Annotated in this window: 51 protein-coding genes and 5 pseudogenes (1 of these 56 only partly in view); 37 read left to right on the top strand and 19 right to left on the bottom strand. The window is 67.9% G+C overall.

What is annotated here, in order from left to right:
* The 6 genes from ACYVO6_RS40495 to ACYVO6_RS40470 all read left to right on the top strand — a co-directional run.
* Positions 1-38: the 3' portion of a hypothetical protein gene (locus ACYVO6_RS40495; protein WP_461070395.1), read on the top strand. The gene continues 184 nt to the left of window position 1, outside the view; 38 of the gene's 222 nt are visible here — the last part of the coding sequence; its start codon lies beyond the left edge, outside the window; the stop codon is at positions 36-38.
* A 196-nt stretch (positions 39-234) separates the two neighbouring features.
* Entirely contained in the window at positions 235-1,089 is an 855-nt protein-coding gene (locus tag ACYVO6_RS40490) for an SCO2400 family protein (protein ID WP_461070393.1), read from the top strand.
* 290 nt (positions 1,090-1,379) lie between these two features.
* Positions 1,380-1,949, top strand: a complete 570-nt coding sequence (locus tag ACYVO6_RS40485) for a hypothetical protein (protein ID WP_461070391.1) — start codon at positions 1,380-1,382, stop codon at positions 1,947-1,949.
* 251 nt (positions 1,950-2,200) lie between these two features.
* Entirely contained in the window at positions 2,201-2,785 is a 585-nt protein-coding gene (locus tag ACYVO6_RS40480) for an RNA polymerase sigma factor (protein WP_461070389.1), read from the top strand.
* Positions 2,782-3,555: a hypothetical protein gene (locus tag ACYVO6_RS40475; RefSeq protein WP_461070387.1), complete on the top strand. Its 774-nt coding sequence runs from the start codon at positions 2,782-2,784 to the stop codon at positions 3,553-3,555. The genes ACYVO6_RS40480 and ACYVO6_RS40475 overlap by 4 nt, the downstream gene beginning before the upstream one ends.
* Positions 3,556-3,754: 199 nt before the next feature.
* Complete coding sequence (locus tag ACYVO6_RS40470; protein WP_461070496.1) at positions 3,755-4,462, top strand: transposase; 708 nt, start codon at positions 3,755-3,757, stop codon at positions 4,460-4,462.
* Here the strand turns inward: ACYVO6_RS40470 and ACYVO6_RS40465 are convergent.
* A pseudogene (locus ACYVO6_RS40465) lies at positions 4,369-5,376 on the bottom strand (IS30 family transposase); the annotation flags it as partial. The gene ACYVO6_RS40470 and the pseudogene ACYVO6_RS40465 sit on opposite strands and share 94 nt — an antisense overlap.
* Positions 5,377-5,435: 59 nt before the next feature.
* On the opposite strand from ACYVO6_RS40465, the pseudogene ACYVO6_RS40460 reads away from it, so the two are divergent.
* The 6 genes and pseudogenes from ACYVO6_RS40460 to ACYVO6_RS40435 form a co-directional block, all read left to right on the top strand.
* Positions 5,436-5,942: pseudogene (locus ACYVO6_RS40460) on the top strand (transposase); the annotation flags it as partial.
* Positions 5,943-5,982: 40 nt separating this feature from the next.
* Positions 5,983-6,202: pseudogene (locus ACYVO6_RS40455) on the top strand (RHS repeat-associated core domain-containing protein); the annotation flags it as partial.
* A 538-nt stretch (positions 6,203-6,740) separates the two neighbouring features.
* Entirely contained in the window at positions 6,741-7,610 is an 870-nt protein-coding gene (locus tag ACYVO6_RS40450; RefSeq protein WP_461070385.1) for a YwqG family protein, read from the top strand.
* 59 nt (positions 7,611-7,669) lie between these two features.
* Positions 7,670-8,284, top strand: a complete 615-nt coding sequence (locus ACYVO6_RS40445) for an SMI1/KNR4 family protein (RefSeq protein WP_461070383.1) — start codon at positions 7,670-7,672, stop codon at positions 8,282-8,284.
* A gap of 293 nt (positions 8,285-8,577) precedes the next feature.
* The gene (locus tag ACYVO6_RS40440) at positions 8,578-8,796 is read left to right on the top strand and encodes a hypothetical protein (protein ID WP_461070381.1); all 219 of its coding nucleotides are present in this window, start codon (positions 8,578-8,580) and stop codon (positions 8,794-8,796) included.
* A 162-nt stretch (positions 8,797-8,958) separates the two neighbouring features.
* Complete coding sequence (locus ACYVO6_RS40435; RefSeq protein WP_461070379.1) at positions 8,959-9,342, top strand: hypothetical protein; 384 nt, start codon at positions 8,959-8,961, stop codon at positions 9,340-9,342.
* Here the strand turns inward: ACYVO6_RS40435 and ACYVO6_RS40430 are convergent.
* The 3 genes and pseudogenes from ACYVO6_RS40430 to ACYVO6_RS40420 form a co-directional block, all read right to left on the bottom strand.
* Positions 9,323-9,535: an ATP-binding protein gene (locus tag ACYVO6_RS40430; protein WP_461070377.1), complete on the bottom strand. Its 213-nt coding sequence runs from the start codon at positions 9,533-9,535 to the stop codon at positions 9,323-9,325. The two genes, ACYVO6_RS40435 and ACYVO6_RS40430, sit on opposite strands and share 20 nt — an antisense overlap.
* Before the next feature lie 271 nt (positions 9,536-9,806).
* Positions 9,807-10,610: a hypothetical protein gene (locus ACYVO6_RS40425; RefSeq protein WP_461070375.1), complete on the bottom strand. Its 804-nt coding sequence runs from the start codon at positions 10,608-10,610 to the stop codon at positions 9,807-9,809.
* A gap of 84 nt (positions 10,611-10,694) precedes the next feature.
* Positions 10,695-10,802 (bottom strand): annotated as a pseudogene (locus ACYVO6_RS40420) (IS5/IS1182 family transposase); the annotation flags it as partial.
* Positions 10,803-10,862: 60 nt separating this feature from the next.
* On the opposite strand from ACYVO6_RS40420, the gene ACYVO6_RS40415 reads away from it, so the two are divergent.
* The 3 genes from ACYVO6_RS40415 to ACYVO6_RS40405 all read left to right on the top strand — a co-directional run bounded on the left by ACYVO6_RS40415 (position 10,863) and on the right by ACYVO6_RS40405 (position 12,524).
* Complete coding sequence (locus ACYVO6_RS40415; protein ID WP_461070373.1) at positions 10,863-11,051, top strand: hypothetical protein; 189 nt, start codon at positions 10,863-10,865, stop codon at positions 11,049-11,051.
* Positions 11,052-11,238: 187 nt separating this feature from the next.
* The gene (locus ACYVO6_RS40410; protein WP_461070371.1) at positions 11,239-11,670 is read left to right on the top strand and encodes a hypothetical protein; all 432 of its coding nucleotides are present in this window, start codon (positions 11,239-11,241) and stop codon (positions 11,668-11,670) included.
* Positions 11,667-12,524: a hypothetical protein gene (locus tag ACYVO6_RS40405; RefSeq protein WP_461070369.1), complete on the top strand. Its 858-nt coding sequence runs from the start codon at positions 11,667-11,669 to the stop codon at positions 12,522-12,524. Before ACYVO6_RS40410 ends, ACYVO6_RS40405 begins: the two co-directional genes overlap by 4 nt.
* 1,115 nt (positions 12,525-13,639) lie before the next feature.
* On the opposite strand, the gene ACYVO6_RS40400 is transcribed toward ACYVO6_RS40405, so the two are convergent.
* The 5 genes from ACYVO6_RS40400 to ACYVO6_RS40380 form a co-directional block, all read right to left on the bottom strand.
* Positions 13,640-14,182, bottom strand: a complete 543-nt coding sequence (locus ACYVO6_RS40400; RefSeq protein WP_461070367.1) for an SMI1/KNR4 family protein — start codon at positions 14,180-14,182, stop codon at positions 13,640-13,642.
* Positions 14,183-14,224: 42 nt separating this feature from the next.
* A complete protein-coding gene (locus tag ACYVO6_RS40395) occupies positions 14,225-17,020 on the bottom strand; it encodes a golvesin C-terminal-like domain-containing protein (RefSeq protein WP_461070365.1) in 2,796 nt (931 codons plus the stop codon).
* A gap of 72 nt (positions 17,021-17,092) precedes the next feature.
* On the bottom strand, positions 17,093-17,662 hold the full coding sequence (gene lepB / locus ACYVO6_RS40390; RefSeq protein WP_461070363.1) for a signal peptidase I: 570 nt from the start codon (positions 17,660-17,662) through the stop codon (positions 17,093-17,095).
* A 330-nt stretch (positions 17,663-17,992) separates the two neighbouring features.
* Complete coding sequence (locus ACYVO6_RS40385; protein WP_461070361.1) at positions 17,993-18,511, bottom strand: SMI1/KNR4 family protein; 519 nt, start codon at positions 18,509-18,511, stop codon at positions 17,993-17,995.
* A gap of 108 nt (positions 18,512-18,619) precedes the next feature.
* Positions 18,620-27,157, bottom strand: a complete 8,538-nt coding sequence (locus tag ACYVO6_RS40380) for a golvesin C-terminal-like domain-containing protein (RefSeq protein WP_461070359.1) — start codon at positions 27,155-27,157, stop codon at positions 18,620-18,622.
* Positions 27,158-27,575: 418 nt separating this feature from the next.
* On the opposite strand from ACYVO6_RS40380, the gene ACYVO6_RS40375 reads away from it, so the two are divergent.
* The 6 genes from ACYVO6_RS40375 to ACYVO6_RS40350 all read left to right on the top strand — a co-directional run bounded on the left by ACYVO6_RS40375 (position 27,576) and on the right by ACYVO6_RS40350 (position 33,273).
* The gene (locus ACYVO6_RS40375; RefSeq protein ID WP_461070357.1) at positions 27,576-28,091 is read left to right on the top strand and encodes an MmpS family transport accessory protein; all 516 of its coding nucleotides are present in this window, start codon (positions 27,576-27,578) and stop codon (positions 28,089-28,091) included.
* Positions 28,088-29,215: an N-acetylmuramoyl-L-alanine amidase gene (locus ACYVO6_RS40370; protein ID WP_461070355.1), complete on the top strand. Its 1,128-nt coding sequence runs from the start codon at positions 28,088-28,090 to the stop codon at positions 29,213-29,215. Before ACYVO6_RS40375 ends, ACYVO6_RS40370 begins: the two co-directional genes overlap by 4 nt.
* Positions 29,216-29,396: 181 nt before the next feature.
* A complete protein-coding gene (locus ACYVO6_RS40365; protein ID WP_461070353.1) occupies positions 29,397-29,843 on the top strand; it encodes a hypothetical protein in 447 nt (148 codons plus the stop codon).
* A gap of 139 nt (positions 29,844-29,982) precedes the next feature.
* Entirely contained in the window at positions 29,983-30,861 is an 879-nt protein-coding gene (locus tag ACYVO6_RS40360) for a hypothetical protein (RefSeq protein ID WP_461070351.1), read from the top strand.
* Positions 30,861-31,367 carry a hypothetical protein gene (locus ACYVO6_RS40355; RefSeq protein ID WP_461070349.1) on the top strand — a complete coding sequence of 169 codons (507 nt, stop codon included), beginning with the start codon at positions 30,861-30,863 and terminating at the stop codon, positions 31,365-31,367. Before ACYVO6_RS40360 ends, ACYVO6_RS40355 begins: the two co-directional genes overlap by 1 nt.
* 1,216 nt (positions 31,368-32,583) lie before the next feature.
* A complete protein-coding gene (locus ACYVO6_RS40350) occupies positions 32,584-33,273 on the top strand; it encodes a hypothetical protein (RefSeq protein ID WP_461070347.1) in 690 nt (229 codons plus the stop codon).
* Between the two features lie 75 nt (positions 33,274-33,348).
* Here the strand turns inward: ACYVO6_RS40350 and ACYVO6_RS40345 are convergent, their stop codons facing one another.
* Positions 33,349-34,629, bottom strand: coding sequence for a DUF4241 domain-containing protein (locus ACYVO6_RS40345; protein ID WP_461070345.1), 1,281 nt, complete (start codon positions 34,627-34,629; stop codon positions 33,349-33,351).
* Positions 34,630-34,805: 176 nt separating this feature from the next.
* Between ACYVO6_RS40345 and ACYVO6_RS40340 the strand changes: the two genes are divergently transcribed.
* Complete coding sequence (locus tag ACYVO6_RS40340; RefSeq protein WP_461070343.1) at positions 34,806-35,438, top strand: SMI1/KNR4 family protein; 633 nt, start codon at positions 34,806-34,808, stop codon at positions 35,436-35,438.
* A gap of 158 nt (positions 35,439-35,596) precedes the next feature.
* On the opposite strand, the gene ACYVO6_RS40335 is transcribed toward ACYVO6_RS40340, so the two are convergent.
* Both ACYVO6_RS40335 and ACYVO6_RS40330 read right to left on the bottom strand, forming a co-directional pair.
* Positions 35,597-36,538 carry an IS3 family transposase gene (locus ACYVO6_RS40335; protein ID WP_461070341.1) on the bottom strand — a complete coding sequence of 314 codons (942 nt, stop codon included), beginning with the start codon at positions 36,536-36,538 and terminating at the stop codon, positions 35,597-35,599.
* On the bottom strand, positions 36,526-36,816 hold the full coding sequence (locus ACYVO6_RS40330; RefSeq protein WP_461070339.1) for a transposase: 291 nt from the start codon (positions 36,814-36,816) through the stop codon (positions 36,526-36,528). Before ACYVO6_RS40330 ends, ACYVO6_RS40335 begins: the two co-directional genes overlap by 13 nt.
* Positions 36,817-36,866: 50 nt before the next feature.
* On the opposite strand from ACYVO6_RS40330, the pseudogene ACYVO6_RS40325 reads away from it, so the two are divergent.
* From ACYVO6_RS40325 to ung, 7 genes and pseudogenes are all read left to right on the top strand, one after another.
* Positions 36,867-37,085, top strand: a pseudogene (locus ACYVO6_RS40325) (site-specific integrase); the annotation flags it as partial.
* A gap of 76 nt (positions 37,086-37,161) precedes the next feature.
* The gene (locus ACYVO6_RS40320) at positions 37,162-37,929 is read left to right on the top strand and encodes a HipA family kinase (protein ID WP_461070337.1); all 768 of its coding nucleotides are present in this window, start codon (positions 37,162-37,164) and stop codon (positions 37,927-37,929) included.
* Entirely contained in the window at positions 37,926-38,318 is a 393-nt protein-coding gene (locus tag ACYVO6_RS40315; RefSeq protein ID WP_461070335.1) for a DUF3037 domain-containing protein, read from the top strand. The genes ACYVO6_RS40320 and ACYVO6_RS40315 overlap by 4 nt, the downstream gene beginning before the upstream one ends.
* Before the next feature lie 141 nt (positions 38,319-38,459).
* Positions 38,460-39,221, top strand: coding sequence for a 3-oxoacyl-ACP reductase FabG (gene fabG / locus ACYVO6_RS40310; RefSeq protein ID WP_461070333.1), 762 nt, complete (start codon positions 38,460-38,462; stop codon positions 39,219-39,221).
* 26 nt (positions 39,222-39,247) lie between these two features.
* Positions 39,248-40,006 carry an SDR family oxidoreductase gene (locus tag ACYVO6_RS40305; protein ID WP_461070331.1) on the top strand — a complete coding sequence of 253 codons (759 nt, stop codon included), beginning with the start codon at positions 39,248-39,250 and terminating at the stop codon, positions 40,004-40,006.
* Between the two features lie 203 nt (positions 40,007-40,209).
* Positions 40,210-41,790 carry an ABC transporter substrate-binding protein gene (locus tag ACYVO6_RS40300; protein WP_461070329.1) on the top strand — a complete coding sequence of 527 codons (1,581 nt, stop codon included), beginning with the start codon at positions 40,210-40,212 and terminating at the stop codon, positions 41,788-41,790.
* Between the two features lie 143 nt (positions 41,791-41,933).
* Positions 41,934-42,617: a uracil-DNA glycosylase gene (gene ung / locus ACYVO6_RS40295; protein WP_461070327.1), complete on the top strand. Its 684-nt coding sequence runs from the start codon at positions 41,934-41,936 to the stop codon at positions 42,615-42,617.
* A gap of 565 nt (positions 42,618-43,182) precedes the next feature.
* Here the strand turns inward: ung and ACYVO6_RS40290 are convergent.
* Entirely contained in the window at positions 43,183-43,695 is a 513-nt protein-coding gene (locus ACYVO6_RS40290; protein WP_461070325.1) for a DinB family protein, read from the bottom strand.
* A gap of 271 nt (positions 43,696-43,966) precedes the next feature.
* Between ACYVO6_RS40290 and ACYVO6_RS40285 the strand changes: the two genes are divergently transcribed.
* Positions 43,967-44,872, top strand: a complete 906-nt coding sequence (locus ACYVO6_RS40285; RefSeq protein WP_461070323.1) for a Gfo/Idh/MocA family protein — start codon at positions 43,967-43,969, stop codon at positions 44,870-44,872.
* Here the strand turns inward: ACYVO6_RS40285 and lnt are convergent.
* Together lnt and ACYVO6_RS40275 are read right to left on the bottom strand one after the other, a co-directional pair.
* Positions 44,796-46,382, bottom strand: coding sequence for an apolipoprotein N-acyltransferase (gene lnt / locus ACYVO6_RS40280; RefSeq protein WP_461070321.1), 1,587 nt, complete (start codon positions 46,380-46,382; stop codon positions 44,796-44,798). The genes ACYVO6_RS40285 and lnt overlap by 77 nt on opposite strands.
* A 97-nt stretch (positions 46,383-46,479) precedes the next feature.
* Positions 46,480-46,965: a nuclear transport factor 2 family protein gene (locus tag ACYVO6_RS40275; RefSeq protein WP_461070319.1), complete on the bottom strand. Its 486-nt coding sequence runs from the start codon at positions 46,963-46,965 to the stop codon at positions 46,480-46,482.
* 169 nt (positions 46,966-47,134) lie between these two features.
* Between ACYVO6_RS40275 and ACYVO6_RS40270 the strand changes: the two genes are divergently transcribed.
* On the top strand, positions 47,135-47,875 hold the full coding sequence (locus ACYVO6_RS40270; RefSeq protein WP_461070317.1) for an SDR family NAD(P)-dependent oxidoreductase: 741 nt from the start codon (positions 47,135-47,137) through the stop codon (positions 47,873-47,875).
* 106 nt (positions 47,876-47,981) lie between these two features.
* Here the strand turns inward: ACYVO6_RS40270 and ACYVO6_RS40265 are convergent, their stop codons facing one another.
* Positions 47,982-48,167, bottom strand: coding sequence for a hypothetical protein (locus tag ACYVO6_RS40265; protein ID WP_461070315.1), 186 nt, complete (start codon positions 48,165-48,167; stop codon positions 47,982-47,984).
* A 95-nt stretch (positions 48,168-48,262) separates the two neighbouring features.
* Positions 48,263-49,138 (bottom strand): undecaprenyl-diphosphate phosphatase, encoded by an 876-nt coding sequence (locus ACYVO6_RS40260; RefSeq protein WP_461070313.1) that lies wholly within the window; start codon positions 49,136-49,138, stop codon positions 48,263-48,265.
* Between the two features lie 339 nt (positions 49,139-49,477).
* Here ACYVO6_RS40260 and ACYVO6_RS40255 point away from each other — a divergent pair, with 339 nt between their 5' ends.
* Genes ACYVO6_RS40255 through ACYVO6_RS40245 form a run of 3 tightly spaced genes read left to right on the top strand, consistent with a single transcriptional unit; the run spans position 49,478 to position 52,343 of the window.
* Complete coding sequence (locus ACYVO6_RS40255) at positions 49,478-50,695, top strand: Gfo/Idh/MocA family protein (RefSeq protein ID WP_461070311.1); 1,218 nt, start codon at positions 49,478-49,480, stop codon at positions 50,693-50,695.
* Positions 50,692-51,627, top strand: coding sequence for a DUF6807 domain-containing protein (locus ACYVO6_RS40250; protein ID WP_461070309.1), 936 nt, complete (start codon positions 50,692-50,694; stop codon positions 51,625-51,627). The genes ACYVO6_RS40255 and ACYVO6_RS40250 overlap by 4 nt, the downstream gene beginning before the upstream one ends.
* Positions 51,624-52,343, top strand: coding sequence for a cupin domain-containing protein (locus tag ACYVO6_RS40245; RefSeq protein WP_461070307.1), 720 nt, complete (start codon positions 51,624-51,626; stop codon positions 52,341-52,343). Before ACYVO6_RS40250 ends, ACYVO6_RS40245 begins: the two co-directional genes overlap by 4 nt.
* Positions 52,344-52,361: 18 nt before the next feature.
* On the opposite strand, the gene ACYVO6_RS40240 is transcribed toward ACYVO6_RS40245, so the two are convergent.
* Positions 52,362-52,838, bottom strand: coding sequence for a winged helix-turn-helix transcriptional regulator (locus tag ACYVO6_RS40240; RefSeq protein WP_461070305.1), 477 nt, complete (start codon positions 52,836-52,838; stop codon positions 52,362-52,364).
* Between the two features lie 105 nt (positions 52,839-52,943).
* Here ACYVO6_RS40240 and ACYVO6_RS40235 point away from each other — a divergent pair, with 105 nt between their 5' ends.
* A complete protein-coding gene (locus tag ACYVO6_RS40235) occupies positions 52,944-54,113 on the top strand; it encodes a thiolase family protein (RefSeq protein ID WP_461070303.1) in 1,170 nt (389 codons plus the stop codon).
* Between the two features lie 23 nt (positions 54,114-54,136).
* Here ACYVO6_RS40235 and ACYVO6_RS40230 read toward each other — a convergent pair whose 3' ends face one another.
* The gene (locus tag ACYVO6_RS40230) at positions 54,137-54,925 is read right to left on the bottom strand and encodes a TVP38/TMEM64 family protein (protein ID WP_461070302.1); all 789 of its coding nucleotides are present in this window, start codon (positions 54,923-54,925) and stop codon (positions 54,137-54,139) included.
* A 49-nt stretch (positions 54,926-54,974) separates the two neighbouring features.
* On the opposite strand from ACYVO6_RS40230, the gene ACYVO6_RS40225 reads away from it, so the two are divergent.
* Positions 54,975-55,703 (top strand): DNA alkylation repair protein, encoded by a 729-nt coding sequence (locus ACYVO6_RS40225; RefSeq protein WP_461070300.1) that lies wholly within the window; start codon positions 54,975-54,977, stop codon positions 55,701-55,703.
* Between the two features lie 308 nt (positions 55,704-56,011).
* Positions 56,012-57,181, top strand: coding sequence for an elongation factor Tu (gene tuf, locus ACYVO6_RS40220; RefSeq protein ID WP_461070298.1), 1,170 nt, complete (start codon positions 56,012-56,014; stop codon positions 57,179-57,181).
* Positions 57,182-57,261: the final 80 nt, after the last annotated feature.

Genomic DNA, 57,261 nt, shown 5'->3' with positions numbered 1-57,261 from the left:
CAGGTGGTCAGCCGGAGTGGCGCGGATCGCTGCCGTAGGCGAACTCGGCGCAGATACGTCCGCCTGTCCCGTCCTCACCCAAAGAATCCCCGCAAGAGCATCACACAGGCCGCACACGGCCTTTCGAGCCTCGTTAGCGTGACTGGCTGCTCGATCCCCTGTGCGAATGTGACCAGGCTGTGGCCCAGGCGGGCCGACGGCGAAGTCGACCCAGGAAGACCGGAAGAACCGCAGATGGATTACTGCTCCTCGTGTCATCGGCATCTCAACGGCGCCCTGGTGTGTCCCGGGTGCGGTGCCTACGCCCCGGACATCGCCCCGCACGCCACTGATGGCCGCAGCGGTTCGGCCCTGGCAATGAGGGGCGCCCCACCGGCCACAACGGCCGACCGGGCAAACACCGCCTCCGGCACCTGGCACGACAGACCCCTCGGCAACGACGCAGAGTTCGACCCTGACATCGACGCGGCCTCGTACGCCCCCTCCGCCGAGGCAGAGGAACTGCCGCCTGCCCGGCAGGGGCGGGCGGCACGCCGTCGCCAGCTGGCCCGTTGGAAGAAGAACAAGCGCCGGGCCGTGGTCGCGAGCGCCGTCGCGCTCGTCGGAGGCGGCCTGACCATCGCCACGATGGACCGGCACTCCACCGACCGGGCACAGGCGGCCACAGCGCCGGACGACCGGAGCATGGGCGCCGTGGAAGAGCAGACGCCTGAGCAGAATCGTCCGGCGTCCACACCAGCCACCGCTGAGCGCACGCACAGGTCGCCACACACCCCTTCCCGGCCGCAGCCGCAGGCGACCAACTCCCCGCGGCAGCAGTCCCTCGCGGCCCCGCCCCGTGCGACGACGCCGATCGCCCGGCCGGACGCCGCCGCGCCTCCCCGTCCGGCTGCGACGTCGACCCCGCAGCCGCAGAGCACCGCCCCGTCCGCCGGCGACACGGCACCCGACCGCTCCGATACGACGACGAAGCAGCCGTCGGAGCCCGCGACCACCGACAGCACGGACTCGGGCACGTCCCAGACCGGCCCCGCACTGGTATCGACGTCGCCGACGGAGGTCTGCGTGCTCGTGGTGTGCCTCGGCTGACCGTGCCGGCACTCGGCCGTTCCCGGATCGACGAACAGGAGGCGTGGGGCACATGACGAATGGCCGCCGGGGGCGGATCGCGCCACTCGTCGAAATCGTTTGGCCAGGGCACGCAGGACTCGCGCCTACGGTCGTATGTCCTGGCTCTTCACCGATGGCAACCGACCCGACCGCGGGCTCGGCTCCCGCCGTCGTACGGCGTGTGTGGCCGAAGCGGAACGGAGTTCGCGAGCCGTGTGTCAGCCCGTGAGCGACGGCCCAGCCGAGGGAAGGGAGAGGAGGCAGAGCCCGTGAGTCCCCGCTACGAAGTCCAAGTCCTGCTGCGCCGCATCGGCCGATGGTGGGCCATCGACGTCCCCCGCCTCGACCTGCACACCCAGAGCCGCACCCTGGAGGGTGCGGAGGACCTGGCGCGCGGCCTCGTCGCCGAAGCCGTCGGTGCCCCTCCGGACGCGGTCGTCCTGGACATGGTGGTGCCCGAACTCGCGCCCGTGCTCGGCTCGGTGGCGGAAGCACGGCGCTGCCGGGCGGCCGCGGTCGCCGCCGAGGACCAGGCGATCAGCGCCGCCGTTCACGAGCTCGTGGACAAGCTGCGCGTGAGCCAGGGTGACGCCGGGCGTCTGCTCGGCATGTCCCCGAGCGAGGTGGCCCGCTTCACGCCACCACGCGGCTCGGGGACCGCCGGCGCAGGGCAGGGCCAAGGGCAGCTCGCCCCTGTGCCCGCGCTGAGTCCGCCGCGACCGGAGCCCGCTTCTGCTCCCCGCTCGCGCCACGGCCCCGCCGGGCTGCCGCGGCCGGCGATTTCCCCGGCCCGTCCTGCCTGGGCGATCCCGGACGACGACGCCGAAGGCCGGGGCTGACAGAGCTTCGTGTCCAAGTGACTCAGCGGACATGCCCAGTTGTTGCTTGGTCGCGCACTGGCGGAAGTGACCCGCAAGGGGGTCCCGGGGCCACCCTCTTGCGGGCACACGGACACGGGCGTGCTTGCGTGTGATGGTTGTGTGGAGTGGCCACCGATTATTGGGGGGTCCGTGTGACGTGCCGTACGCTCCGGGGCGTTGCTCGGCCAGTGGGGGGACGGATCGTGGGAAAGGGTGGGCACGCTCAGCGCGTGTCGGCCGACGATCTGGCGCTGGGCACGGCGGTTGCCCAGGCCCAGGACGGTGACGAGGCCGCGTTCGCGGTGCTGTACCGATTGGTCCAGCCGGGCCTGCTCGGCTACCTGCGCGGGACCGTGGATGAGGGCGCCGAGGACGTCGCCGCCGCTGCCTGGCGGGAGATCGCCCGCGAGTTGCCACGGTTTCGTGGCGACGGGCACGGATTCCGTGGCTGGACGGCGAGCATCGCCCGGCGCCACGCGCGCGGCCACCTCCGACGTCGCGGCGCGTCGCCCCGCGCGGCAGGAAGCCCCTGGACGCGGCAGACCGGGGACCACATCGCCCACACCCTGCCCGGAGCCACGCTGTCCGCTGAGACGGCCCAGGCCCTGGTCGCACGGCTACCCTGCGCCCAGGCCGAGGCGGTCCTCCTCCGCCTTGTCGTGCGCTTGGACGAGCGCGCGGCTGCCCGCGTGATGGGCAGGCCCAGCGCCGTCGTACGGGTCCTGGCCCGCCGTGGTGTGAAGAACCTGGCCCGTCTGCTCGGCCCCGACGAAGTGACACATGATGGCGCGCGGACGCTGGGGGAACCGAGATGAACGCCCCTCGAAACGGAGACGAACGGTTGAGCGGCGAGGCCCACAAGCCCGAGGCCGCCCCACGCCTCGGCCACACGACCAAACATGACGACGCGTCCGGCCTGGACAGCACGGCCCAGCGGATCGGTGAGGCACTGCGGCGGCGGCCCCTGGACGACAGTGCGGAGCAGACCGCCGTCGCCGCGTTCCGAAGCGCACGCACGGCGAGCGACGGGGCCCTACGCACCCGGCGCCGGGACGACTGGCGCCCGAAGACCCGGAAGCAACGCTGGGCGCGCGGCGGCGCACTCACCCTCGCGACGAGCACGCTGCTGGGCGGCATCGCCTTCGCCTCCATCGGCGTGATGGACAGCGGCCGGCACCACACTCCCCAGGCCGGCACCAGCCACGAAATGCGTCGGCCGCCCGCACCCACGCCCGGCGGACAAGACTCTCCCTCCACCGGGTCCGGCACGGCACCCACCGCCTCTTCCTCACGTCCCAGCACAGCGAAGGACGTCGAGGCACACTGTCGCGCCTACGGGAAGGTCAAGGACCGTGGCCACGCCCTGAACGCCACGGCATGGCAGCGTCTCGTCCGCGCCGCTGGCGGCGAACAACAGGTCGCGGCCTACTGCGCCCAGTTGATGGGACCGGCGGACGAGGCCACCCCAACGCCGACGAAGCCGAGCAAGACAGAGAAGCCCGAGAAGCCCGGCGAGACCGGGAAGGGCCAGGGCAAGCCGAGCACCGAGGCCAAGCCCTCGAAGGGGTCCTCCAACCGGCCCTAGGCAGCGCCCGATCCGAGGTCGACCTGCCACACTGCAAGGGGCCCTCTTCCTGCCTGGCTGACCTGGCGGGAGTGTCTAATCAACGGCGGATCTGATGATCAAGGAGATGCGTCTGATGACGGAGACCGCCGTGGAGAGCGAGCAGGCCGAGCAGGTTCAGGCACCGTCGAGTGCGGTGTCGGACGAGCAGCTCGTTGCGATGCTGGTTGACCGGGCCCGGAACGAGGGGCTGCAGCTGACCGGCGAGGGCGGGCTGTTGCAGCAGCTGACCAAGCGGGTGCTGGAGTCCGCCCTGGAGGGCGAGATCACCGACCACGTCGGCTATGAGAAGCACGATCCGGCCGGGAAGAACAACGGCAACAGCCGCAACGGCACCCGGGCGAAGACCGTGCTGACCGACGTGGGTCCGGTCGAGGTGAAGGTGCCCCGGGACACCGCCGGCACCTTCGAGCCGCAGATCGTCAAGAAGCGGCAGCGCCGCCTGACCGGCGTCGACGAGATGGTGCTGTCGCTCTCGGCGAAGGGCCTCACCCACGGGGAGATCTCCGCGCACCTGGCCGAGGTCTACGGGGCGGAGGTGTCCAAGCAGACCATCTCCACCATCACCGACAAGGTGATGGACGGTATGGCCGAATGGCAGAACCGCCCCCTCGATCGCGGGCGGTTTCTAGCAGTGGTTGCGAATCAGCTGGTCACTGGCTGTCTGAGCCATCCTTTCATGGCCTCGGCTGGTGTCTTGTCACCGAGGATGAGGCGGGGCCGCTGGTTCAGCTGCCGGGCGACTTCTCGAAGGTCGCGGGCGGTGTGGACCGACAGGTCGCTGCCCTTGGGGAAGTACTGCCGCAGCAGGCCGTTCATGTTCTCGTTCGTCCCGCGCTGCCAGGGTGAGTGCGGGTCGCAGAAGTAGATCCGGAAGCCCGTGAAGGCCTCGATCTCCTCGTGCAGCGTCAGCTCGCGTCCTTGGTCCCACGTGAGGGTCTTCCGCATCTGGAGCGGGATGTGGGCGGTCTGCGTGACGATCGCGTTGCGGACCTGCGGGGCCTTCCAGCCGTCGGGCAGGTGGATCAGCTCGACGTAGCGGGTCGTGCGCTCGACCAGAGTGCCGATCGCCGATCCTTGGCCCCGCCCGATGATGAGGTCGCCTTCCCAATGCCCGGGAACCGCACGGTCGTTGACCTCCAGCGGTCTCTGATGGATCAGTGTCATGTTCTTGATCTTGTTGGGCGTCGGGACACCCCGCCGCTGCTTCTTTCGGCGGGTGCGACCCGTGCGGAGCTTGCCGGGCCGGCTGCCGAGCAGACCGGCGAACAGGGCCCGGTAGATCGTCTCCGGGCAGGCCCGCATCGCCGGATCGGCGGCATGGGTGCGGGCGAGGAGGCGTGAGATCTGCTGGGGTGACCATTTCTCGGCGAGCTTCTCGCGGACGAGGGTGCGCAGGGGCTCACTGCCGCGAATCTTCTCCTCCTTGGGGCGCTGTCTGCGCAGGAGGGCCTGGTTGTGGGCCCACCAGGGCTGGTAGGCGTCGCTGGGCCCGCTGCCTCGCTTGATCTCCCGGTAGACGGTCTGGAAGCTCTTGCCGATGGAGGCCGCTATGTCCTTCACGTGCTGCTTCGCCTGCAGGCCGTCGGCGATGGCGATGCGGTCTTCCTGGGTGAGGAAGCGCGGGGATATTGGGCCCGGGTCTGGAACGATCACGCCGCCAGCTTCCAGGAACCACTTGGAGCCGCAGCTGGTGGACACCCCGACCACGCGGGCGGCCGCGGCCCCCTTGTAGCCGTCTCTCAGCAGTTCGAAGTACCTCTTCTTCACCGAGCTCGGCATCTTGTTGGGGGCGTATTTCGGCATCCGAACGCTCACCTCCGGAAACGTTCGCAACCACCGATAGAACTCAAGCCGTCTGGCCTCGCACGATTGTCCAGACGTGTGTGGTTCACCTGCTGCGCAATTCGTTCCGTTACGCGGCCCGTCAGGACTGGGACAAGGTCGCCAAGGCCCTCAAGCCCGTCTACACCGCACCCAGCGAGGATGCGGCGACGGAGCGGTTCTTGGAGTTCCAGGAGTCCTGGGGGCAGAAGTATCCGGCGATCGTGAAGCTGTGGTCGGACGCCTGGGCCGAGTTCGTGCCCTTCCTCTCCTTCGACGTCGAGATACGCAAGGTCATCTGCAGCACGAACGCGATCGAGAGCGTCAACGCCCGCATCCGCAAAGCCGTCCGCGCCCGCGGACACTTCCCCAACGAGGCAGCCGCCCTCAAGTGCATCTACATGGCGCTGATGAGCCTCGACCCGACGGGCAAGGGCCGCAAGCGGTGGACCATGCGCTGGAAGGCCCCACTCAACGCCTTCCAGATCGCCTTCGAGGGCCGCCTGACCCCGAGCAACAACTGACCACTCAACAACCAAGATCAGCCGTTAAGTTGACACACCCCCCTACCGCTACAACGCCAAGCGGTGGGACGCCGGATCCGGCACGTACGACATGGGCTTCCGCGACTACAGCCCGGGACTGAACCGCTTCACGTCACGGGACATGTACACCGGGGCCCTCGCCGACATGAACCTTGGCACAGACTCGTTCACCGGAAACCGGTACGCGTTCGGCGGCGGCAACCCGGCCAGCTACGTCGAGTACGACGGCCACTTCGGCATCGCGATCGTCGCTGTCGCAGCCGTCTTCGTGGTGGCCGCGGCACTGATCACGGACGAGGTGTCCGCTGAGCAGTCGGGGCGCGAGAGCAGGCTGGACCGTATGGCGGACGGCCTGACGTCCACGGCTGAGGGCATCCCGGGACTCCATCGAGGAAGCCACGAAGGACGACCCGAAGCCGAAGCCCAGGCCGCTGCCGAGTCCCGCACCTTCTCCGATGAACCGGAGCCGCCAGGACTGCACTTCGGGCAACTGGTCTGGGCCCGCCATCCAGTACGACCCGCTGAAGGACGGCAAGGCGCAGCGTGCGCACGCGTGCCTGACCGATCCGCTAGAGACGGGCTCGAAGGCAGCCGCCCTGCCCATTTCCGGATATCAGGCTGTACGCGACCAAGGCTACAGCGTGTCGCGGTGCCACATCATTGCGCACAGTCTCGGCGGCGACGGCACGCGTGAGGACAACCTCTTCACTTGTGCGCAGAACCCGACGAATTCCCCTTCCTAGCAAGTCGGCTCCTTTCGGAAAGGATTGAGGTTCCGTGTACACCACCCCCGCCCCTGAAGTGGATATCGCAGAGATCATTCCTGAATTGTCCGCGTGGCGCAGGACTACTGTGCGCCTGCATCCTCGGCCGGGAGACCCCCGCGAGGTCGACAGTCACATCGGCGGTCCCATGCTCGATGTCGAGGGAAGTTCGCGCCCCGTCTGCGATGAGCACCCGATGGATCACGACGGTCGGCGAATGCCGCGCCCTATGGAATCCGTGGCACAGTTCTTCCGGCGTGATTTCCCCGAGATTCCATATCCGGCGGGATGTGATCTCCTGCAAGTTTACTGGTGTCCGAATGATCATTACATAGAATATGTTGACTCGGAGTACGGAGGGCCTGCTGTCTCGTTGAGATGGCTCGATTCCACCAAGGGGCGGGGAGTCACTGCAGACAACCCATTCGCCCGAGTCCAGCCATACGAAGAATCCTACGAGGTGCGTCCGTGCCGAATCTCGCCGGAGCGCGTCATCGAATTTCCATGGATGGAAGAGATTCCCGACGACATCGCGAGGCGTCTCGTCGCGGCGGATCAGGAACGAGGGTTGCGTTACCAGTACGCCCTGTCGGTCGCGTACGGCTGGAAGATTGGCGGGTGGCCGAGTTGGCATGCGACGGACAAGAGGAACCTTTTCTGTCCTGACTGTGAAGGAAGCGTCGAGTTGCTCCTGAAGGCGGACAGTAGTGAGTGGGACGGCGCCAGCGACCGGTGGTGGCCACTGGAGGACAGGGAATTGGACCCGCAGGCACTGAAGGTCGCCTATTCACCGACCGGCGCAGAGGTCGGGCGGCTCGGCGAGCTCCGCGTCTTCGTCTGTCGCAATGACGTCCGACACCGACCCGTCCTCGATATCCAGTGAACCCCGACGGAGAAGAGTGAACCGTTCCGGGTCGAATGGAGGCTCCTGAGGAGGAAGACGTGACTGAGGCGGACGAACTGGAGGAGCTGCGGCGGCTGATGCCGCCCATGGCTTCAAGCAACGCATCGGTCGACTGGGGTCGGATGCGCGAGGCGTGGGGTAAGGAGTTCCCCTCCGACTACCGGCAGTTCCTCGAGGTGTACGGGTATGGGGGGATCCAGAACTACCTGTCGGTCCTGCAACCCGAGCCAAAAGGAGCGGAGTCGACAACCTTCGACATGCGCAATGAAACCGAGGCGGCCGAGGACGCTTGGTCGTGGGTGCGGAAGTCGCCTGAGCTGGCGGAAGCCAGCCCTGAGCTGATCGCTTGGGGAGGGGATGCGAGCGCCGACCTCCTGTGTTGGGACGCCTCGGACGAGGACCCGGGCATGTGGCCGGTCCTGGTGTACAAAAGGGGCGACGGCCTGTGGCGTCGTTACGACTGCGGGATGGTGCAGTTCCTCGTGCGCGTGTTGCGGGGAGACTTCGACGAGTGCCCCCTCGACGATCTCTCCCTCTGGGGACGGGAGGCAGCGACCTTCCTGAACCGGCGCGAGGAACAACGCATGTGGAAAGAGGGCCTGGACCCGTGGACAGGCGAGCCTGACCCCTTCCGTGGAATGTTCGGCGACTGACCGACACAGGGCTCTTGCTCACCATGCGGGCACCTCGGTGACCGCAGGGTGAGCCGGGATCGTGACAGGGCGAGGTCCTTGGCCGCCGTGCCGTGTTCTCCACACGGTGCGCGTCGGCTCAGGGGTCTCGCCCGTCGCTCGTTCTCTCACTGCCGCCAAGGATTCCGGCGCTCGGAAGCCCGGCAAGCATGCCGAAAGGAACGCGTCACCATCGATGCGGCGCCGCAGCCGGATGGTGTCCCGCTCCGGGGAGCTACTCCCTGGAGGCCAAGTTCACCGACTACAACACGTACGTGAACAAGGCGCAGGTTCAGTTCACCCTCACCAATCCCATGACGACGGAATCCGCGACCCGGGATCCGTCCGCGGAGGGATACGCATCGGGCAAACAGTCCGGCGGAATGGCCTCGATGTTCGGCATGTTCAAGAGCTTTTTCCCGAACGGCCAGCAGCCCACCCAGATCACCGTGACCTGGTCCACCTGGATCAACATGGATGATCCGCTGAGCTAATCTCGGCGCAGGCCGCCCCGTTCACACGATGTGGAGTTGATTGTGCGGAACGTCAGGGTCGCCCGAATCGCCGCCATGGCCTTGTTGACCGCCATGACATTTGGGACTACGGCGTGTATTGCCCCCGATGACAGGTATGAACCGGAACCCACCCCGGAACCGGTGAAATCCGGCGAGCTGACGGGAGGCTGGAAGGGCTGGCGGGGGAGTGCGCTGGAGCTGGACTCCGGCGGACGGGCGACTGTGACAAAGCTCGACGGGCAGTCCTGGGACTTCGACGACGGCTGGCGGATGACCGGAAAAGGGGCCTGGCTCCTCGAGCGGAACGTCCTCGTCGTCTCCGTCAAAGCGAACGACGTCGTGGAAAGGCACAGATCCACCGACGACCCCGGCGTGCCCCTGCCGAGCCCGAATCCGGAGGAATTCCCCAAGGAATACCGCTGGCAGTTCAAGGCGCGGCACGGCGAGAAGGGCCGCCTGGAGATCTACTTCTTCACCGGCGACCCGGACACCCGGGATGCGTACGTCATGTGGCAGGCGGGCTGATCGCGGTCTCGAACCACGCCGTCTTGCCATTCCCGGGCGTCGGACTCACGCCCCACTTGTCCGTCACCGCGCCCACGAGGTGCAGTCCCCGCCCGGACTCCGCGTCCGGCGGGAACTGCTGGAACAGCACGGGGTGTTGAGGGCTGCCGTCCGTGACCTCCACCCGCACCCCCTCCGGCTGACGCAGGATCAACAGCGGGAAGAAGGCATACAGTCCCTACCGGTTCAACGCCATGCGCGGGGATGCCCAGTCCGGCACCTACGACACGGGCTTCCGCGACTACGACGCGGAAGAACAGCTGGCAACTGGCCGAGCATGCCAGTCACCGCACTCCTGCGGGGCTGCAGCACCTACTGAGACCTCATTTCAATTGCTGAGTCTGCCCTGGCAGGCGAGTGTTTCTGCCCTGTATCCCGAAGGCGCCGCCAACCGGGCTGCGGATGTCGTTGGCGGCGGGGTTCGGTCAGTCGCTTTCCCGGTAGTTCATGAACCAGTGGGTGTCGAAATAGCGGGCCATCGTGAACGGGTGGTGCGGGTCGATGAGGATGCGGCAGACGAACTCCGCTGCCTGGCAGTCGAAGGGGACGTCCTCGCCGTCGAAGGACCGGACCACGACGGGCCAGCGGTTGGGGTCGTCGCCGTCGGCCCTCCAGCAGTACCGGTCTTTGTGCTCCGTGCCCGCCCAGATGAGCAGACCGTCCTTCCTGCGATCCGTCCACGGCTCCTGGTTCAGGCCCAGATATCCGTCGAAGGCGCCCTCGCCGAACGTCTCGACCATGCGCTTGTAGTCGCTCGGCAGCGCGGTGCCCAGGCGCGACTCCACCTCCGGCCAGTCCACGTCCGGCCGTCGGGCGGGCTGTGTCCAGCCGGTGATCCGTCTGAGCCGCTCCATCCAGTCGACGTCCTCGTCCTCGTCCGGAGCGGCCGCCAAGGGTTCTGGCACCTCCCTGTGAGCGACCACCAGCACCGGCCGCTCGGCCCCCTCGGCATCCCGTGCCGTACCCGTGCCGACCCACTGATCCCCGTACGCCCACGTCCGTATCGTCACGGCCCGTTCCTCGAAGGGCACGAGGAGAGCCGCGCCCCTGGACTCGTCGACCGTCGGATCGGTGAAGCCGTCGAGGACGAGGGTGCGCGGGGCGCCGTACCTGCTGTCGAGCAGGTCGGTCAGGTCCTGCGGGTCCAGGTCGCAGGGCAGGTACATGTAGCCGTCACCCGGGCCGAGCTGGGCCAGCAGGTCGTTGACGGTCGCTTGCGTGAGCTCCATGGCGGACAGTGAAGCGCACCGCACTGACAATGGACGTGCTCACAGACGTATCTGACGTCAATTCGGGAGGTGTTGGACCCCGTTTCATTCAGCGAGTCTGCGGTGACATATGAGGGTCGCCGCGATGGCGGTGAACGCGATGAAATGTTCGGGTTTGCGCTCGTAGCGGCAGTGGAGACGCCGACAGCCGGACTACGTCCAGAACTCGTGTGCCGTGCAACTCCCCTACGGAACACCCGTCAAGGTCGAGGTGTGGCGCACCTGCACTCTCTCCACCAGAACCGGCGACCACCTCGACATGGCTTCGACCCCGACGGTGCCGTCGCCCCCACCGACCGGTGCCTTCCCGGCTCGGCGGCGGAGGCGGGCTGGCGCCCGGCCGCCTCCACGCTGCTGCTGGCAGCGGTCTGCTGCGTCGCGGTCGCGCCGTCGCAGCCCTGAAGCGTGAGTTAGCGAGGACCCCTCTTCGCGGACGCACGAGAAGCCGAAAGGTTGTACGAGGACTGTGATCTGGCTGTGTGTACATGAACACGTCCGTTACCCGTGATGATCCTGAGCTGCCGTCCGCTTGGTGAGCCGGGGATTCCGGCCCGGATCCCCTGCCGATCAAGTGGAGGGGTGAATTCCCATGAGCAGCGTGGACAATCGAGTTCCGCGCGCGAGCGAGATGCGGTCGTGCGCGGCGGCGTTCGTCGCCCGCGTCACGGCCCGCAACCGGCTGCCGCTGGACTACTCGGTGGCCAGCCTGCGGGTCGTCGACTTCCTGATCGACGGACTGCGCAAGGGTAGCGCCGACCGGGAGCGGGTGCTCGTTCCGCTCCTCGGACTGGGTGCCTACGTCGGTGAAGTGCTCGTGCGCCGCGCGGGGGCGGCGTGGGTGGACTTCGACGCCGGCCAGCGCGCCTACTTCGGCCAGCCGGTCGGGGTACGGATGCCGGACGAGCGGGTGTGGAACCCGCTCGGCAAGGTCCACAACCGCTTCCACCTCGGCGACCCCAGCGAGTCGCTGCAGACCTTCTATCTGAAGCTGCACGGGCGGGCCCGACAGGCGGCGGCATGACGAGGCACGGCGCTGCGGTGGCCGTGCTCCTCGCCGCCGCGTTGACCGGCTGTTCGGATCCGGCGGACGAGGGAAAGCCCGTCGGCTCCGAACAGCCCGCCGCGCAGAAGGAGCAGGCCGCCCCCGCCGAGCCCCGGCCCCGGACCGCCGCCGAGTTCCTCGCCCGCGCCGAGGAGGCGATGGCCGCAGAGCCAGGCTGGACGTTCGAGGTGAAGGGCCGCGAGGGCTTGTTCCTCCAGGGCCGGGAGAACGCCGCGACCTACACGGCCACCGTGCACCGGACCACCGGCGAGCAATGGGCACTGCACTCCACCGGCACCAGCCGCACCAGCAAGGGCGTGACCAAGCCCGAGGAGATCTACGTGGTCGACGGGACGGCCCACGCCAAGGAAGGCACTGCCGCCTGGCAGCACGGCCCGCTGACCGATCCGGAGTTCGCCGACAAGGTGGAGGACCCGATCGCGGCGCTCGACGCGTTCCGGGACTACGGCGACGCGGTCTCCCTCGCCCAGAGGTCGGACGGCCGGGTCGAACTGCGCGTCCGTACGGCGTCCACCGCGCTGAGCGCAGTACGGGGCCAGGACGTCGTACAGAAGGCCCTGCGCGAGCTGGAGCCGACCCTGAAGCAGCTGCGCGCGGCTGGGGTCACCGCCCCGGAGAGCGAGATCACCGTGGAGCGCGTCGAGGAGTCGGTCGTCCTCGACGCCTCGACGTACCAGGTCACCGCACATACGTTCCGGTGCACCTTCCTCGTCCCGTACGGCGGACAGGACATCCGCTACGACCAGGAAGTCGCCGAGCGGACCGCGGGGACCTACAACGAGGGCGTCGCGCTTCCGGCGGGGGTGGGATGACGAGCGCCCTGTGACACTTCTGTGAGGCCGGGCTGCGTCGTCGACCGTGGAGGAGCGTGGGCAGGGGGCGTACCGCGAGGTGCGGATTCGCTGCGAACTGGTACGGACGAGGACAGTTCCTGGGCTGAGGGGGGAACCCCGCCGCGCAGGAGCGCAGCAGCCGAGGCACGTGGTGTGCGCTATTGCGATAACTCGGGCTTTTAAACCCTGGTCAAGAGCGCCGCCCGGGGATAGGCACAGAACAAGGGGCACACCCATGTGTGCCCGGTCGTGTTCGGCCCCCTCGGGAACTTTGTAGCACGCGATCCGGGTCGGCGACCTCGCCAGGTCGCCTTTCCCAGCCCGACCTCCGCTTCCCCGAGATGCGACTCGCCGTGCCGGTTGAGGAACTTCGCACGCGTACCAAAACCCTGACCGGCGACCTGGACACGCTGCCATTACCTGGTGAGCGGCGAAGCAGGGGCTGTCGGGCGAGGATGACGTCGTTGGCCCGCCCTCGCACGACCAGTTGCCCGCTTCGGACTAGAAGACTGGCCCAAAGAGTGACGACCCACCAAACCGTGTGCGTTTCTGTGTGGTGTCGGACACATTTAGGCAGGTCGGGCGTAGTTTCGGGGCAGGAGACGATGCTGGCGTCCAAATCGGTGCCAGGGTTGGAAATGCGTCGTTGGTATGACCACCGAACGCCTTGCCAAGTGGCCTTGACCTGCGGAAATGTGCCAACAGGAGGTGATGCCCGCGTTGTTCCGGGCGCTGTGCGACCAGAAAAGAGCAACGGTCAAAAGACCGTGTGCGTTTTGACGTGAACGCACAAACTCCCGACCTGCATTTCTGCAGGTCAGAGGCCTTTCCCGGAGTGCCCCAGGCAGGATTCGAACCTGCGTACACGGCTCCGGAGTATGTTGCGCTGCTCAACGCGCAGGACGTGAAAAAGAACGATCTCCTGAATCCCTGTGCTACTGCTGCCCACGCAAAAACGCTCGGCTGGGAAACCCCCAGCCGAGCGCCTGCATAAACTGCTCGCGGCCTGACCAACACGACCACGTGTTGCAACGACCCCTGGAAAGCGCCGACCGGTTCGGGTCTCCGTACGTGCCGCGCTTACTGCGGGGGCATCAGCCCCGTGCCTGGAACGTCACCTCACTCACGCCCCAGAGGAACTCGCCGCCCAGCGGGTTCTCTGGCCATTCGGCACGGAAGTTCCGGACGAGAAACTCCACCATCCCGCAGTCGTAGCGGCTCCACAGCGAGTCGTTGCGCTGATAGACCACGACCGGCCACTTGGCGGGATCGTCGTCCGACGCGTCCCAGCACAACATGTCCGCGGTGGCGTCGACCCCCCAGGTGATCAGCACCGGAGAAGTGCCCTCCAGCTCGGGTGTCTTCTTCTCCGTCCCCCAGTCGGCCTCGGCGTTCGCCGTCTCGATCACCATGCCGTCCCGCGGTGCCTGTTCCAGCGGCACCTTGGGCTCCGGCCTGCCGATCGACAGGTAGTTCTGCACCGCGCCGGCGCCGTAGACCTCCATGAAGCGCCGGTAGTCGAGCGGGAACGGCTTGCCCCACGACGCGGTGAGGGCGGCCCAGTCGACCGTCGTGCCCCCGTCCGTCGGCGGCGGCATGAGCCGTCGCAGGGCGTCCAGGCCGGTCGGCTCACTCATCGGTACCTCGCTCCGTGTCCGTTCGATCCTCATCGGTCCGCGTCACGGGGTGCTCCCCGTGGGTGCGGGCGCACCGCCGCTGTCCATCTGTGTGCCGAGATTGTCTCCCGTGCTCAGTTCGTTCGGTATGAACACCTCGAAGTCGATCCCGATCGAGCCGTCGGGATTGACGCCGTACGCCGACATGTCGTACCCGGTCGGAACGGTCCTGCTGCCGTCGTAGCGGGGCGACACGGTGTACATGACGTCCTGGCCGGCCATCACGGCCGTGTAGACCATGCTCTCGTACGTCCTCATGTGCTTCTCGCCCTGGGTGGAGCCGATCTGCTTGGCGTTGGCGCCGCAGGCGCACGGGGAGAGGTTCGCCAGGACGCCCTTGCCCGTCAGCTTGTTGCCGATGAGGTGACAGGCGTTGACGTTCCTCTGCTTGTCCAGCCCCTTGCCGTCGGCGAAGTCCTGCGCCCACTGGTACCCCGGCGGGTTCGAACCCACGGCGATTCCCTTGTTCTTCTGCAGGTAGTCCTTCGTCAGGCAGGCCTCCCCGGCCGTCGCGCGGTTGCCGTTGCCCGCGTCCCGATCGCCGTACTTGATCCAGCCGTCGCCGCAACCGGACCGGTTGTCGTCGCTGTCGGGCTCCGGCTGGGGCCGCGGGGCGGGTGCGGGCTGGTCGTCGGTGTTGTCCCGCGCCCGGGAACCTTCGTCGATCCGTGCCCGGACCTCGTCGACGACGTACGAGACGGCGGCGGCGACGGCGATGATGGCGACCGTGACCACGACCGCGGCGACGAAGACCGCGGCGACCGCGGGGATGGCGAGGACGAACCAGTGACCGTCGATCTCGACGTTGCTGATCGGGTTGCCGCCGGTGAAGGCGTAGCGGTTGCCGGTGAAGGGGTCACTGCCCAGACCCATGTCGGCCAGGGCCCCGTTGTACATGTCCCGGCTGGTGAAGCGGTTCAGCCCCGGGTCGTAGTCGCGGAAGCCCATGTCGTACGTGCCGGATCCGGCGTCCCACCGCTTGGCGTTGTAGCGGTAGGAGTTGTACTCCTCCTTGGTCGGATCGGCGGCGTCCGGCTTGTCGATGCCGGTGAACTCCGACGAGTCGTCGTTGCCGTAGGCCGTGTAGCCGTAGGTGGCCTTCGTGTTGCCGCTGCCGTCGGTCAGGGTCTCGACGTCCGTGTGGCTGTTGTAGCCGTAGTACGCGTCCTCGGTCGTCCCGTTCTCGTTGTGCTTGACCTGCGACAGTCGCTGGCCCCACGGGCTGTACTGGTAGGACTTGGTGAGCTTGTCGGCCACCTCCTCGGTCAGCACCTCCTGGGAGAGGCCGAGGTAGCGGTAGTCGGTGGTCTTGCCGTCGGCGGTCTTTGACGAGGTGCGGTCGAGCGGGTCGAAGGTGTACTTCGTCGACTTCATCGCGCCGCCCGCGTCCCGCTGCTGGGACTCGACGACGTGGTCGAAGCCGTCGTAGATGCTGCGCGAGACGACCTGCCCGTCCTGGGACGTCGACTCCTGACGGCCCAGCGGGTCGTAGTTGAAGGAGGTGACGGACCCGGCGGTGGTCGACGTCTGCAGCCGGTTGCGGTCGTAACGGAAGTCTGTGGCGGGGCCGTCGACGGACTGCTGGACGACGTTGGCGTTGTCGTCGTGGACGTACGTCTCCGTGGCGGCGCCGTTGCCGGTCTTCACCGACTTGGCGATCCGGTCGACCGGGTCGTAGGTGTACTCGGTGGTGGACTCCAGGTACGCCGAGTGGTTGTCGGCGTTCACCTTCTTCGCCGCGTCCTTCGCCTTGTTGCCGTTGGCGTCGTAGGCGTAGGTGTGCGAGGCGACCAGCGTGCCGCCGGCCTTCTTCTCCGCGCTGGTCTTTACCGTGCCGTCGAGGAAGTAGGTGTGGTCGACGGTGTTGCCGTTGTCCTTGGTCTCCTGCAGCACCTCACCGCGGTCGGTGTAGGCGTAGGAGGTGACCTTGGGGTCGGTGTCCGTGGGCGACGTGCCCACCGAGACCGACTTGACCTTCTCCCTCAGGTCGTAGGTGTACTTCGAGTACTGGTCGGGGTGGGTGATCGTCTCGGGCTGGTCGTTGGGGTCGTAGGTGTAGGCCGTGCTCGTCTTCTCCTGGCCGGCCAGGGTCTCGGTGATCTGGGACACCCGGTTCAGGCCGCTGTAGGAGATCGTGTACTTGTCGACCTCGGCGCCGGACGACAGGTCGTCGATCAGCGAGAGGTTGTCGTTGAGGTCGTAGGCGTAGCGGAAGTGGTGCTTCTCCGCGTCGATGTCGCCGGTCAGGTCGCGCACCAGCTTGACCCCGTCGGCCACGACCTTGCCGTCGGCGGCCTGGAACAGCTCCAGCTTCGCCGCGTTGCCCTGGGTGAAGTCGTACGTGCCGAGGCTGACCCAGGCGCCCGCCGCGGTGGACTGGTCGACCGTCTTGTCGGTGCTTCCACCGGTGTGGGTGACCTTGTACCTGGCTGTCTTGCTGGCACCCGCGACCTGCGGGAACTTCACGTAGGCGGTGTACTTGCCGTTCTTGGGGATGTTCAGCGTCCAGGAGTACGCGTCCGTCCCGCTGCCGGCCGCGTGCACGCGGTGGTCGAAGCCTTGCTGACCGGTGAGGCTCTCCGTGGTCCAGGTGCCAGTGGAGCCGGTGTGCTGGATGTCGGAGTTGTCGACGAGGGGCACCGCGGTGCCGACCGGCACGCCGTCGTCGCTCTTCTCCTTCAGCTTGCCGTTCGGGTAGTAGCTCCAGCCCATGGTGCGGCTGACGGAGTCACCGGCGGAGCGGGTCCGCGCGGCGAGCCGACAGGGCTGGCTCTGAGCAGGGTTGTCCCAGTGACACACGGATGTGCCGCATCAAGCGTGCTCGGCCGCCGGCATGAGCCGACGGCCAAGCGCGCATCAATGCCCGGAACTTCACCCCGGAAGAGAATGACCCGCCCGCCGCTTGACCCAGGAGACTATTCCTGCCGCGAGCCCGCCGGCGGCGGCGAGAAGCCCGAGCAGCGCTGTCGATGCCAGCATGAGCAGGCCGGTGCGGCTGTCGAGGACCTGCGCCTGGACTGCGGTGGCCGCGACGCTGCCTGACTGCTCAGTGAGGAAGAAGCGGGAGTCGTTGGAGTTCGCACGGTGATCGCCGAGCAGGAAGAGCCGCCCCTCAGGTACTACCACATCGTACGCGTGGGTCATGCCGGACGGATCGCCGTCCTTCACGTACGGTTCGGCAAGCGGCTTCCCGTTCACCGTCACCGGCCCGCCGGCGCTCTGCCTGACGTGGTCGCCACCCATGCCGATCACGCGCTGCAGCACGGCCATGCCCTCGTAACGATTCCCCGTCCGGTAGAGCACCACATCACCCCGTTCTATCGCACCCGTGTCGGTTCTCTCGAGGAAGACGAATTCACCGGGGGAATAGGTCGGATTCATGGAATCGCCGTTGATGGTGGCCGACGTGTACCTGGTGCCGATCACCAGAATCGCGCCCACAGTCAGAGCCGACCCGGCAGGGCCCAGCACCCATCCGGCAAGCCGAAATCCGCGTCCAGCGCGTCCCATGTCACGTCACCTGACCCATCGGACGCATGAACTGCAAGAATTCTCCCTTGAATTCTTCCTCGATGGTATTCCAGGGGAGTTCCAGCCGTAGCGGCTCCCCGTTCGTGGCCTCGACGATTCGCTCGACCCGCATTCTTTCCACATTCCGATCGCAGATTGGGGACGGGAGACGTGCCGAATGTCCGACACAACCCCCGGAATCGCTTTAAGGGATGTTATAGACGGCGTCGTATCACTGGCGCCGCTCGAACAGCTCCAGGTTCAGGCGTCGTCGCCGGAGCCGGGCTTGAACGTCGCGCCGAGGTCGTACTGGGCGATCCCGAAAGGTCGAAAATCTGCATCCGCGAGAACTCTATAGAGGAATTCCGACGTGGACATGTCGTACTGACACCACTCGCCGCCGTCGGCTCGCGCGAGGATGGGATACTCACCGGGCCGCTGGGCATCGATCAGCCAACAGTACTCATCGCCCCATTCCGTGGAGGCCCACTCGACCAGACCCTTACCTCCCGGGGCGTAAACCGAGTAGGGATCCACAGCAGAAACATCACCATACCTTCCGTCTTGCTCGACCGAAAGGGCCACTCGCCACTGCGTGAGGAAGTCGAAGACGACACCCTCGTCACGCGCGAGAAAGAAGACGGAATCAGAGAATACGCCGCCACCAAAGGCCTCGAAGAGCTCTTTGTAGTCCGCCGGCAGCGGGACCTGCAACTCCTCTTCCATCGCCGCCCAGTCGACAGGAAGCCCCAGCGGCTCCCAACCAGTCAGCTCGATCACACGCTGCACCCACATACGGCAACCTTTCAGAAGGAAAAGGGTGTGGGTGAACATCATCAGCGATATTCACCCACACCCATTGTATCTTCGGCGAACTGGCTGCCTAACTCAGGGCTGGAGCCCTGAAGGTGTATTCCAGATCGTAATGGGATCGAGCGGAGCTTCCCCGGTGTCCATGTTCAACCATTTGATGGTCAGGTAATCCGGAGCGCCATTTCGGCCGGTGTAGTGGGCGGTTACTTCATAGTAGACCGTGTCCCCCGCCTCCACCATCCTGGCAACCTCGTTCTCCACCTTCCTCATCTGAGACCTGTTGGGTCTTCCATACAAGGAAACCAGATTCCGACGGTCGGTACCGCTACCGCCCAGCGCATTGGCCAAGAGGTGACCGCGGTTCATCCCCGCCTTCATGCCCGGCGTGATGGTCTCCGGATGATCCCTCATGGGACGCGGAACCGGCGATCCCGCGATCATGGAGTCGGAGTTGCCCATCGTCTGGCCCTTGTCGTTGATCCAGCTGAAGTCGCCCTTGTTGAGACAGGCCCGCACACCCTGCGCCCTGTCGTACTTGTCGAGGGGCTGGTAGAACACCGCGCTCTGGTCATCGGTGCAGTTGCCCTCCGTGAACGGGAACAGCGTATCCGCCGGCACCCAGTCCCAGTCGTCCTCGGGCGTGGTGAGCCGGCCCTTGCTGAGGTCGCCCGTGTGCTCGGACGAGTAGCCGTTGGGGGCCGTTTCGTTGTACCACCCGATGCCCGTGAGGAACGTGTCGACGACGGTGAGCCAGCCGCCCTTCGCCTTCTTCGCGCCACCGGCGACGGCGTCCCCGGCATCACCGAAGAAGTCCTCGCAGGCGTCCCACCCGAAGCAGTGCCCATCGATCTCTATGAAGGTCGTGGGGTTGCCACCGGTGAAGGCATACCGGTTCCCGGTGTAGGGATCCGAGCCGAGGCCCATGTCCGCGAGGGCGCCGTTGTACATGTCCCGACTGGTGAACCGGTTGAGTCCGGGGTTGTAGTCCCGGAAGCCCATGTCGTAGGTGCCGGCGTGGGCGTCCCACCGCTTGGAGTTGTAGCGGTAGGGGTTGTACGCCTCCTTCGTCGGGTTGCCGGCGTCGGGCTTGTCGATACCGGTGAACTCGGACTCGTCGTCCGAGCCGTAGGCCGTGTAGCCGTAAGTGGCCTTGGAGTTGCCGTCCTTGTCGGTCAGCGTTTCGACGTCGGTGTGCGAGTTGTAGCCGTAGTAGCTGTCCTCGCTGGTGCCATCGGTCTTGTGCGTGACCTGGGACAGCCGCTCGCCCCACGGGCTGTACTGGTACGACTTGGTGAGCTCGCCGGCGACCTCCTCACCCAGCACCTCGGTCGACAGGCCGAGGTAGCTGAAGTCGGTCGTCTTGCCGTCGGCCGTCTTGGACGCCGTGCGGTCCAGCGGGTCGAAGGTGTACTTCGTCGACTTCAGCGCGCCGGCGTCGTCCATCTTCTGGGACTCGACGACATGGTCGAAGCCGTCGTACACCGAGCGTTCGATGACCTTGCCGCCGCCGGTGACGGACTCCTGACGACCGAACGGGTCGTAGTTGTAGGTGGCCGTCGAGCCGCCCACCGTCGCCGAGAGCAGCCGGTTGCGGTCGTAGGTGTACGTCGTGGACGTGCCCTTGACCGTCTGGCTGATGACGTTGGCGTTGTCGTCGTGGACGTACGTCTCGGTGCCCGCGCCGTTGCCGGTCTTGACCGACTTGGCGAGCCGGTTCACGGGGTCGTAGGTGTAGTCCGTGGTCGACTCGAGGTAAGCCGCGTTGTTGTCGGCGTTCATCTTCTTCGCGACGTCCTGCGCCTTGTTCCCATTGGGGTCGTAGGCGTAGGTGTGCGAGGAGACGAGGGTGCTGTTCGGCTTCTTCTCCGTGGTCGTCTTGACCGCACCGTTGAGGTAGTAGGTGTAGTCGACCGTGTTCTTGTTGTTCTTGGTTTCCTGGAGCTTCAGGCCCCGGTCGGTGTACGTGTAGGACGTCACCTTCGGCGAGGCGTCCGTCGCGCTCTTGCCCACCGAGACCGACTGGACCAGATCACGCAGGTTGTAGGTGTACTTGGAGAACTGGTCGGGGTGGGTGATCGTCTCCGGCTTGCCATTGGCGTCGTACACGTACGACGTGGCCTTCTTCTCCTGGCCGGCCAGCGCCTCGGTCACCTTCTGGACCTGGTTGAGGCCCGTGTAGGCGACCGTGTACGCGTCGATCTTCGCACCGGAGGAGGTGTCGTCGATCGAGGTCAGGTTGCCGTTGACGTCGTAGGCGTAGGCGAAGGACTTCGTCTCGCTGTCGGTCTCACCTGAGGTGTCCCGTACCAGCTTGACCGCGTCCGCGACGACGATCCCGCCGGCGTTCTGCTCCAGCTTCAGCTTGGCGTCGTTGCCCTGCTTGAGGCTGTAGGAGCCGAGCGACACCCAGGTGCCGGTGGACGCGTTCTGGTCCTTGGTCACCGCCGGGTGGGTGGTCGTGCCCTGGGACAGGGTGTACTTAGCCGTCGTCGCGGCGCCGGTCACCTTCGGGAACTTCACATACGCGGTGTAGGTGCCGTCCTTGGGGATGTTCAGCGTCCACGTGTAGGCATCGGTGCCCGTGCCGGCCGCATGCGTGCGGTGGTCGTAGCCCTGCTGCCCAGCGATGTCACCCTTCGCCCACGTACCCGTGGAAGAGGTGTGCTGGGTGTCGGAGTTGTCCACCAGGACCACCGACTTGCCCACCGGAACGCCGTCGTCCGCCTTGGACTTCAGCTTGCCGTCGGGGTAGTGCGACCACGTCATGGTGCGGTCCGAGGAGCCGCCCGCAGAGGTGAGCGTGCGAGCCTTCTGCTGGCCCAGCTCGGTGTAGTCGAAGGTGGTGGTGATGTCCCACGGGTCGGTGGACTTCTTCGTCCAGCCGTTGTCGAAGTACTCGAAGACCGTGTCGTTGCGGACCGTCTGGCCCTCCGACGGCGGCAGTGAGCTCTTCGTCACCCGGCCCACCGCGTCGTACACCGTCTGCGTGTAGACGTTCGGGCTGTTGTAGCGGCCGTCGTTCGGGTCGTACGGCTGGAACTGCTTGACCGGACGGTTCAGCGCGTCGTACTCGGTGCGCTGGGTGAAGTCGTCCGCGGTGGCCGTGGCCGTACCCCGCGGGGTGATCACCTTGGTGGTGTTGCCGACCTGGTCGTACTCGAACTGACTCGTGCGGAACGTGGTTCCCTCGTAAGGGACCCGGACCTCCTTCTGCTTACCGCGCTCGTCGTAGTCGACGTACGTGATGTTGCCCTCGGCGTCCTTGGTCTGGATGACCAGGGAGTCCTTGTCGTAGGTGGTCGAGGTGGACTTGCCGGCCGCGTTCGTGACCGTGGTGACCCGGTGGTTCAGGTCGTAGGCGGTCTTGGTCAGGTAGTCGGACGTGTCCGCCGTGGCGTTCTTCTTCGGGTCGACGATCTGGGTGACGTTGCCGACGCTGTCGTACGTGTAGGAGATCTTGTCCTGATCGGAGTTCACCACGGAGGTGAGCTGGTAGATCTCGTCGTACGCGTTGGTGGTGACGTGGTCGGTCGCATCCGACGTGGTCAGCACGCCCTTCGGCTCGGTCGTCGCCTTGAGGTTGCCGACCTTGTCGTAGGTGTAGACCGTCTTGCGCTCACTGGAGGTGGCCGTGTCCTTCGGCGCGGTCTCCGAGGTGATCTGGTCCGCCGCGTCGTACACCGCCGTGGACACCGCACCATTGGGTGCGGTCGCCTTGGTGACGTTGTCGTTCGCGTCGTACTCCGGCGCCGGCATCGTGATCAGGACGCCCGCCGCCTGGTCCTTCGGCACCGTCTTCACCAGCGGGCGGCCGAACGCGTCGTACTCCTGCGTGGTTTTCTTGCCCAGCGCGTCGGTGGCCTCGCGGACCTGGCCGCGCTCGTCGTAGACGAAGGACGTCGCCTTGCCCAGCGCGTCGGTGATCTTCGCCGGGTAACCCGTGGGACCGAAGTCGCTGTTGGTCGTCGGGTTGCCGTTGGCGTCGATCGCCTTGGTCATCTGACCGTAGGCGTCGTACTCGTACTTGGTGGTGTAGTCGTCCGCCGTCGACGTCGCGACACCCTTGGGGTCGGTGACCGTCTTCAGGTTGCCGAACGAGTCATAGCCGAACTGCCACTTACGGCCCTCCGGAGAGGTCTTGGTGTACAGGTCGGCCGAGTAGCCGTCCAGACGGGTCTGGTAGCTGTACTGCTGCGAGTTGGCCGGGTACGTACCCGGAGCACATTCCGAGGCAGCCGGAACACCGGACTTGTTGTTCTCCGCGTCCCGCGACCAGAGCGGATAGCCGGTCTTCTGGTCGTAGCAGTACGCGGTTTTGGCGCCGTTGGCCTCCTCCAGATACGTGACGTTGTTGTCCCCGTCCCACGCCATCTTGGTGGTCTGGGACTTGGCGTTCGTCGTCTGCACCGGACGGCCGAAGTCGTCCGTCACATAGGAGGTGGTGTGAGACTCCGCGTCCGTCACCTTGGTGTCGGTGAACTTCGCGTTCGACGCGTTCGCCGCGTACGTGAACCCGGTCGTCCCGTTCAGACGGTCGGTGACCGTCTTCGTCCACCAGTGGTACTTCGGGTCGTCCCCGGCCGACGGCTCGTTGTACGCCAGCTTCGTGGCGTTGTTCCGCGGGTCGGTGATCTGGACCAGCTTGACGTTCTTGTTGCCCTGCGTGGCGTCGTACGTGAAGCCGAAGACCTTCGGCTGGGCCGAGCCCACGCCGTCGGTCATCTTGGTCATCAGGCCCTTGTCCGAGTACTCGAACGTGAGCTTGCGGCCCGAGATCTCGGTGACCGACTGGATGTGGTCCTCGATCTTCGGCGAGGTCGCCTCGGCCTTGTCGTAGTAGTCGACCGTGAGCGACTGCCGGCCCGCCGGGTCCGTGATGTAGACCAGGAACTTCGTCGGCTTGTTGTTGGACCTGCGCTCCTCGTACGTGTACGTCTGCGTGTTGCCGTTCTTGTCGATCGCGGACGTCATGTAGCCGTCGCAGCCGAACAGGAAGCGGGTGCCGTCGGGGCGCGTGAGCGTCCAGGCGTCCGGGATCGGGTCCTTGGCCGGGGTGCAGTCCAGGCCCGCCTTGGGCGTGATCTTGTAGTGGACGCCGGCCGGGGCCTTCCACGTGCCGTCCGGCTGCTTGCGGAAGACGTGCGTGGTGCCGTCGCCGTCCGGGAGGCGGATCTCCGTCGGGTTCGGGTTGGGGTGGAAGTCCAGCGGCGCACCCAGCCGGATCGGGCCCGAGGCCTGGAACGACCAACCGTGGCCGGAGACCGTGTCCGAGGTGTCCAGCGAGTTGTACGCCACCCGGAAGAACGTGTTCAGGCCCCGGCCGGGGTTGTTGAACGCGTTGTACTGCCACACGCTGTTACCGGCCGCCAGGTTGTTCATCACCGTCGAGCCGGCGCCGGCGTTCTTGCCGGTGTAGGAGTAGAACTTCTCCATACCCAGCTGGTTCGACGTCGGGTCCTCGACGGCGACGTTCTGCTTCAGGCCCGGGATGCCGGAGGTGCCGGAGACCCAGGTGCCGGCGGTCTTGTTGTGCACGTCCCAGGTCAGGACGTAGTCCGTCCGCTTGTTGCCGTTGTCCGAGTTGATCGGCGTCTTGACGGCGGCCTGCAGGTTGACGGTGTCACCCGGCACCATGTCCTTCGGCAGCGCCGTCTGGACCTGGTTGCCGCCGTTGGTGACGTCCGTGCCGTCGGGCAGGGTCCACCGGTACGACAGCACGTGGTCGGCGGTCGTCCAGTTGGCGGTGGTGGTGTTGGTGAGGGTGAAGTCGACCGTGTAGTCGCTGTTCGGCGTCATGCGCGCAGGAGTCTGCGGCGCGTAGTACGTCGAGGCGGTGGTCGAGTCGATGTACGTGACCACGATGCGGGGCCGCAGGCGCTGCTCGGTGCCCTCGGAGGACAGGAACAGCGTCCGCTCCTGGGACGCGGCCTCGTCGGCCATCTTGATGACCACGCCCTGCTGCGAGGAGGGGGTGGTCACCCAGGACTGGGCGAGGGAGGTGATGCTCCAGTCGTGCCGGGCGGGGTCGTTCGTCTTCGACCCCGTATCACCCGCAACGGCGCCGAAGTCACCGCCGACCGTGGTCCAGTTGGTGGTGGCATTCGCCTTGACCCACGTGGCCGTGGCCTCGTCGAAGTCGCGGGTGAGCGGGCGGATTTCGTACAGGGCGCCGGCGGCGTCGGTGGCGGTCTGGGTGGACCACAGGCGCACCTTTGCGTCCAGGACCCGGGCCGTCTGCGGGATGCCCAGGGCCGGGAACTTCAGCACCGCACGCGTGTCACCGTAGGTGGCGGAGTTGTTGCCGACACTCAACCAGTTCTTCGGACCGCCGTCGTCGATCGTGTCATGCGTCGACGTCGACCGGGCCGCGGACAGCGTGGTGTCCTGAACCGCGTCGAGAACCTTGGTCGTCCGGCCCGCCTTGGGGAGGCGGACGAGCTGGGTCGGCGCGCCGACGATCTGCCCGTCCTTCGTCTTGACCGCGACCATGTAGTAGTACGCCCGGCCGAACGGATCCGGATCGTCCGCCTTCGTCGGCGTTGCCGAGGTGTCCGTGTACGACGTCGTCCCCGGAGCGACCGGGGCGACGAGCGTCGCAGCCGACGGCGTGAACGTCTGGTTGATGGAGCGGTGGACCTGGTACTCGGCGAGGTCGTCACCGGTGCCGATCGGGTCCTGGTCGTCGTACGCGGACCAGTTCAGCTCCGCGCCGGTGTCGTGAATCGTGGTCGGGGCGGCGAGGTCGACGCCCTGCTGGCCGAAGGTCAGCACCAGGCGCGGGTAGTTCGCGGTCTCACCGCCGTACCCGAACTCGGAGCCCTCGTACCGCGGACCGCCCTTGGGACCGTTCGCGGACTCGTCACCCGCCTTGATCACGAACCCGTTGTTCGCATACGTCCCGTCGATCCACTGCTGGACCGTCTTCGTCACCGGGAAGCTGTGCCAGGTGTTCAGCTCACCGGGCTGCTTGGTGACCACACCACCCTTGGTGAACCGCACCGCATCCGCGATCACCGCCGTCGACGTGGAGACCGGCCCATCACCGAGCACGACCTTGCCCAACGTGCCGGCCTTGAACGGATGCGAGCCGAGGGCCTTCCACACACCGCCGGTGCCGGCCTGCTGGTTGACCGTGTAGCTCTTGGTGCCGCCGTTGTAGGTGACGGTGTACGGGGCGTTCGTGGCGCGGTCGGAGGCCGGGACGTAGTGCGTCTCGACCTGATATGTGCCGTCCTCGGGAAGACTCGGCTGCCAGGTGTAGGTGTCACCCGCGACCGAATCCTTGTTGTACATGTACGTCTGGTTCACCGCGTACTGCGTGAACGCCGTGTTCCCCGACGCCGGCCACGAACCCACCGCCGCCGTACGGCCCGCCTCACCGTTGTCCACCACCACCGACGTACCGGACAGCTCACCGGTGATCGCGTTGGCGCTGTTCCAGGTTGCCTGGTCCTCGGCCCACGCCTGGGTGGCGCGGTGCGCCTCCAGCTGGACCTCGGTGTCGCCGGTGGTGTGGGTCTGGTCGTAGTACAGCTTGAGGTCGGCCGAGTCCAGCTTGGTGCCGGCCGGGACGCCGGTGAGCGGGAACTTCAGCAGGGCGCGGGAGGCGCCGGTGCTGGTGTTGCCGACCGACAGACGCCAGTTGTCGTCGTAGTTCGACCCCGGACCGTCCGAGGAGATCATCACGTCCTGCGCCGTGGTCGGCGTCGGCGCGATGGCGATCGTCGGGTCGATCGTGACCGGATACTGCCGCTCGGGCGCGGCCAGCCACGTCGCGTCCGGGGTGACCGTCAGCTTCCAGCCCTTGCCCACCCGGGTGAGCTTCTGCTGGACGGCGGAGCTGTAGGCGGTGCCGTACGGCGACGCGGTGTCCTTCTTCGCGTCCGTCATGAACGCGGCCGGGATCACCAGGACGGGATTCGCGCCCTCGCCGTAGAAGCGGACCGAGCCATCCTTGCCCGCCTTCGGCGTGAGCCCGCCCGCGTCCAGCGTGAACGTGAACGACACCGGCTTGGCGGGCCGGCCGTCCAGGATGATGTTTTCCTTCACCCGGCCAGGACCGACCTGGTACGACAGGTCCGCACCGGCCACGGCGTCCTTGTACGTGACGGTGTCGCCCTTGGCGACGGGGGTGAGCTTGGCCGCGCCTTCGAGGCCCAGAGTCACCGCATGCCCGTCACCGGACTCGAAGCGGAGCAGCCTGTCGGCGTCGGACCCGAACCAACTACTCGCAGCGTTCGTCGTGTTGGCGAAGTCGTAGCCCTTGGTGCGGGTCGGGGTGACCGTGGGGTCGATGTCCTTCCAGGACTTCCCCGAGCGATACCCGGTCGGCATCGCCGACACCTCGGTCTGCACCCGGCCGTCGGACAGCTTCCAGTACCGGGCGTTCGCCGTACGTCTGCCCGTCAGTTCCGCAACGCGTTTCGTCTTCCCGTCCGCCTTGCCCTTCGGCAGCTTCTCCCGGCTCGGCAGGACCGGAGTCCCACCGGTCGACGGCTCCTCCGGCTCGCCTGACTCGCCTTCGTCGTCCGAGAACCAGCCCGCGAAGGTATCGACAATACCCTCGCCGTCATCACTCGAAACCGGTGCCGCATAAGCGACTTGTGGCAGCATGGTCCCGGCGACCGCCGAAACTACGAGGCAGGCTATCGCCCGCCCGTATCTCACTTTCACGCCATTCCCTTCATCGGCACCCATTCCGCGCAGGCGAAAGAGGCGCACCGACGCGCCGGCACGGGGGCTCCGTCGCCGGTCACGGTGGACCTGACCTCGACCGGAGCGCCTCGGGGCATGCCAGCCAAGACCGCCTTCCGCATACGGAAAAACGGCCTCGCCAGAGGTGAGCGTGATCGTGGTGGGAGGATCTTCAGCACGGAGTTGAGAGTTCCGTCAACTGCCTTCTTAATTAGGGCATTTCGCTGACCGTATTGCGGGCGGTTGGGTTGCCTTGCCCGACTTTTCCGGTGCCTGGCATTTCTTGAATCCGATGGTGTATAACCCAGCCGAATTCATGTCTACAGAAAGCTGGGCCATGCCGACGACCGAAGAACCGGAAGGACCGGATGAGTCCAAAACCCCGGACGGCACAAAGGTTTCCGAGACCCCGGACGACCGCCGCACCGACCGCGGCGGCATCGCCGTCGCCGCGGCTCTGCTGCTCGCATGCGGCGCGTTCGTCGCCTACGGAGTCCTCGACTCCGATGACGACCCGGCGGGCAAACGGGCGACCACGCCCACCGCCGAGGTGACCTACGAGGTGCTCGGCGAGGGCGCGGTCGACATCTCCTACCGCGGGGCTGGCGGCGACAAGGCGGACACCGTCACGAACGTCGGCCTGCCGTGGAGGAAGACCGTGAGCGTGCCGCTCGGCGCCTCCCCGATCGTCAACGTCACCCTCGGCGAGAAGGGCGGCACGGCCAGCTGCACCCTCGCCGTACGTGGCAAGCACGTCCAACGCGCCACCGCCACCGGCGCCTTCGGCCGGACCACGTGCAGCAGTGAACTCCCCACCCCCGAAGCGTCCGCAGCGCCTGAAGGAGCCCAGTGATCCCGCACCTTGTCCGCCGTACGGCCAGGGGCGTGGTGACCACCGCCGTCACCTTCGCGACCCTCGGTCTCACCTCCTCGGTGACGCCGGCGGCGCAGATACCGGCCGGAGTGCGGAGCATCGCGCTGCACGGCTCCGATCCCGCCCAACGGTCGCTGTCCGCTCGGCGCACAGAGCCGTTCAGCCTGCTCGGCGTCACCTGGGCCGAACCGCGCGCCGAGCTCGGCGGCACGGCAGAGGTCCGTACGCGCGACAGGGCCACCGGTTTCTGGTCCGGCTGGCGTGAGCTCGAACTCGACATACGTACGCCCGAGGTCGGGATCGATGCCGAAGCCGGCGGGGTGCGCGCCGGAACCCAGCCGCTGTGGACCGGGCCGTCCGATGGCGTACAGGTCCGGGTGACCGGGCAGCACGGCAAGCTGTCGCGGCTGCCGGACGGGCTGCGCCTGGAGCTGGTGGACCCGGACGGGACCGGGGCGACCTCCTCCACGTCGTACGCCTCCACCGCCACCGCGAGCACGGCGCCTCAGCCCGTCGTAACCCCGCGCTCGGGCTGGGGCGCCGACGAGTCACTGGTGAAGGACCCGGCAGCGTACACCACGGACACGAAGGTGGTGTTCACCCACCACACGGCGGGCACCAACGACTACACCTGCGAGCAGTCCCCGGACATCATCCGCGCGATCTTCCTCTACCACGTACAGGGTCAGGGCTGGAACGACATCGGCTACCACTTCCTCGTCGACAAGTGCGGCACCGTCTTCGAGGGCCGCGCGGGCGGCATCGACAAGCCGGTCGTCGGCGCACAGACGTACGGCTTCAACACGGACACCTCGGGCGTCGCCGTCCTCGGCAACTACAACGACGCGATCTCCTCGCAGCCCGTGCTCGACGCGGTGGCCGCGGTCGCCGCCTGGAAGCTCGGACTGTACGGATACGACGCTGCCGGAACCGTCGTACTCACCGCCGCTGCCGACAACGGCAAGTACACCAAAGGCCAGAAGGTCACCCTGAACCGGATCTCCGGCCACCGAGACGGCTACCCGACCGAGTGCCCCGGCAACAACCTGTACGCCGACCTGCCGGCCATCCGCACGCTCGCCTCGGCGGCGCAAACGGGTTGAGCTCGTCGGGAGAAGACCGGCCGGGCCGTAACGACCCTTGCGGCACACGCGAGATCTGCGTCAGACGACGATCACAACATCGGGGAAGAGATCGGGGAAGAGGATGCGCAGCATGAAGAACACGTCGGTGCGCGCCAGGATAAGCGCAGCGGTCACCGCCCTCGCCGCCTGTATGGGGCTGATGGCCACCGCCACGCCGGCTCACGCCGCTGAGTACAAGGTCACGAGCAACTGCGATGTTCCCTGGATCAACTGCTCCGAAGGCGACCTCTGGCTGCTGTACAACTCCAAGGAGTACGCCATCAAGGATGGCCGCTACGTCACCAGTTGGTCCATGTTCTACGGGAACGTCTACGACTACTACGGGACCAGCCAGTACCAGGGCTCGACCCTGACGACGTACCGCTACGTCTTCAACGGCAACGGCTACGGCGCGTGGCAGTACATGAAGAACAACGCGGCCTCGGCGCAGAACTGCTCCGGAACCGACAACTACCGCGTGTACTACAACTCGGGCTACGGCGGCACCTCACAGTATTTCGCCCACCGAGAGCCCTACGGCGACTGCAATCTCACCAACCTGATCTCGGCGCTCAAGAACGAGAACGCATCGCAGCACTTCGCCTGAGCCACCGCCACCACGGATAGGGGACATCACCATGAACTGGAACAAGCGCACTGCCGCTGCTGCGGCCATGGCAGCGGCGACCGCCTTGATCACCGGATGCGGTGCAGGGACCGCGGCCGACACTGCAGGTGCCACGCCAGTGGCGGAGAACAAGCCGATGGTGGACAAGGAGAACTGGCCCAAGGCAACTCCGGAGCGGGGACTGGCGAAGGGCCTGTCTCTGCCGTTGGAGGCGTACATGCAGACCTACGAGGACACCGTGACCCTGGACCAGGCGTCGCGGAAGCTCCAGGAGAGGTGCATGGCCGATTACGGCTTCTCCATAGAGCTGCCGCCGGCCGGTACGACTCCGCCACCGAACGACAACGACGCCAACATGGAGCGCAGATACGGGCTAACCGACCGTCAGTCCGCCGCCCAGTACGGGTACGGCCTGCCTGAGGCGTTGAACAACCAGGTGCGGCAGAAGATGCCCGATCTGACGGATGAACAGGTTCAGGTGCTGACCGGGCACTCCAAGCCCACCGATCCGACCGCGCCCGATGCGGCCCTGGCCGCCGAACCAGCCCCCGAGTCCTACAAGGGCAAGAAGATCCACAAGGGAGGCTGCTCCGGGTGGGCGAAGGACAAACTGAAGCAGCCCACACCCGAGGACCTGGCGTTCGTCTCCGAACTGAACGGAAACAGCTTCACCGAGTCCATGCGGGCCCCGGCCGTGAGGCAGGGCCTGGCCGACTGGTCGCAGTGCATGAAAGCCGGAGGCTACACGGCTGCCACCCCGTTCGAGGCGACGGAGATCGCGCCGCACGCGGAAGGCGGGGCGGCATCGAAGGAGGAGATCGCCGTCGCGCTGGCGGAAATCGACTGCAAGGAGAAGACCGGTCTGGTCGCGGTGTGGTTCGCCGAGGAATCGAAGATCCAGAAGGCGCAGATCGCCGAGCACCAGGACAAGCTGAACGTCACCCGTACGCAGAACAGCAGCGCGGTGGCCGCGGCCAACGCGGAACTGGCCGGCTGATGCCCAGCGCGGGGCGGATCGTGGGCGCCGTGGCGGGCGGGCTGGTGATCGTCGGTACTGCCGTCTTCGGCGGAGTGAAGCTGGCGACAAGCGCCAATGAGGACCTCGCACGTGGCTTCCCGCCGCACCCGTCCGCATCCGACCCCACCACGGAGCTGATCACGGGCACGGTCACCGCGGAAGAGAGGAAGCGGCTCGGCGCACAGATCGCGGCCTCCACGGACGGAAGCGTGACGGTGTACACGCCACTGCGGGAAGGGGACATGGTCACACTTCCCGTTATCCTCACCAACCCCTCCGACGCGCCCCGCGTCGTCCAGGCACGCATTGAGGTCCATGCAAGCCCGTACGGGCAGCAAGTGAGCCTTCACCAGGCCGTCGTCGACAGCGGCGACCTGTTGGTCCCTCACGCGACCCTGCTGACCGAGATCAGCGTCCAGGGCGCGCACAGTCTCCACCTCCGCGATCTGTCGGTGGAGATCCGTCAAGCCGGCAGTCAGGGCTGAGCGCGCCATTCGTCCAACCCGAGGACGCGGTCATATCGTGCCCGTTGCGAGCACACGACGGTGAGCCGCAGGGCCTGGTGGACAACGGACAGAATGCGACGCTGGAAAGGTCAGCCCTTCCGGGCTACGGAACTGGGCAGGCATTCAAATTTCAGGCATATCTGGAGCTCTGACCTGCGAGAAGGTGCCGATTGCGGCGGTGGTGGCTGACCGCTTGGACGTACCCATCCTCGAACGGCGCGTGGCCTGAGTACCGACGAACTGGTGTTGTCGGTGAAGGGCAGGGTCGGACGGTGTGCGGGGATCGGTGCACATAGACGTCCCGTACGAGAACGCCGTCGCCTGCTCGGCGCCCTAGAACGAAACCGTGACGGGTGAGGCGTGTCAGGCGCTGGGGCTGGCCTCCGAGGCGTGTATCGCCATAGCCATGCGTGCGGCAGCGGCCGCTTTCAGGCGGACGGTACGGGCCTCCTAGACGAGAGCCGTCCGGGGAAGTGATCTAGCCTCCCTGTTTCGCGCGCCCAGCAGACTGGAGGTCTTGATGTTGTAAGTGATCTTCGGTCGTAAGCTCGTTGTCGCCTGCCGGTGGAAGTCCGGTCCGGGTAGCTGCCAGGAGGCCCGGTAGCAGACTGGCGGCGTCGGGGGGAAACGCCCGGCGTCGAAGCCCAATGCCGAAAGCCCTGCAAGGGGGAGCAAAGCAGCGGTCCGTAGCATCACGCGAAGCCTGCGGCGTCGTTAGAGGCCCGCCTCTCGGGGCGGGGACAGGGAGTGCCGAGCCCCCGAAATCAGGGCGAAGGCCATGGAAGCGGCGAAGATCCTGGAGATGCAGCCGTGAGGGACTCCCCGGCGTATGGGGCGTGGAACGTTGCGACGGTGACAGCGGGAACTGGGGAGGCCCTCCCCGGCCCGGCGGCCTGCGGACAGCTGCCGCCGGAAGCTGCGCGTTCTATAACCGGGTGCACCCCGGGAAGTGGACGCGAGCCGGGTGGGCGTCGGAGGCGGCCGTAGTACCGCGATTAGCCGGACGGACAACACAACCTCTGGCCAGGGAAGGGCCGCTGCTTCGTCGATGCGCAGTCTGTCTGGAGGGACTTGGTGAGTGCCGTTACGGCTAGTTCCACCACGTCGGGATCCCTGAAGCTGGATCCGGTCCGAGCCCGGCGCTCGGCCCTTCCGGTCAACTCCAGCCGAGTTCCTCGCCCGCGCCGAGGAGGCGATGGCCGGGCAGAAGGGCTGGACGTTCGCGGTGAAGGGCCGCGAGGGCTTGGTCCTGCGGGGCGAGGAGAACGCCGCGACCTACACGGCCACCGTGCACCGGACCACCGGCGACCTGTGGGCGCTGCACTCCACCGGCACCACCCTCAGCAAGGGCGTGAGCAAGCCCGAGGAGATCTACATTGCCGAGGGGACGGCCTACGTCAAGAAGGGCACGGCCGCCTGGGAGCACGGGCCCCTCACCGACCCGGAGTTCGCGGACAAGGTCGAGGATCCCCTCGCCGCGCTGGAGGCGTTCCGGGGATACGGCGACGAGGTCACCCTCACCGCGTCGGAGGACGGCCCGGATGGCCGAGCCGAACTGCGTGTCCGTACGGCGGCGGGTTCGCTGACCGGCGTACGGGACCAGGGTGTCGTACAAAAGGCCCTGCGTGAACTCGCCCCCACCCTGCGGCAGTTGCGCGCGGCCGGCGTGGCCGCCCCCGAGAGCGAGATCGCCGTGGAGAGAGTCGAGGAGTCGCTCGTCCTCGACGCCTCGACGTACCGGGTCACCGTTCACACCTTCAAGTGCACCTTCCTGATCCCTTACGACGGGCAGCGCATCCGGTACGACCAGGAGGTGACCGAGCGGACCTCGGGGACGTGCAAGGGGACCGTCGTGCTGCCGAAAGGGGTGATGGACGCCATGTGAGAGGGCGGTACGCCTGTCCCTGAGAACAGGGCCGATCGCCGTGGGTGTGCCTCCCCATGAGTCCTGTTGCGTCCGCTACGAGCCCTGCCGAGATTTGCCTGGCAGCAGCTCCTGATGGCGCAAGATCAGCATGTCGGCGATGAGGCACGTGACCTCGCCGTCGGCGTCCCGGCCGATCCACACCGGGTAGGAGCCGTCTCCCATGCCGCTCGGGTAGACGATGAGGTTGCCCCCGGACTCCGGGTCGTCGAGGACGAGGATGCTGTCGGCGCTGTCGTCGTCCGGGATGGCGTTCTCTCCGCCGGTGAGCCTGCCGGCCGTCGCGGCGTCGACGAAGCAGCCGGTGCCGGTGTCCACGCCGAAGCCGTAGAACTCGCCCTCCCGCAGTGTCCGCGGGTCCTCACCGGGACGCAACGCCAGCTCCCAAGTCGCCGTAGGTTTCTCGGAGATGAGGAGGCGCGCCCCGGTGAAATCCTCCATGTGCAGCTGCTTGCCCCAGAACTCGCTCGGGTAGGCCGCAGTCGCGATCTGCATGCGGTAGCTGCCGGGCGGTACGGCCACCGTGAACGGCTCCCCGGGATCCGTCCAGCCCGGATCGCAGGCGACGACCCGGCCGGTCGGCAGCCGTAGCGGTCCTGCGTCGATGACGCGCTCGACAGCATACGGGCCGGTGGCCTGGTCGTCCGGTGGGGAGAACCGGGTGCCGGGCGTGAACATCTCGTCGAGGTAGCGAGGGCGCAGGGGGCTGGGCGGAGACCATCCGGGGGCGATGGCATGACCGTGTTGCCGGTTCTCCGGACCGCCTTGATGTGGATCTTCCTCCGGTATGTCCCGCAGGGTGACGTCGGATTCGCGCCCGTCGGTCACCATGGCCACAGCCCACGCCCAGTCGCCGAATGCGGGAGCCGGCGCCCAGCGCTGCTCGTCCGGAATATCGGCCAGGGTGTGCAGTGAGCCGCCCCCGATCCCCTTCGGTTCAGAGACCTTCCGGCCCTTGCCGTCCGGGTAGAGGTCGACGAGAACGCGACCCGCGTTGTCTGCGAACTCCGCCATGTCCTCGGTGTCGTATCGCCAATGAGCGATGTGGCGGAGGAAGAGCCGATCGGGTTCCAGGCGGCGTAGATCGAGCTCGCGGGTGCGGCGGCCCTGGTCGTCGTACGCCCACACGCCCAGGTAGTCGTGCGCCCATGCGATGTGCAGTACGGCGACCGGCCGCGGGCGCCCTCGCTCGCGCAGCACCACGGCGTACCGCTCGCCTGCGGCGTCCCGGTTCGCGGCGTGCTCCCGGCTGATGGGTCCGAGGACCGTGCGGGAGGCGGCGTCCCAGTCGTCCCCGTACGTCACGTCAATGATCACGCTGATCTCAGCGTCGGGGAGGGCGGATCTGTCACAGCCGTGCTCGTCTGCCGGCCACGCGGTGCATCGGTGCAGGCAGACCGTGGCGCCGGCTGGGTGTCTACCTTGGTTGCTGCGGATCTGTCGGGTATGAAGTCCGGCCCTGGCGTGTCAGTGCCCGTCGTTACTCTTCCGCCGTGAGCAACATACGAGGCCATGGTGACGGGCCCTCCTACGCATGGCGGGATCTGTTGCAGCGCTGGAGTGACGAATGGCTCGACCCGGTGCTGCATGAGCAGGAGAGGGCTGAACCGTTCCCCGATGAGGTCCGCAGGGCCCGCTGGCTGGGCAGCGGCGGGGCCACCGGCGAGGAGCTCGACGCTCTCGAGGACCGCCTGGGTGCCATGCTCCCCACGAGCTACCGGCAGTTCCTGCTGACGAGCAACGGCTGGCTCAACACAACCCATGACATCGAACGGATCCTGCAGGTCCATGAGGTGGGATGGGCGCGGGACCTGGATCCCGCCCTCGTCACCGGCTGGACCGACGGATACGGCGATGCCGGCTTTCGGGTCGATGACGAGGAGTATTTCGTCTACGGCGAGGCCCAGGACCCGGTCTCGATCCGCCCCGAGTACCTGCCGCACACCCTGAAGATCAGTCACACGCCGGAGGCCACCGACGTCTACCTCCTCAACCCCTGCGTGGTCACGCCTGACGGTGAGTGGGAAGCCTGGTACCTCGCTCATTGGCTGCCCGGCGCGGTCCGCTACCGGTCGTTCTGGGACTTGATGAACGGCGAGTACAGGCGCTTCCGCGGCGAATGGTGACCGTAACGGACACCGTCGTACGCTGCTGCTGCTCGCACGCAGCGTAGGCGCTCACGGGCATGAACATCCCCGTCGAGGGGGTGTGCGGGCATGACGGCGTGCCTCCGTGGCGGAGCGAGTACGTCAGTGTCAATCCCCAGTTTTCGTAGAGACGTTGGTTATGCGGCCCGGCCTTCCCGATCGGTCCGGGCTCGCGCTTCCTGGATGATCCGTTCGAACTCGGCGGGTGGTTTCCCGCCGGCCGCGCTGTGGCGGCGCTTGGTGTTGTAGAAGTCCGCGATCCACGTCGCGGTCTTCAGCCGGGCCTCGGCCCGCGTACGGAACGTGTGTCGGTGGACGTACTCGACCTTGAGGACGGAGTGGAACGACTCCGCGGCGGCGTTGTCCGGGGCCGACCCAACGCGCCCCATCGACTGCACCACGCCCCAGCGGCCGCACAGCTGCTGGAACGCCTCGGAGGTGTATTCGCTGCCGCGGTCGGTGTGGAAGATGACGCCGTCGACCTGGCCGTCTCTGGTCGCGATCGCCATCTGCAGGGCGGCGCTGACCAGCGCGGCATCGTGTCGCTCGCCCCTCGCATAGCCCAGAGCGCGGCGGGAGAAGGCGTCGTGGACGGATGCGAGGTAGAGCTTGCCCTCGCCGGTGTCGATCTCCGTCATGTCGCCCCACCACAGCACGTCGGGCGCGATGGCGTCGAACTTGCGTCGCACCAGGTCAGGGGCGGCTTTCCGCTTGCCGGGGCGGGTCAGCGAACGGCGTCGGCGAGGCGGCTTGCGGCCCTGCAGGCCGAGCTCGGCCATGATCTCGGCGACGGTGTTCTGCGACACCTGCCAGCCCTCCTCCCACAGGTCCAGCGTGATCCTCGGCGAGCTGTACGTCCGGCCGGAGCGGTCGAAGAAGCAGCGGATCCGCTCGGCCAGCGCCGCCCGCCTGGCCTCGCGCTTCGTCGGCTCGGCCGGCCGACGGCGCCACTTGTAAAACCACGCCTCCGACACGCCCAGAGCCCGGCAGGAGGTGCGGTGCGGAACGTTGTGCACGGTCTTCTGGTCGCTGATCACCCCGACGAGAGCCGCCGGGTCCGCCACAGCTACTTCACCCACAAGACCATGCAGCGTTTGAGCACCTCACGCTCCATGGCCAGCTCCTTGTTGTCCTTCTTCAGCTGCGCGTTCTCCCGCCGCAGCCGCGCCAGTTCCTCGCTCTCGCCCACCGGCCCGGCCCCGCCGGCCCTGCGGGCCCGGGACACCCAACTGGCCAGCGTGGTCTCGTTGATCCCGAGATCCTTCGCGACCTGCGCGATCGGCTTGCCGGTCTCGGTGACGATCCGCACAGCCCCCTCGCGGAACTCCGCGTCGAACTTCCGCCTCTTGCCCGCCATGACTCCCAACTTCCCCTGCAGTCACGGTCTCTACGCTACGAGGGGAAGGTCAGCACACCTATGCCTCGATCATGCTGGAAGCGGCGGAGTCCGTTGTGACCTTGGCGCGGTGGCTCGGGCACTCCTCGCCGGCGATCACCCTCGGTTACTATGCTCACTTCATGCCGGAGGCCGGGAGCAAGGGGCGTACTGCCCTCGACGGACTGCTCGGGAGACGGGGAGATCTGCATGCCGACCGAAACTCCCCAGATTCTCCCCAGGGCCGTTGACGGGTCATTTCCGCTGCTGTGCCCTTCTGGGGTAGGTCGTGGATTGTAAGACTGAAGAGACAGGTGGCCTGGGAAAATGCTAAGAGAGGTCACCGTGACCCGCTACATCACGCCCCTGCGTGAGGGCGGCTCGCTGCCGGGGCTCGTCGAGGCCGATGACCTCGGAACGTACGTCATGAAGTTCACCGGCGCCGGGCAAGGGCGCAAGACCCTCGTGGCGGAGGTCGTCTGCGGTGAGCTCGCGCGTCGCCTGGGCCTGCGCGTGCCGGGACTGGTCACGATCGGGCTCGATCCGGTCATCGGACTCGGTGAACCGGATGAGGAAGTACAGGAGTTGCTCAAGTCGAGCGGTGGGCTGAACCTCGGGATGGACTTTCTCTCCCGGGCGATCGGATTCGACGCCCTCGCGCACCGGGTGAGCCCGGAGGAAGCCGGGAAGATCGTCTGGTTCGACGCGCTGGTCAACAACGTGGACCGATCATGGCGAAACCCCAACTTGCTTGTGTGGCAAGGTGATCTATGGCTGATCGACCACGGCGCCACCATGATCTGGCACCACAACTGGCCCGGCGCACCCGCCTCCGCGGCCCGGCCGTACGACGCCTCCGACCACGCCCTCGCGCCCTTCGGCCCCGATATCGCCTCCGTTGCTGCTCAGTTGGCGCCGCTGATCACCGAGGAACTGCTCGCCGAGGTGACCGCTGAGATCCCCGAAGTCTGGCTGACGGACGAGCCGGGGTTCGACTCGGCCGACGCGCTCAGGCGCGCCTACGCGGAGCCGCTGTTGGCGCGCGCCGCCACCATTCACGAGCGCATCGAGATCAGCGAGGTGGGGGCGAAGTGAGCGGGCGCGACGGCCGTGACGTCTACGAGTACGCCCTGCTGCGCGTCGTACCGCGCGTCGAGCGGGGGGAGTGCTTCAACGCGGGCGTGCTGGTGTACTGCCGCGCGAAGTCCTTCGTGGCCGCGCGCACGCATCTCGACGAGGCCAAGCTGCGGGCGCTGGACCCGGCAGCGGACGCGACCGGCGTGCGCGCCGCGCTGCGTGCCGTCGAGGGCGTCTGCGCCGGGGGTGAGGCGGCGGGGCAGGCGGCGAGCGACGACGCGGGGCGGCGCTTCCGCTGGCTGATCGCGCCCCGCTCGACCGTCGTCCAGCCGGGTCCCGTGCATACGGGTCTCACCGCGGATCCCGAGGCCGAGGTCGGGCGGCTTCTCGACTTGCTGGTGAGGTGATGGATCACATGTGCGCGGTGTTCCGTTGACACCGCGTGCCAGGGCTTCTAGCGTCACATCCGCTGAAGGGTACTAAGCGGTCGCTCACCTCATGGGCGTACCGTGTGAGCGCAGGCTTTTCAAAGGCGAGGAGAACCAGCAATGTCCACCACTGAGCAGCGGGTCGCCGTAGTCACCGGTGCCGCGCGCGGTATCGGCGCCGCGACCGCCGTACGCCTGGCCGCCGAGGGGCGTGCCGTCGCGGTGATCGATCTCGACGAGGCCGCCTGCAAGGACACCGTGGAGAAGATCACCTCCGCCGGTGGCAAGGCGATCGCCGTCGGCTGCGACGTCTCCGACGAGGCCCAGGTCGAGGCCGCCGTGACGCGGATCGCCGAGGAGCTCGGAGCGCCGACCATCCTCGTGAACAACGCGGGCGTGCTCCGCGACAACCTCCTCTTCAAGATGTCCGCGTCCGACTGGGACACGGTCATGAACGTGCACCTGCGCGGCGCCTTCCTGATGACGCGGGCCGTCCAGAAGTACATGGTGGACGCCAAGTTCGGCCGCGTCGTCAACCTCTCCTCGTCCTCGGCGCTCGGCAACCGCGGCCAGGTCAACTACTCGGCCGCCAAGGCCGGTCTGCAGGGCTTCACCAAGACGCTCGCGCACGAGCTCGGCAAGTTCGGCGTCACCGCGAACGCCGTCGCGCCCGGCTTCATCGCCACCGACATGACCGCCGCCACCGCCGAGCGGGTCGGCATGGGCTTCGAGGAGTTCCAGGCCGCGGCCGCCACTCAGATCCCCGTACAGCGCGTCGGCAGGCCGGACGACGTCGCGAACGCGATCGCCTTCTTCACAGGTGACGACGCCGGATTCGTCTCCGGACAGGTGCTGTACGTTGCCGGCGGACCGCTCAACTGAGGCCGGGAAAGCCAGGGACAAGGGACATGACCACTGTGGAACTCTCGGGCAAGGTCGCGCTCATCACCGGCGCGAGCCGCGGCATCGGCTACGGCATCGCGGAGGCGCTGATCGCCCGCGGTGACCGGGTGTGCATCACCGGCCGCAACGAGGAAGCGCTCAAGGAGGCCGTCGAGAAGCTCGGCGCCGACCGCGTCATCGGCGTCGCGGGCAAGGCGCATGACGAGGCCCACCAGGCTGTCGCCGTCGAGCGCACGATGGAGGTGTACGGCCGCATCGACTTCCTGGTCAACAACGCCGGTACGAACCCGGTGTTCGGGCCGATGGCCGAGCTGGACCTGAACGTCGCGCGCAAGGTCTTCGAGACCAATGTGATCTCCGCGCTCGGCTTCGCCCAGCGGACGTGGAAGGCCTGGCAGAGCGAGAACGGCGGCGCGATCGTCAACATCGCCTCCATCGCCGGCGTCTCGGCCTCGCCGTTCATCGGCGCGTACGGCATGAGCAAGGCCGCGATGATCAACCTGACCGTCCAGCTGGCGCACGAGTACGCGCCCAAGGTGCGGGTCAACGCGATCGCGCCGGCCGTGGTGAAGACCAAGTTCGCCGAAGCGCTGTGGGAGGGCCGCGAGGAGGAGGCCGCCGCGTCCTACCCGCTGGGCCGGCTCGGCATGCCGTCGGACATCGGGGGTGCCGCCGCGTTCCTCACCTCGGAACAGTCGGACTGGATCACCGGGCAGACGCTCGTCGTCGACGGCGGGATCTTCCTCAACGCCGGCGTCGGCTGACGGCAGCGGCTGGCGCCCGCGCGACCTGGCCGGATCCGCGCGGGCGCCCGCCTGAGAAGGCGGGCAGTAACGAGTCAGAAACGGTTCCGTCATCGCCCGGGCAGTGCGCTGACCAAGTGCTTGCCAGGGCGGCGGGCAAAGCGACCCGCCACTGCGGTATCGTCTGGCCACCCTTGTGGTATGCCCGATCGAGGATGGTGCGCGTGTTCAAGCGGGACAGATACCTGCGTCTGATGGGGGCCATCGCGGCCATAGCCCTGGTCGCCGGATGCGGTGTCTTCTCCTCGGATTCCTCCGGCGACGGGAAGCCGATCGTCGTGGGGACGACCAGTCAGCCCAGCACCCTGGATCCGGCAGCCGCTTGGGACAGCTCCTGGGAGCTGTTCCGCAATGTCCACCAGACCCTGCTGAACTTCCCCGCCGGCGCGTCCAAGCCGGAGCCCGACGCCGCCGAGAGCTGCAGGTTCACCGACAGCTCCAGCTCGGTGTACAGCTGCACGCTGCAAGAGGGCCTGAAGTTCACCAACGGACACGCCCTGGACGCGAAGGCCGTCAAGCACTCCATCGACCGGATCAAGAAGATCAACGTCAACGGTGGCCCTGCCGGTCTGCTGACCACCCTCGGCCGAGTCGAGGCGAAGGGCGACCTCGAGGTCGTCTTCCATCTGAACCAGCCCGACGCGACGTTCCCCTTCGTGCTCTCCACGCCCGCCATGGCGATCGTGGATCCCGAGGAGTACCCCGCGGACAAGCTCCGCGAGGACGGCGGCGTCACCGGGGCGGGGCCGTACCGCCTGGAGTCCTACGAGGACGGCAAGGAGGCCCAGCTCGTCAAGAACGACAGCTACAAGGGCATCGCGAAGCTCAGGAACAGCGCTGTCACCATCCGCTACTTCTCGGGTTCGTCCGAGGTGGTCGACGCTCTCAAGAGCAAGCAGATCGACGTCATCTACCGCGGCCTCGGTGCCACCGACGTCGTGGACATCCAGGAGGGCGGCGACGACACGGGGCTTCAGCTCGTCGAGAACCCCACCACCGAGATCAGCTACCTGGTGTTCAACCCCAAGGACCCGTGGGCCAAGAGGCCCGCGGTCCGTAAGGCGATCGCCCAGGTCGTCGATCGTCCGGCGCTCGTCCACAACATCTACAAGGACACCGTCGAGCCGCTGTACTCCATGATCCCCAAGGGCCTGGTCGGCCATACCACTGGCTTCTTCGACGACTTCGGGAAACCCAGCTCCGCCAAGGCCAGGCAGATCCTCGAGCAGGACGGCATCACCGAGCCCGTCCCGATCACCCTCTGGTACACGACCGACCGCTACGGCTCGCAGACCAAGCCGGCCTTCGAGGAGCTGAAGCGGCAGCTGGAGGCCTCCGACCTGTTCACCGTCACGCTGAAGAGCCGCCCCTGGAAGACCTACGCGCCGGGCTACCAGAAGGGCGAGTACCCGGTGTTCGGGCGCGGCTGGAACCCCGACTTCCCCGATGCCGACAACTTCATCGCGCCCTTCGTGGGCGAGCAGAACGCGCTCGGTACCCCGTACGAGGCACCCGAGATCACCAACGAGCTGATCCCCGACTCCCGCCGTGAGAGCGACCGGGGCGCCGTGGCCACCCAGTTCGAGCGGGCCCAGCAGATCCTCGTCGACGACGCGCGGCTGCTGCCGCTGTGGCAGGGCAAGTCGTACGTGGCCGCGAACGAAGAGATCGCCGGTGCCGAGAATTCCATCGACCCGGCGACGATGATGGCGATGTGGGAGCTGTACTGGAAGACCAGCTGGTAGCCCAGCCCTCTCCGGCCTCGGGCCCGATTGTCAGTGGGCGCCTGTAGGTTTCTGTGCTCTGAGGACGGCCGCGCCCCGCGCGGCCGTCCCTGGCCGTACGCACGTTGCGGCCGTCAAGTCAGCGCACAACGGAGGAAGTTCACGTGACCGACACCGCCATGCTGCCCGAGTCCTGGCGCGGCGTCCTGGGCGAGGAGCTGCAGAAGCCCTACTTCAAGGAGCTCACCGAGTTCGTGGAGGAGGAGCGGGGGAGGGGTCCCGTCTACCCTCCGCGCGAGGAGGTCTTCGCCGCGCTCGACGCGACGCCGTACGAGCGGGTGAAGGTACTGATCCTCGGCCAGGATCCGTACCACGGCGAGGGCCAGGGGCATGGCCTGTGCTTCTCCGTCCGCCCCGGCGTGAAGGTCCCGCCGTCGCTGCGCAACATCTACAAGGAGATGCACGAGGAGCTGGGCACCCCCATCCCGGACAACGGCTTTCTGATGCCATGGGCCGAACAGGGCGTCCTGCTGCTCAACGCGGTGCTGACGGTCCGTGGCGGCGAGGCCAACTCGCACAAGGGCAAGGGCTGGGAGAAGTTCACGGACGCGGTGATCAGGACGGTGGCTGCGCGGCCCGACCCCGCGGTCTTCGTGCTGTGGGGCAACTACGCCCAGAAGAAGCTGCCCCTGATCGATGAGGAACGGCACGCCGTGGTGAAGGGCGCGCACCCCTCGCCCCTGTCCGCCAAGAAGTTCTTCGGCTCGCGCCCGTTCACCCAGATCAACGAGGCGGTCGCCCGGCAGGGCCACGCCCCGATCGACTGGCGGATCCCGAATCTTGGCTGACCAGGGGCTCAACTGCCGTACGTCTCCTGGCAGATGGCCGCCTCTGGGCTGTCCGGCTGCCATCTGCCGTACTTTCGGCCCAGGTCGCACACGCCCGGGTCCGCTGGGCGCGGCTGGGCTGGGACGCGTGGGATGTCGCGTGGTGTAGGAGGCTGTTCGGGGCGCTGGGGCTCAGAGATCCTCGGCGCCTCCGTGGGGGTCCGGCGTGCGCCGGCCGTGGGAGATGGCGGTGCTGTCGGGCGGGGTGTTGCCGTCGGTGGGGAAGGGCGGCGGGGCGGGCCGAGGCGTTCCAGGGCCTCGCGGGCCGGGGCCTGCACGATGTGTGGGTCGGCCCTGACCTCGGGGTGCGGTGTCGAGGGACGGCTCGGTGGGGCCGGTACGCCGGGGGAGGGCGGGTGCTGGATGGTCACGCAGCCGGAGACGGCCGAGACGGCCACGGTGACCAGGAGCGTTGCGGTGGTCGTCGTTCGATGCACCCGCGCAACTCTGCTGTGTCCGGGGCCACTTGGGGAGCTGAGAAGCGAAGGATGCCCCGCACGGGTGAACGGCCCGTGAGGATGCTGCCTCAGTCGCCGGTGACCCCGTCGATGCGCTCACGGATCAGATCGGCGTGGCCGTTGTGGCGGGCGTACTCCTCGATCATGTGCGTGTAGATCCAGCGCAGGTTGAACCGCTCGCCGGTCCGCCGGTGCTTGCCCTCGGAGATGTCGTCGAGGCCGAAACGGGCTGCGTTGCGCCGGGCGCTCTCGATCTCGGCCTGCCAGGTGGCGTACGCCTCCTCCCAGGTGTCCGTCTCGGAGAGGTGGAACTCGCCGTCACGGTCCTCCTCGGTGTAGTAGATCGGGCCGGCGTCCTCAGCTGCAAGCACCTTGCGGAACCAGCCTCGCTCCACTTCGGCCATGTGCCGCACCAGCCCCATCAGGGTCAGCTCGGACGGTTCCACGGAGGCGGTCCTGAGCTGGGCATCGGTGAGGCCTTCGCCCTTCCACGCGAGGGTCTGCCGGTGGTAGTCCAGCCAGCCCTCCAGCATCGTGCGCTCGTCGGCGGTGGTGGCGGGCTCACGGCGTTCGGTCGTCATGTGCGCATCCTCGCCCGCCCGTTGACGCAGCGCCAGGGGATTTCGCCGGCCCCGCCCGGATCAGCCACCCATCATCCCGTCGATCAGCTCCGCAGCCCCTCTCGCACCTCGTCGACGCTCGGCACCTCCGCGTGGTACGAGCCGGCCATCCACCGCGGTCGAGTTGCCCCTTGCCGACTGGCGGCCACCACAGCCGCCGTATGCTTTCGGCTCAGGCACACACCCGTGAGACACCCGCATAGGCGCCCCTGAGGACCCTGAGGAGACCCCTGTGAAGGTCGGCTGCATCGGACTCGGTGACATCGCGGTGAAGGCGTATCTGCCGGTGCTCGCCACACAGCCGGGCATCGAACTGCATCTGCACACGCGGACGCCCGCCACCCTCACCAGGGTCGCCGACAGCCTCCACATCCCGGCCGGGCGCCGCCACACCGACCTTGCGGACCTGCTCGCCCAGGACCTCGACGCGGCGTTCGTGCACGCGCCCACCCTCGCGCATCCCGAGATCGTGGAGCGACTGCTTCAGGCGGGCGTCGCGACCTATGTCGACAAGCCGATCGCGTACGAACTCGCCGACAGCGAGCGCCTGGTGCGGCTCGCGGAGGAGCGGAACACCAGCCTGGCCGTCGGCTTCAACCGGCGCTACGCACCCGGATACGCCCAGTGCGCCGACCACCCGCGCGAGCTGATCCTGATGCAGAAGAACCGCGTCGGCCTGCCGGAACATCCCCGCACGATGATCCTCGACGACTTCATCCATGTCGCGGACACGCTGCGGTTCCTGGCGCCGGGCCCGGTCGACGACGTGACCGTGCGGGCCCGGGCCGAGGGCGGGCTGCTGCACCACGTGGTGCTGGTGCTCGCGGGGGAGGGGTTCACGGCGCTCGGTGTGATGAACCGGCTGAGCGGCTCGAACGAGGAGATCCTCGAGGTGTCGGGCCAGGACACCAAGCGGCAGGTCGTCAACCTCGCCGAAGTCATCGACCACAAGGGCCAGCCGACCGTGCGACGCCGTGGCGACTGGGTGCCGGTGGCCCGGCAGCGCGGCATCGAGCAGGCCGCGCTCGCCTTCCTGGACGCCGTACGGGCGGGGAAGATGCTCAGTGCCCGGGATGCGCTGGCGACCCATGAGCTGTGTGAGCGGGTGGTACGTGCGGTTCAGGAGCCGCCCGCCTGATCCGCAGCGACCGTATGCCCTCCGTGGCGCCCAGGGCCGCGAGGATCAGCAGCGCCGCGTACACCGGCCACTCGCCGAAGCGTGCGTACGGCGTGACACCGCCGGCCAGCGGTACGTCGTACACCTCCCAGGCGCTCGCGCTCGTGCCGAGCCAGTCGCCGACCCGCTCACCGCCCGGGCCGTAGACGGCGGAGGCGCCGGTAAGGGTCGCGTGCACCATGGGCCGACCCGTTTCGGCGGCCCGCAGTGCCGCCAGCGACGCGTGCTGCTCCGGTGCCCAGCTCTGCTGGAACGTCGAGGTCGACGACTGTGCCAGCAGCACGTCGGCGCCGTCCCGCGCGAGATGGCGGCTCATGTCGGGGAACGCCGACTCGAAGCACACCATCGGGCCCACCCGCAGCCCGTCGCCGACGCTCATCACCACCTGCTCCGTGCCGCGCCTGCGGTCCTCGCCCGCCGCCTTGCCGACGGAGGTGGCCCAGCCGAGAACGGAACGGAACGGGACGTACTCACCGAAGGGGACCAGCCGCATCTTGTCGTAGCGGTCGCCGGTCGGGCCCTCGGGGCCGACGACCACCGAGCTCTTGTAGATGCCGGGCCGGTCGGAGCGGCGGGCGTCCACGTTCACGATGATGTCGGTGCCCACCTCGCGGGAGAGCGCGGCGATCCGGTTCGCGAGGTCGGGCCGGTCCGCGAGGTCGAAGCCGACGCTGCTCTCGCCCCAGACGACGAGGTCCACGTCCTGTCCGGCCAGCTGCCGGGTGAGCGCCTCTTCACGCGCGAACCGCTTCTCGGCGCCGCCGACGCCGTTGATCGGTCCGGGCTGCACCAGGGCGATCCGCACCTGGCCGTCGATGTCGGGGCGTGGCGACCACACCCAGGCCGCCGACGTGGCGACGGCCGTCGCCACCAGTCCGGCGACGGCCGGGACGCGTGCGCTGCGTATCGCTATGAGGACGGCCACCGCGACGTTCACGGCGACGATCAGGAAGCTGAGCAGCCACACCCCGCCGACCGAGGCGAGCCGCAGCGCCGGCTCCACCTCCCACTGGCTTGAGCCGAGCATGCCCCATGGCCCGCCCAAGCCCTCCCAGGAGCGCACGAGTTCGGCCATCAACCAGCCCGAGGGCAGCACAAAAAGCGCCGCCACCACCTTGCCGGGCGAGGGCGCACCGGCCAGGAAGCGGCGGACCAGCCAGCCCCACGGGGCCCACAGCGCGCCGAGCAGGGCGGCTATGACGAACGTGAAGACGTGCAGACTCGGCAGCAGCCAGTGGTGCACGGCCAGCATGAATCCGAGCCCGCCCAGCCAGCCGTCGTACGCCGCCCGCCGCCCCGTCGGCGCCGAGCGCGCGAGCAGCATCCACGGCACCAGCGCGACATACGCGAACCACCACACCGACGGCGCCGGGAAGCTCAGCATCGGCAGGGCCCCGGCGAGTGCGGCCGCGGCGCCGCGCCACCGGGGGGACTCCAGGAGCCGGCGCCGGTCAATGGCGGACAGTTGCATGCAGCGCCTCCCTCGGCCCCCCGACGCCCGGTGCGTACCTCTGTTGTCTACCCTCCAGTGTGCGCGACGGAGACGATCTCCGTAAGGGCGTATCCGATCAGGTCGCGGCGGGCTCCTGACGGGTCTGCGGGGCTCGGCGCCACTTCTCGTCGACGACCACTGTGCGCAGCCGCCAGCCACTGTCCGTACGCACCAGCGCGAAGTCGTAACGGCCGCCGCACACGAAGTCCGGCGCCGTGTCTCCGCCGTCGTGTCCGGCGAACCGCATGGGGTTCACATAGTCCGCCCGCACCTGCGCCGTGTCACCGGTGTCATGCTCCAGCGGCCCGAACCGCACCCGGCGGTTGACGATCAGGTGCTGGCGCATCGGGAACAGCTCCATGGTCTGCGTCAGCCACTCGGCGACCTCCTTCGCATCCCCCTCGATACCGCCCGCCGACCGGTAGTCCGCGCGCCCGTCCGAGGTGAACAGGCCCCGGTACGCCTCCCAGTCCCCGTCGTCGACCGCCACCGCATAATCGGTGATCAGTCCGTCGACCGCCAGCCGGTCCATCACCGTCGCCAGTTCCACACGCTGAGTCATCGGCTCAGTGTTGGCCACGGGACGGGCAACGCCAAGGGGTGTGCCTCGATATTCACCGGCCGTGTGCCGTCCGTACGGTCGAACCGGTACGCGTGGACCCCATGGGCTGACGTACGGGCGGATCTGCGATCGTAGGCAGCCTGCACGCATGGATCATGAAGGAGCCCAGATGTCTCGTCCTGTCACGGTCGTCACGGGCGGCAGCCGGGGAATCGGTGCCGCAACCTGCCTGCGGCTGGCGGCGGACGGGCACGACCTGGTGGTGGGGTACGCGCGCGACGAGGAGGCTGCCGAGCGCACCGCCACCGCCGTACGCGAGGCGGGAGCGCGCTGCGTCGCCGTACGGGTCGATGTCTCCGACGAGGGTGATGTGGAAGGGCTCTTCGATACGGCGGAGGAGCGGCTGGGCCCGGTGACGGGACTGGTCAACAACGCGGGGGTGACCGGTCGGCTCGGCCGCCTCGTCGACGCGGACACCGCCGACCTGCGCCGCGTCGTGGAGGTCAACCTTCTTGGCACGCTGCTCTGTTCACGCCGAGCCGCGCGGGACATGGTGCCTCGGGGCGCCGGCGCCATCGTCAACGTGTCGTCGGGGGCGGCCACGCTCGGCAGCCCCGGAGAGTTCGTCCACTACGCGGCGAGCAAGGCGGCGATCGACGCGCTGACGATGGGCCTCTCGAAGGAGCTCGGTCCGGACGGCATCCGCGTCAACGCGGTGGCCCCCGGCCTCGTCGAGACCGAGATGCACGCGGCGATGGGCGAGCCGGACCGCCCGGCCCGGCTGATCCCGTCGATCCCGCTCCACCGCGCCGGCGCCCCCGAGGAGATCGCCGCGGCCATCGCCTGGCTCCTGTCCCCGGACGCGTCGTACGCGACGGGGGCGGTACTACGGGTAGCGGGCGGCCGCTGAGTCCGGCCGCGCGCCGTTAAGCGGCGCAGCCGCTTTTAAGGGGTGCGGGGAACTGCGCGACAAGCCACAACGAACCCGCAGCCGCAGAACCGCGCAACCCACCGAGCTAGACGGCCTGCTCAACCGGCGGAGCTAGACGTACCGCCGCCGCCCACTGCACCACCAGCAGTTCGTACTCCGCCCGCTCCTGAGGCGACAAGGAGCCGCCCGACCGTATCCATAAGGCGCGGATCTGCTCATTCAGCGCGGCAGCGGACCGCACGGAACCAGGGGTCATGGGATTGGGGGACATGTGTACCAGCGTAGGGCCATGGGCTGACAGCGCGCTACCGGACGACTACCCACAACGTATGTGGTTGGTCACGATGACGGCCGGCCCGGCAGACGTCAGCCCGCCGACTCCGCCGCGTGCGGGCTCAGGGCACCGATGCTGACCAGCACGATGATCACGATGCCGAGCAGGATGCGGTAGTAGACGAAGGGCATGAAGGACTTGGTCGAGATGAACTTCATGAACCATGCGATGACTACGTAACCCACGAAGAAAGCGACAATCGTCGCGAAAATCGTCGGCCCCCAGGACACATGCCCACCCTCGCTCGCGTCCTTCAGCTCGTAGAGGCCGGAGGCGAGCACTGCCGGGATGGCGAGCAGGAAGGAGTAGCGGGCCGCGGCCTCGCGGCTGTAGCTCATCAGCAGGCCACCGCTGATGGTGGCGCCGGAGCGGGAGACGCCGGGGATGAGGGCCATCGCCTGGCAGACGCCGTAGATGAGGCCGTCCCTGACGGTCAGCTCCTGGAGCGACTTGCGCTCCTTCGGTACCCGGTGCTTGCCGCCCGCCTCCTCGCGCGCGGCGAGACGGTCCGCGACGCCGAGGATGATGCCCATCACGATCAGTGTGGTCGCGGTGATCCGCAGATCACGGAACGGTCCCTCGATCTGGTCCTTGAGCGTGACTCCCAGCACGCCGATCGGAATCGAGCCGATGATCACCAGCCAGCCCATCCGCGCGTCGTGGTCCTGCCGCATCGCCTTGTCGACCAGCGAGCGGGACCACGCCGAGATGATCCGCGCGATGTCCTTGCGGAAGTAGATCAGCACCGCGGTCTCCGTACCGATCTGGGTGATCGCGGTGAAGGCCGCCCCCGGGTCGTCCCAGCTCGCGAACGCCGCGGTCAGCCGCAGATGTGCGCTGGAGGAGATGGGCAGGAACTCGGTCAGCCCCTGGACGAGTCCGAGGATGAGGGATTCAAACCAAGACATGAAGTTACGTGATCCAAGTGCTGAGGGCGGGTGCGGAGCGAATGAGAGGACGTACGCGCCGTGTTGCCGATTGCGGTGATCAGGCGCGACCGGGGCAGCGTAGCGTCCCGCGGTGGCGGTGCGGGCGGCCGGGCCTCCCCCAGCGCACACCGGCGCACGCCCCGCTCGGCGCGCGGTGGCGCACCCTCCGCAACGGTGGACAGGGTGTTGACCCGCCCCGACCTCGGCGCTTACGTTTCCGCGAGGAGTGAAAGCGCTTGCTGCAATCGGTGGCCAACCGGGGTCGGCGGGCGTCCGCCAGAGCCGAACGTCACGTCCGATGGAGTGCTGATCACGTAGATGCGTACCCCCCGCGACGCAACCCCCAGTGAGACGATCCCGCACCAGAGTGCACACCGGACCTCGCCCCAGAGCCGCCCCGCGGCCACGCTCGAGGGCCGCCGCATCAAGGCCGCGATCGTCGGCACCGGAGCCATCGCCGGCAGCCACCTGCCCGCCCTTGCCGCCCTCGCCGCCGAGGGCGAGGTGGAGATCGTCGCGGCGGTCGACATCGACGCCGAAGCGGTCAAGCGGTTCTGCGCGGAGGGCGGCGTCCCGCACGCGTACACCGATCTCGACCGGATGCTGGCCGAGCAGCGCCCGGACCTCGTCTCCGTGTGCACCCCGCCGACCCTGCACCGGGCGCAGACCGTCGCCGCGCTGCGGGCCGGTGCCTGGGTGTGGTGCGAGAAGCCGCCGGTGCCGTCGCTCGCCGACTTCGACGCGGTGGAGGCCGAGGAGGGGCTCGACGGCGGTCCGTACGCCTCGATCGTCTTCCAGCACCGCTTCGGCTCCGGCGCGAGACACGTACGACGTCTGATCGCCGAAGAGGCCATGGGGCGGCCCCTGGTGGCGCACTGCCAGACCACCTGGTACCGCAACGCCGCCTATTACGCGGTGCCCTGGCGCGGTAAGTGGCAGACCGAGGGTGGCGGGCCCGCCATGGGGCACGGCATTCACCAGATGGATCTGCTGCTCGATCTGCTCGGCCCGTGGACCGAGGTACGGGCCATGGCCGGACGCCTGGTGCACGACGTGCAGACCGAGGACGTCTCGACCGCGCTCGTACGCTTCGAGAGCGGTGCTCTCGCGACTGTGGTCAACAGTGTTCTCAGCCCGGATGAGGTCAGCCGCATCCGCATCGACTGCGAGCGGGCGACGGTCGAACTCACTCACCTCTACGGCCACAGCAACGACAACTGGCGCGTCATCCCGGTGCCGGACGCACCGGCCGAGGACGTGGCCGCCTGGCAGAACTTCGGCGCGGACGTGCCGAGTTCGCACCTTGCCCAGCTGCGGGAGCTGGTCGCGAGCATGCGCGCGGGCGAGCGTCCGCGCAGCAGCGGCGCCGACGGGCGCACCAGCCTGGAGCTGATCACCGCGCTCTACAAGTCGGCGTTCACGGACACGACCGTCCGGGCCGGCGAGATCGGCCCCGGCGACCCCTACTACACCGCCCTGCACGGCGGCGCCCCCGGCTGGGCACCGGCGACGCACGAGAAGGAGGTACCGGCATGACCGCACAGGACGGACTGCGCATCGTCCACGCCCACGGCGACCGCATCACGATCACCGAACCCACCACCGGCGTCGACCTGTTCAGCTATGTGTACGGTCCCGAGGCGGCCTGGGAGGCCCCGAAACCGTACCTGCATCCGCTCAGGACCCTGGCGGGCAACGTTGTCACCGACTACCGGCCCAACGACCACCGTTGGCACAAGGGCCTTCAGATGACCGCCTCGCATCTCTCGGGGGCGAACCTGTGGGGCGGCAACTCGTATGTGCACGGGCAGGGGTATCTCGAACTCCCGGAGCGCGTCGGGTCGATGGCGCACGTCAAGTTTGACGAGGTCGGTGCGGACAGTGGCCGTTTTGTCATCGCTGAGCGGCTCACCTGGCATCCGTACGACGGCACGCTCTGGGCGGACGAAGAGCGCCGTATCGAGGTGCATGACGTGGACCTGGCATCCGGGTCGTGGGCGCTGACCTGGACGACGGCCGTCACCAACCGGCGGGACGAGCCCCTGCGGTTCGGCAGTCCCACCACAGCCGGGCGGGAGATGGCCGGTTACACGGGCCTCTTCTGGCGCGGTCCGCGCGCCTTCCGGGACGGGTGCATCATCGGGCCCGACAGTGAAGGACCCGAGCTGATGGGGCAACAGGCGCCCTGGCTCGCGTACTCGGGAGAGCACGACGTCACCGACGGGCACGCGACTCTCGTCTTCGCGCACGCCCCGGAGAACGACCACACCGGCGCGGGCGGCGTCCACCCGGCCCACTGGTTCGTCCGCAACGAGCCGTTCGCGGCCGTCGCCCCGTCCTTCGCCTTCTTCGACGAACTGGAGCTCGCGCCCGGCGACACCCTCACCCGCCGGTACCGCGTCGTCGTCGCCGACGGCGCCTGGGAGCGCGAGGAGATCGCCAAGTACCTGGAGGAGCACCCGTGGTGAGCGCCGCCACCGGCTTCGCCGGACTCCCCGGAGCCGTCGCCGTCTCGCATCTGTCCGTCTACGACTGGCCCGCCGCCGACGGGGTCTGCGGTGGAACTCCCCATCTGCACCTGACCTGTTCGGAGGCATACGTCGTCACCGGCGGGCGGGGCGCGGTGCAGACCCTGACCACGTCCGGATACGAGGTGACGCCCCTCGCCCCCGGCACGGTCGCCTGGTTCACGCCCGGCACCATCCACCGGCTCGTCAACGAGGACGACCTGCGCATCACCGTCCTCATGCAGAACAACGGCCTCCCCGAGGCGGGCGACGCGGTGCTCACACTGCCCCCGAAGTACCTGACCGACCCGGAGACCTACGCCGCCGCCACCGTCATCCCGGCGGACGCGCCCGAGGAGGAGCGGGAGCGGATCGCCCGCGCCCGGCGTGACCTGGCCATCGAGGGCTACCGGGCGCTGCGCGACGCGGACGGGCCCGAGGCACTGGCCGCGTTCCACAAGGCCGCTGGCGCGCTCGTTCGGCCCCGGCTCGCCGAGTGGCGCGAGCGCTGGGAACGGGGGGCGCGGGCTGCCGCCGCGGCCACGGGGGATCAGCTCGAGCGGCTGGAGAAGGGCGACGTGTCCCACCTCGCCGATGCCGCCGTACGCGCCGAACAGCCGTCCGCGTACGGCAAGTTCGGGATGTGCGGGCGGCTCGACGTGTATCGGGGAACGTAAAGGAACGTAAACCCGGCTCTACGCCGCCGCGGGTCCCGTCACCGTCCACCCCGGGGTCTGCGGGTGGGCCGTCAGGTCGTCGTGCCGGACCTGCTCGCCGCACTCCGAGCAGACGACGACCGGAACCAGTTCGTGGCCGCCCACGTGTCCGTGGCCGCCGACGTGTTCGAGCACCATGGGGCGATCGCTGTCGTTGAGATGGCGGTCGCCCCATGCCATGAGTGTGAGGAGCACCGGTTCCAGCTCCAGGCCGGCCTGCGTGGGCCGGTACTCGAAGCGCGGCGGGCGCTCGCTGTAGGCGACCTTTTCCAGCATTCCGACGTCGGTCAGCCGCTTCAGGCGGTTCGTGAGTACGTCGCGCGGGGCGCCGATGTTGCGCACCAGCTGGTCGAACCGTGTGGCGCCCAGGGACACCTCACGCAGGACGAGCAGGGAGTACTTCTCGCCGACGAGAGCGAGCGTGTCGGCGATCGAGCAGGGGCGGGCGTCCTTCATGCCATCCAGTCTAGGGGGTGGGTTGGTTCTTCCAACCCACCGGGTTACTGTGGAGTCACTTGACGAGTTTGGAAAGCAAACTCATAGACTCCGAGGGGTCAGACCATGCGTGACGCAGTCATCGTCGAAGCCGTACGCACCCCGATAGGCAAGGGCAAGCCGAACGGTGCCCTCGCCCACGTCCATCCCGTGGAACTCCTCGCCCACACGCTCCGTATCCTCGTCGAACGGTCCGGTGTCGACCCGGCGCTGATCGACGACGTCATCGGCGGCACGGTCGACCAGGTCGGCGAGCAGGCCATGAACACCACCCGTTACGCCGTGCTGTCGGCCGGCTTCCCCGAGACGGTGCCCGCGACGACCGTGGACCGTCAGTGCGGTTCGTCCCAGCAGGCTGTGCACTTCGCGGCGCAGGGCGTCATCTCGGGGGCGTACGACCTGGTGGTGGCCTGTGGGGTGGAGTCGATGAGCCGCGTGCCGATGTGGTCCAACGTGCCGGCGGGCAAGGACCCCTTCGGGCCCGGAGTCGCCGAACGCTACCCGGAGGGCCTGGTGCCGCAGGGCATCAGTGCCGAGCTGATCGCGGCCAAGTGGTCGATCTCGCGCGACCGGATGGACGCCTTCGCGGTGGACTCGCACCGGAAGGCGGCCGCGGCCTGGGAGAACGCCCTGTTCGCCGATGAAGTGGCGCCCTTGGAGGGGGTGACACGTGACGAGAGCGTCCGGCCCGGCAGCACCACGGAGGTCCTGGCCGGCCTCAAGCCCGCCTACTATGACCCGAACTTCGGCGAGCGCTTCCCGCAGATCGAGTGGAACGTCACCGCGGGCAACGCCAGCCCCGTCAACGACGGCGCGTCCGCCGTGCTCATCACGTCGAGCGAGACCGCGGCCCGTCTCGGCCTGCGCCCGCTGGCCCGGCTGCACAGCTTCGCGGTCACCGGGTCGGACCCGTTGCTGATGCTCACGGGTGTCATTCCCGCCACGGAGAAGGTGCTCCGCAAGGCGTCACTGACCGTCGACGACATCGATCTCTTCGAGGTCAACGAGGCCTTCTCCAGCGTCGTCCTCGCCTGGCAGCAGGAGACGGGCGCCGATCTCGCCAAGGTCAACGTGCACGGCGGCGCGATCGCCATCGGCCACCCTCTCGGCGCGAGCGGCACCCGCCTGACGACCACCCTCGTGCACGCGATGAGGGCCCGCGGGGCCCGCTATGCGCTCCAGACGATGTGCGAGGCGGGCGGCCTGGCGAACGCGATGGTGCTGGAGAGCTTGTAGGCCCCCTCTCAGCCAGGTCTCTCTCAGCGTCCGCGGAAATGGTGGCGCTTGCGCCAGGCGATGGCCGCCCCCACCAGGGCCGGGAGGGCGATGCAGGCCATGGCGATCAGGAAGGCGGGGGACGTCGGGGCCGAGGCGCGGGCGCCGGCGACGACGTACGCGGCGGTGTTCGGGATCGAGCCGAGGGCAGTGGCGAGGAGGAAGGGGAGGTAGCCCATACGGGAGACGGACGCGCAGTAGTTCGCGGCCCAGAACGGCACCCCGGGAAACAGTCGCGCGGCCATCATCGAGCGGAAGCCGTGTCGGCTGAGCTGGCCGTCGGCCAGCTTCAGCCAGCGTCCGCGCAGCAGGGGCCGCAGCGCGTCCTGCCCCAGCATCCGGCCGAGCCCGAACGCGATGCCCGCCCCGAGCACCGTGCCGGAGAGCGCGGCCCCGAGCCCGAGCTGCGAGCCGAAGAGGGCACCTGCCGCGAGGTTGAGGAGCGGCCGAGGCACGAAGGCGACCGTGCACAGCCCGTACGCCACCGCGAACACCACGGCCGCCGCGGCACCGTTCAGCTGCGGTGGCCAGCCGTCGGCCAGCAGCTTCTGCGGCTGGAAGAGCAGCACGGTCGCGGCGGCGGCCATGAGCAGCGTCACCAGCAGGGACAGCCGGGACCACGGCGAGAGCAGTGCTCTCGTGCAGCGCGCGGCAAGACCCGTGGGCGTGGCGGCGAACTCAGGGGCGGCGAACTCGGCGTAGCCGAGCTCCGTGGCGGCGGCCGGGGGAGCGGCCGTGGCGGTGCCCCCAGAGCGGGTGGTGGCATCGAGCATTCGGCGACACTAACTGACCCATGTGTGTGATCGCCGTATGGTTCGTCTCATGGCCGTCACAGCCACCGGAACGTCAGAAGGCCGTTTGGAGCCGCCCCGCAGCGCTCTCGCGGACACACTGCTGGAGCGGCTCACCGCCACCTACGCGGCGGCGGCCGATCCGGAATGGGCCGCGTCACTGCGCGCGTACATGAAGGACATCGCGCCCTTCCTCGGTCTGACCACGCCTGATCGCCGCGCGCTCTCGCGCACCGTGCTGGCAGGCACGCCCCGCCCCGACGAGGCGGACTGCACGGCGGTGGCACTGCGCTGCTGGCGGCTGCCGGAACGCGAGTACCACTACTTCGCAGTCGACTATCTGCGCCGCCATGTGACGCGTCTCTCGTCCGGCTTCCTGCCGGTGGCACGCCACCTCGTCTCCACGGTCCCCTGGTGGGACACCGTCGACCTGCTCGCCTGCCACGTGGTGGGAGGCCTGGTGGCCGCCGACCCGAAGCTGCGGGCCGACATGGACGCGTGGATCGAGGACGACGACCTGTGGGTTGCCCGTACGGCCCTCCTTCACCAACTCCGCTACAAGGACGCCACCGACACCGAACGCCTCTTCGCGTACTGCGTCCGCCAGTCCGGGCACCCCGACTTCTTCATCCGCAAGGCGATCGGCTGGTGTCTGCGCGAGTACGCCAAGACGGATCCGGCGGCGGTACGCGCATTCGTGACCCGGGAGCGGCTCTCACCGCTCTCGGTGCGTGAGGCGCTCAAGAACATCGGCCCCTGACGGACCAACAGAACCACCGGAGAGCCCCCGCCTCCCGGCCCGCCGAAAATCATTCGACGTGGGCTGACACGTCAGCAATGATCTCCTCATGTTCCGGCACGCCTTCCTCCTCGCAGCATCCGCACTCGCGGATGCCCCGAAGGCTGCCGTCGTGACCACAGTGGCCGCCGTCGACGGCGCCCGAAGCTGACCCTCTCCGGATCGTCCGGCGGACCCCGCAGGGGGAGGGTCGGCAAGTTCCTTGGGGTCCCCGTCCCGCTCCGCCGGGACCATCACTCGGTTCCACTGAGAGGCTTCGAGGTACCGCCATGTCCAAAACGGCTTACGTCCGCACGAAACCGCATCTGAACATCGGCACGATGGGCCATGTCGACCACGGCAAGACCACCCTGACCGCCGCCATCACCAAGGTCCTCGCCGAGCGCGGCTCCGGCACCTTCGTTCCGTTCGACCGGATCGACAGGGCGCCGGAGGAGGCCGCGCGCGGCATCACCATCAACATCGCGCACGTCGAGTACGAGACCGACACCCGGCACTACGCGCACGTCGACATGCCGGGCCACGCCGACTACGTCAAGAACATGGTCACCGGGGCCGCGCAACTCGACGGCGCGATCCTCGTCGTCTCCGCACTCGACGGGATCATGCCGCAGACCGCCGAACATGTACTGCTCGCCCGGCAGGTGGGCGTCGACCACATTGTCGTGGCCCTCAACAAGGCCGACGCGGGCGACGAGGAGCTCACCGACCTCGTCGAGCTGGAGGTCCGCGAGCTGCTCTCCGCGCACGGCTACGGCGGCGACTCCGTACCGGTCGTACGGGTCTCCGGTCTCAAGGCCCTTGAGGGAGACCCGCGTTGGACCGCGGCGATCGACGCGCTGCTCGACGCCGTGGACACGTACGTCCCGATGCCCGAGCGCTATCTCGACGCGCCGTTCTTGCTGCCTGTCGAGAACGTGCTCACCATCACCGGCCGCGGCACGGTCGTGACGGGCGCGGTGGAGCGGGGAACGATTCGCGTGGGCGACCGTGTCGAAGTGCTCGGTGCTTCGGTGGACACCGTCGTCACCGGCCTGGAGACCTTCGGCAAGCCCATGACGGAGGCGCAGGCCGGCGACAACGTGGCGTTGCTGTTGCGCGGTGTCGCGCGTGACGCGGTGCGCCGCGGCCATATCGTCGCGGCGCCCGGCAGCGTCGTACCCAGTCGCCGTTTCTCGGCACAGGTGTACGTCCTGTCGACGCGCGAGGGCGGGCGTACGACGCCGGTGTCCACCGGTTACCGGCCGCAGTTCTACATCCGCACCGCGGACGTGGTCGGCGACGTCGACCTCGGCGAGCGGGCCGTCGCGCGGCCCGGCGACACCGTCACCATGACGGTCTCGTTGGGCCGTGACGTCCCGCTCGAGCCGGGCCTCGGCTTCGCGATCCGCGAAGGCGGCCGGACGGTCGGCGCGGGCACGGTGACCTCCGTCGGCTGAGCGGGTGGGCTTGGGGCAGGGTTTCCTTTCCCCAAGCCCGCCCCTTCCCGAAACTGGGGGCTGCGCCCCCAGGCCCCCCA

Source organism: Streptomyces pseudoechinosporeus (assembly GCF_054783935.1).
This window is presented reverse-complemented; position numbering and strand designations above follow the sequence as displayed.

Coding starts and splice junctions, on each gene's coding strand:
- ACYVO6_RS40410 (WP_461070371.1), top strand. CDS start 11,239: ATGAGCAGCGTGGACAATCGAGTTCCGCGCGCGAGCGAGATGCGGTCG.
- ACYVO6_RS40250 (WP_461070309.1), top strand. CDS start 50,692: ATGACCGCACAGGACGGACTGCGCATCGTCCACGCCCACGGCGACCGC.
- ACYVO6_RS40355 (WP_461070349.1), top strand. CDS start 30,861: ATGCCCAGCGCGGGGCGGATCGTGGGCGCCGTGGCGGGCGGGCTGGTG.
- ACYVO6_RS40225 (WP_461070300.1), top strand. CDS start 54,975: ATGGCCGTCACAGCCACCGGAACGTCAGAAGGCCGTTTGGAGCCGCCC.
- ACYVO6_RS40305 (WP_461070331.1), top strand. CDS start 39,248: ATGACCACTGTGGAACTCTCGGGCAAGGTCGCGCTCATCACCGGCGCG.
- ACYVO6_RS40255 (WP_461070311.1), top strand. CDS start 49,478: ATGCGTACCCCCCGCGACGCAACCCCCAGTGAGACGATCCCGCACCAG.
- fabG (WP_461070333.1), top strand. CDS start 38,460: ATGTCCACCACTGAGCAGCGGGTCGCCGTAGTCACCGGTGCCGCGCGC.
- ACYVO6_RS40260 (WP_461070313.1), bottom strand. CDS start 49,138: ATGTCTTGGTTTGAATCCCTCATCCTCGGACTCGTCCAGGGGCTGACC.
- ACYVO6_RS40230 (WP_461070302.1), bottom strand. CDS start 54,925: ATGCTCGATGCCACCACCCGCTCTGGGGGCACCGCCACGGCCGCTCCC.
- ACYVO6_RS40375 (WP_461070357.1), top strand. CDS start 27,576: ATGCCGACGACCGAAGAACCGGAAGGACCGGATGAGTCCAAAACCCCG.
- ACYVO6_RS40380 (WP_461070359.1), bottom strand. CDS start 27,157: ATGCTGCCACAAGTCGCTTATGCGGCACCGGTTTCGAGTGATGACGGC.
- ACYVO6_RS40330 (WP_461070339.1), bottom strand. CDS start 36,816: ATGGCGGGCAAGAGGCGGAAGTTCGACGCGGAGTTCCGCGAGGGGGCT.
- ACYVO6_RS40320 (WP_461070337.1), top strand. CDS start 37,162: ATGCTAAGAGAGGTCACCGTGACCCGCTACATCACGCCCCTGCGTGAG.
- ACYVO6_RS40240 (WP_461070305.1), bottom strand. CDS start 52,838: ATGAAGGACGCCCGCCCCTGCTCGATCGCCGACACGCTCGCTCTCGTC.
- ACYVO6_RS40470 (WP_461070496.1), top strand. CDS start 3,755: ATGCTGGTTGACCGGGCCCGGAACGAGGGGCTGCAGCTGACCGGCGAG.
- lnt (WP_461070321.1), bottom strand. CDS start 46,382: ATGCAACTGTCCGCCATTGACCGGCGCCGGCTCCTGGAGTCCCCCCGG.
- ACYVO6_RS40350 (WP_461070347.1), top strand. CDS start 32,584: ATGGCCGGGCAGAAGGGCTGGACGTTCGCGGTGAAGGGCCGCGAGGGC.
- ACYVO6_RS40490 (WP_461070393.1), top strand. CDS start 235: ATGGATTACTGCTCCTCGTGTCATCGGCATCTCAACGGCGCCCTGGTG.
- ACYVO6_RS40405 (WP_461070369.1), top strand. CDS start 11,667: ATGACGAGGCACGGCGCTGCGGTGGCCGTGCTCCTCGCCGCCGCGTTG.
- ACYVO6_RS40270 (WP_461070317.1), top strand. CDS start 47,135: ATGTCTCGTCCTGTCACGGTCGTCACGGGCGGCAGCCGGGGAATCGGT.
- ACYVO6_RS40290 (WP_461070325.1), bottom strand. CDS start 43,695: ATGACGACCGAACGCCGTGAGCCCGCCACCACCGCCGACGAGCGCACG.
- tuf (WP_461070298.1), top strand. CDS start 56,012: ATGTCCAAAACGGCTTACGTCCGCACGAAACCGCATCTGAACATCGGC.
- ACYVO6_RS40400 (WP_461070367.1), bottom strand. CDS start 14,182: ATGAGTGAGCCGACCGGCCTGGACGCCCTGCGACGGCTCATGCCGCCG.
- ACYVO6_RS40425 (WP_461070375.1), bottom strand. CDS start 10,610: ATGGAGCTCACGCAAGCGACCGTCAACGACCTGCTGGCCCAGCTCGGC.
- ACYVO6_RS40265 (WP_461070315.1), bottom strand. CDS start 48,167: ATGTCCCCCAATCCCATGACCCCTGGTTCCGTGCGGTCCGCTGCCGCG.
- ACYVO6_RS40275 (WP_461070319.1), bottom strand. CDS start 46,965: ATGACTCAGCGTGTGGAACTGGCGACGGTGATGGACCGGCTGGCGGTC.
- ACYVO6_RS40475 (WP_461070387.1), top strand. CDS start 2,782: ATGAACGCCCCTCGAAACGGAGACGAACGGTTGAGCGGCGAGGCCCAC.
- ACYVO6_RS40235 (WP_461070303.1), top strand. CDS start 52,944: ATGCGTGACGCAGTCATCGTCGAAGCCGTACGCACCCCGATAGGCAAG.
- ACYVO6_RS40365 (WP_461070353.1), top strand. CDS start 29,397: ATGGCCACCGCCACGCCGGCTCACGCCGCTGAGTACAAGGTCACGAGC.